At 69.3% G+C, this 56,721-nt stretch carries 54 protein-coding genes, 1 tRNA gene and 1 riboswitch (1 of these 56 only partly in view); of the genes, 30 read left to right on the forward strand and 25 right to left on the reverse strand.

All coding sequences use genetic code 11. The annotated features are described in order from the left end of the window. Positions 1-31 precede the first annotated feature (31 nt). Positions 32-631, reverse strand: coding sequence for an ATP-binding protein (locus ACFQ6X_RS02320; protein WP_383174614.1), 600 nt, complete (start codon positions 629-631; stop codon positions 32-34). A gap of 258 nt (positions 632-889) precedes the next feature. On the opposite strand from ACFQ6X_RS02320, the gene ACFQ6X_RS02325 reads away from it, so the two are divergent. The 9 genes from ACFQ6X_RS02325 to ACFQ6X_RS02365 all read left to right on the forward strand — a co-directional run bounded on the left by ACFQ6X_RS02325 (position 890) and on the right by ACFQ6X_RS02365 (position 10,813). Then, positions 890-1,717 carry a hypothetical protein gene (locus ACFQ6X_RS02325; RefSeq protein WP_383174617.1) on the forward strand — a complete coding sequence of 276 codons (828 nt, stop codon included), beginning with the start codon at positions 890-892 and terminating at the stop codon, positions 1,715-1,717. 157 nt (positions 1,718-1,874) lie between these two features. Continuing rightward, on the forward strand, positions 1,875-2,621 hold the full coding sequence (locus ACFQ6X_RS02330) for a YcnI family protein (RefSeq protein ID WP_383174620.1): 747 nt from the start codon (positions 1,875-1,877) through the stop codon (positions 2,619-2,621). Between the two features lie 43 nt (positions 2,622-2,664). After that, positions 2,665-3,321 carry an SCO family protein gene (locus ACFQ6X_RS02335; protein ID WP_383174623.1) on the forward strand — a complete coding sequence of 219 codons (657 nt, stop codon included), beginning with the start codon at positions 2,665-2,667 and terminating at the stop codon, positions 3,319-3,321. After that, the gene (locus ACFQ6X_RS02340) at positions 3,318-3,761 is read left to right on the forward strand and encodes a copper chaperone PCu(A)C (RefSeq protein ID WP_383174626.1); all 444 of its coding nucleotides are present in this window, start codon (positions 3,318-3,320) and stop codon (positions 3,759-3,761) included. The genes ACFQ6X_RS02335 and ACFQ6X_RS02340 overlap by 4 nt, the downstream gene beginning before the upstream one ends. A 14-nt stretch (positions 3,762-3,775) precedes the next feature. Then, the gene (locus ACFQ6X_RS02345) at positions 3,776-5,716 is read left to right on the forward strand and encodes a copper resistance CopC/CopD family protein (protein ID WP_383174629.1); all 1,941 of its coding nucleotides are present in this window, start codon (positions 3,776-3,778) and stop codon (positions 5,714-5,716) included. Between the two features lie 5 nt (positions 5,717-5,721). Beyond that, positions 5,722-7,053 (forward strand): iron uptake transporter deferrochelatase/peroxidase subunit, encoded by a 1,332-nt coding sequence (gene efeB / locus ACFQ6X_RS02350; protein WP_383174632.1) that lies wholly within the window; start codon positions 5,722-5,724, stop codon positions 7,051-7,053. Between the two features lie 41 nt (positions 7,054-7,094). Next, on the forward strand, positions 7,095-8,030 hold the full coding sequence (gene pheA, locus ACFQ6X_RS02355) for a prephenate dehydratase (protein ID WP_329208984.1): 936 nt from the start codon (positions 7,095-7,097) through the stop codon (positions 8,028-8,030). Positions 8,031-8,723: 693 nt separating this feature from the next. Beyond that, entirely contained in the window at positions 8,724-10,001 is a 1,278-nt protein-coding gene (serS, locus tag ACFQ6X_RS02360; RefSeq protein ID WP_383174636.1) for a serine--tRNA ligase, read from the forward strand. Further along, positions 9,998-10,813 (forward strand): HAD family hydrolase, encoded by an 816-nt coding sequence (locus ACFQ6X_RS02365; RefSeq protein WP_383174639.1) that lies wholly within the window; start codon positions 9,998-10,000, stop codon positions 10,811-10,813. Before serS ends, ACFQ6X_RS02365 begins: the two co-directional genes overlap by 4 nt. Positions 10,814-10,849: 36 nt before the next feature. Here the strand turns inward: ACFQ6X_RS02365 and ACFQ6X_RS02370 are convergent. The 6 genes from ACFQ6X_RS02370 to ACFQ6X_RS02395 form a co-directional block, all read right to left on the reverse strand. Beyond that, positions 10,850-10,939 (reverse strand) — tRNA-Ser (locus ACFQ6X_RS02370). A gap of 276 nt (positions 10,940-11,215) precedes the next feature. Next, the gene (locus ACFQ6X_RS02375) at positions 11,216-11,902 is read right to left on the reverse strand and encodes a hypothetical protein (protein WP_383174642.1); all 687 of its coding nucleotides are present in this window, start codon (positions 11,900-11,902) and stop codon (positions 11,216-11,218) included. Between the two features lie 294 nt (positions 11,903-12,196). Continuing rightward, positions 12,197-12,916 carry an ABC transporter permease gene (locus tag ACFQ6X_RS02380; protein ID WP_383174645.1) on the reverse strand — a complete coding sequence of 240 codons (720 nt, stop codon included), beginning with the start codon at positions 12,914-12,916 and terminating at the stop codon, positions 12,197-12,199. Between the two features lie 30 nt (positions 12,917-12,946). After that, positions 12,947-13,858 (reverse strand): ABC transporter ATP-binding protein, encoded by a 912-nt coding sequence (locus ACFQ6X_RS02385; protein ID WP_383174648.1) that lies wholly within the window; start codon positions 13,856-13,858, stop codon positions 12,947-12,949. Further along, a complete protein-coding gene (locus tag ACFQ6X_RS02390; RefSeq protein WP_383174651.1) occupies positions 13,855-14,763 on the reverse strand; it encodes an ABC transporter permease in 909 nt (302 codons plus the stop codon). The genes ACFQ6X_RS02385 and ACFQ6X_RS02390 overlap by 4 nt, the downstream gene beginning before the upstream one ends. After that, positions 14,753-15,763, reverse strand: a complete 1,011-nt coding sequence (locus ACFQ6X_RS02395; protein WP_383175373.1) for an ABC transporter ATP-binding protein — start codon at positions 15,761-15,763, stop codon at positions 14,753-14,755. The genes ACFQ6X_RS02390 and ACFQ6X_RS02395 overlap by 11 nt, the downstream gene beginning before the upstream one ends. Positions 15,764-16,104: 341 nt before the next feature. On the opposite strand from ACFQ6X_RS02395, the gene ACFQ6X_RS02400 reads away from it, so the two are divergent. From ACFQ6X_RS02400 to ACFQ6X_RS02420, 5 genes are all read left to right on the forward strand, one after another. After that, complete coding sequence (locus ACFQ6X_RS02400) at positions 16,105-17,877, forward strand: SDR family oxidoreductase (RefSeq protein WP_383174654.1); 1,773 nt, start codon at positions 16,105-16,107, stop codon at positions 17,875-17,877. A gap of 86 nt (positions 17,878-17,963) precedes the next feature. Further along, positions 17,964-18,911: a MerR family transcriptional regulator gene (locus ACFQ6X_RS02405; protein ID WP_383175376.1), complete on the forward strand. Its 948-nt coding sequence runs from the start codon at positions 17,964-17,966 to the stop codon at positions 18,909-18,911. Between the two features lie 148 nt (positions 18,912-19,059). Beyond that, a complete protein-coding gene (locus tag ACFQ6X_RS02410) occupies positions 19,060-19,602 on the forward strand; it encodes an RNA 2'-phosphotransferase (protein ID WP_383174657.1) in 543 nt (180 codons plus the stop codon). A 96-nt stretch (positions 19,603-19,698) separates the two neighbouring features. After that, the gene (locus tag ACFQ6X_RS02415; RefSeq protein WP_383174660.1) at positions 19,699-20,610 is read left to right on the forward strand and encodes an LLM class flavin-dependent oxidoreductase; all 912 of its coding nucleotides are present in this window, start codon (positions 19,699-19,701) and stop codon (positions 20,608-20,610) included. A gap of 193 nt (positions 20,611-20,803) precedes the next feature. Beyond that, positions 20,804-21,649: a Cof-type HAD-IIB family hydrolase gene (locus ACFQ6X_RS02420; protein ID WP_383174663.1), complete on the forward strand. Its 846-nt coding sequence runs from the start codon at positions 20,804-20,806 to the stop codon at positions 21,647-21,649. 55 nt (positions 21,650-21,704) lie between these two features. Here the strand turns inward: ACFQ6X_RS02420 and ACFQ6X_RS02425 are convergent, their stop codons facing one another. From ACFQ6X_RS02425 to hisC, 5 genes are all read right to left on the reverse strand, one after another. Continuing rightward, positions 21,705-23,405, reverse strand: a complete 1,701-nt coding sequence (locus tag ACFQ6X_RS02425; protein WP_383174666.1) for a GAF domain-containing sensor histidine kinase — start codon at positions 23,403-23,405, stop codon at positions 21,705-21,707. A gap of 56 nt (positions 23,406-23,461) precedes the next feature. Continuing rightward, positions 23,462-27,052: a thiol reductant ABC exporter subunit CydD gene (gene cydD / locus ACFQ6X_RS02430; RefSeq protein WP_383174669.1), complete on the reverse strand. Its 3,591-nt coding sequence runs from the start codon at positions 27,050-27,052 to the stop codon at positions 23,462-23,464. A 133-nt stretch (positions 27,053-27,185) separates the two neighbouring features. Then, a complete protein-coding gene (cydB, locus tag ACFQ6X_RS02435) occupies positions 27,186-28,187 on the reverse strand; it encodes a cytochrome d ubiquinol oxidase subunit II (protein WP_383174672.1) in 1,002 nt (333 codons plus the stop codon). 18 nt (positions 28,188-28,205) lie between these two features. Further along, positions 28,206-29,714, reverse strand: coding sequence for a cytochrome ubiquinol oxidase subunit I (locus ACFQ6X_RS02440; protein ID WP_383174675.1), 1,509 nt, complete (start codon positions 29,712-29,714; stop codon positions 28,206-28,208). A 285-nt stretch (positions 29,715-29,999) separates the two neighbouring features. Then, on the reverse strand, positions 30,000-31,079 hold the full coding sequence (gene hisC / locus ACFQ6X_RS02445) for a histidinol-phosphate transaminase (RefSeq protein WP_383174678.1): 1,080 nt from the start codon (positions 31,077-31,079) through the stop codon (positions 30,000-30,002). 403 nt (positions 31,080-31,482) lie between these two features. On the opposite strand from hisC, the gene ACFQ6X_RS02450 reads away from it, so the two are divergent. The 3 genes from ACFQ6X_RS02450 (at position 31,483) to ACFQ6X_RS02460 (ending at position 34,844) form a co-directional block, all read left to right on the forward strand. After that, positions 31,483-32,595, forward strand: coding sequence for a LacI family DNA-binding transcriptional regulator (locus ACFQ6X_RS02450; RefSeq protein ID WP_351174420.1), 1,113 nt, complete (start codon positions 31,483-31,485; stop codon positions 32,593-32,595). A 174-nt stretch (positions 32,596-32,769) separates the two neighbouring features. Beyond that, complete coding sequence (locus ACFQ6X_RS02455) at positions 32,770-33,825, forward strand: metallophosphoesterase (protein WP_383174682.1); 1,056 nt, start codon at positions 32,770-32,772, stop codon at positions 33,823-33,825. A 182-nt stretch (positions 33,826-34,007) separates the two neighbouring features. Continuing rightward, positions 34,008-34,844 (forward strand): hypothetical protein, encoded by an 837-nt coding sequence (locus ACFQ6X_RS02460; protein ID WP_383174685.1) that lies wholly within the window; start codon positions 34,008-34,010, stop codon positions 34,842-34,844. Positions 34,845-35,059: 215 nt separating this feature from the next. On the opposite strand, the gene ACFQ6X_RS02465 is transcribed toward ACFQ6X_RS02460, so the two are convergent. Both ACFQ6X_RS02465 and thiC read right to left on the reverse strand, forming a co-directional pair. Beyond that, entirely contained in the window at positions 35,060-35,416 is a 357-nt protein-coding gene (locus ACFQ6X_RS02465) for a DUF805 domain-containing protein (RefSeq protein WP_329209016.1), read from the reverse strand. A 320-nt stretch (positions 35,417-35,736) separates the two neighbouring features. Then, positions 35,737-37,566 (reverse strand): phosphomethylpyrimidine synthase ThiC, encoded by a 1,830-nt coding sequence (gene thiC, locus ACFQ6X_RS02470; protein WP_383174689.1) that lies wholly within the window; start codon positions 37,564-37,566, stop codon positions 35,737-35,739. Next, positions 37,559-37,692: riboswitch (TPP riboswitch) on the reverse strand. Its footprint overlaps the gene before it by 8 nt. Positions 37,693-37,763: 71 nt before the next feature. On the opposite strand from thiC, the gene ACFQ6X_RS02475 reads away from it, so the two are divergent. Next, entirely contained in the window at positions 37,764-39,119 is a 1,356-nt protein-coding gene (locus ACFQ6X_RS02475) for a YibE/F family protein (protein WP_383174692.1), read from the forward strand. A gap of 57 nt (positions 39,120-39,176) precedes the next feature. Here the strand turns inward: ACFQ6X_RS02475 and ACFQ6X_RS02480 are convergent, their stop codons facing one another. The 4 genes from ACFQ6X_RS02480 to ACFQ6X_RS02495 all read right to left on the reverse strand — a co-directional run bounded on the left by ACFQ6X_RS02480 (position 39,177) and on the right by ACFQ6X_RS02495 (position 41,431). Continuing rightward, complete coding sequence (locus ACFQ6X_RS02480) at positions 39,177-39,614, reverse strand: SsgA family sporulation/cell division regulator (RefSeq protein ID WP_329209020.1); 438 nt, start codon at positions 39,612-39,614, stop codon at positions 39,177-39,179. A gap of 101 nt (positions 39,615-39,715) precedes the next feature. After that, complete coding sequence (locus ACFQ6X_RS02485) at positions 39,716-40,486, reverse strand: IclR family transcriptional regulator (protein WP_383174695.1); 771 nt, start codon at positions 40,484-40,486, stop codon at positions 39,716-39,718. Between the two features lie 290 nt (positions 40,487-40,776). Then, positions 40,777-40,986, reverse strand: a complete 210-nt coding sequence (locus ACFQ6X_RS02490) for a DUF5326 family protein (RefSeq protein WP_351173493.1) — start codon at positions 40,984-40,986, stop codon at positions 40,777-40,779. A gap of 127 nt (positions 40,987-41,113) precedes the next feature. After that, positions 41,114-41,431 carry a cupin domain-containing protein gene (locus ACFQ6X_RS02495; RefSeq protein ID WP_383174699.1) on the reverse strand — a complete coding sequence of 106 codons (318 nt, stop codon included), beginning with the start codon at positions 41,429-41,431 and terminating at the stop codon, positions 41,114-41,116. 78 nt (positions 41,432-41,509) lie between these two features. Between ACFQ6X_RS02495 and ACFQ6X_RS02500 the strand changes: the two genes are divergently transcribed. From ACFQ6X_RS02500 to ACFQ6X_RS02520, 5 genes are all read left to right on the forward strand, one after another. Then, entirely contained in the window at positions 41,510-41,887 is a 378-nt protein-coding gene (locus tag ACFQ6X_RS02500; protein ID WP_383174702.1) for a phage holin family protein, read from the forward strand. A gap of 66 nt (positions 41,888-41,953) precedes the next feature. Then, entirely contained in the window at positions 41,954-43,078 is a 1,125-nt protein-coding gene (locus ACFQ6X_RS02505) for a cystathionine gamma-lyase (RefSeq protein ID WP_383174706.1), read from the forward strand. A gap of 286 nt (positions 43,079-43,364) precedes the next feature. Beyond that, positions 43,365-44,261, forward strand: a complete 897-nt coding sequence (locus ACFQ6X_RS02510; protein ID WP_383175379.1) for a LysR family transcriptional regulator — start codon at positions 43,365-43,367, stop codon at positions 44,259-44,261. Between the two features lie 52 nt (positions 44,262-44,313). Beyond that, positions 44,314-44,793 carry an NUDIX domain-containing protein gene (locus ACFQ6X_RS02515; RefSeq protein ID WP_383174709.1) on the forward strand — a complete coding sequence of 160 codons (480 nt, stop codon included), beginning with the start codon at positions 44,314-44,316 and terminating at the stop codon, positions 44,791-44,793. 108 nt (positions 44,794-44,901) lie between these two features. Continuing rightward, positions 44,902-45,387, forward strand: a complete 486-nt coding sequence (locus ACFQ6X_RS02520; RefSeq protein WP_329209036.1) for a DUF2269 domain-containing protein — start codon at positions 44,902-44,904, stop codon at positions 45,385-45,387. 79 nt (positions 45,388-45,466) lie between these two features. On the opposite strand, the gene ACFQ6X_RS02525 is transcribed toward ACFQ6X_RS02520, so the two are convergent. After that, positions 45,467-45,898: a heme-binding protein gene (locus ACFQ6X_RS02525; protein ID WP_383174713.1), complete on the reverse strand. Its 432-nt coding sequence runs from the start codon at positions 45,896-45,898 to the stop codon at positions 45,467-45,469. Positions 45,899-45,974: 76 nt separating this feature from the next. Continuing rightward, positions 45,975-47,186, reverse strand: a complete 1,212-nt coding sequence (locus tag ACFQ6X_RS02530) for an MFS transporter (protein ID WP_383174716.1) — start codon at positions 47,184-47,186, stop codon at positions 45,975-45,977. A gap of 140 nt (positions 47,187-47,326) precedes the next feature. On the opposite strand from ACFQ6X_RS02530, the gene ACFQ6X_RS02535 reads away from it, so the two are divergent. Genes ACFQ6X_RS02535 through ACFQ6X_RS02545 form a run of 3 tightly spaced genes read left to right on the forward strand, consistent with a single transcriptional unit; the run spans position 47,327 to position 49,458 of the window. Further along, a complete protein-coding gene (locus ACFQ6X_RS02535; protein WP_383174719.1) occupies positions 47,327-47,785 on the forward strand; it encodes a MarR family winged helix-turn-helix transcriptional regulator in 459 nt (152 codons plus the stop codon). A gap of 27 nt (positions 47,786-47,812) precedes the next feature. Then, entirely contained in the window at positions 47,813-48,265 is a 453-nt protein-coding gene (locus tag ACFQ6X_RS02540) for a GNAT family N-acetyltransferase (RefSeq protein ID WP_383174722.1), read from the forward strand. A 29-nt stretch (positions 48,266-48,294) separates the two neighbouring features. Further along, a complete protein-coding gene (locus ACFQ6X_RS02545; RefSeq protein WP_383174725.1) occupies positions 48,295-49,458 on the forward strand; it encodes a winged helix DNA-binding domain-containing protein in 1,164 nt (387 codons plus the stop codon). A 50-nt stretch (positions 49,459-49,508) separates the two neighbouring features. Here ACFQ6X_RS02545 and ACFQ6X_RS02550 read toward each other — a convergent pair whose 3' ends face one another. Together ACFQ6X_RS02550 and ACFQ6X_RS02555 are read right to left on the reverse strand one after the other, a co-directional pair. After that, positions 49,509-50,888 carry a serine hydrolase domain-containing protein gene (locus ACFQ6X_RS02550; RefSeq protein ID WP_383174728.1) on the reverse strand — a complete coding sequence of 460 codons (1,380 nt, stop codon included), beginning with the start codon at positions 50,886-50,888 and terminating at the stop codon, positions 49,509-49,511. 99 nt (positions 50,889-50,987) lie between these two features. Beyond that, positions 50,988-51,572 (reverse strand): dihydrofolate reductase family protein, encoded by a 585-nt coding sequence (locus tag ACFQ6X_RS02555; RefSeq protein WP_383174731.1) that lies wholly within the window; start codon positions 51,570-51,572, stop codon positions 50,988-50,990. A gap of 148 nt (positions 51,573-51,720) precedes the next feature. Here ACFQ6X_RS02555 and ACFQ6X_RS02560 point away from each other — a divergent pair, with 148 nt between their 5' ends. Then, positions 51,721-52,302, forward strand: a complete 582-nt coding sequence (locus ACFQ6X_RS02560) for a TetR/AcrR family transcriptional regulator (RefSeq protein ID WP_383174734.1) — start codon at positions 51,721-51,723, stop codon at positions 52,300-52,302. A gap of 24 nt (positions 52,303-52,326) precedes the next feature. Here the strand turns inward: ACFQ6X_RS02560 and ACFQ6X_RS02565 are convergent, their stop codons facing one another. Both ACFQ6X_RS02565 and ACFQ6X_RS02570 read right to left on the reverse strand, forming a co-directional pair. Beyond that, a complete protein-coding gene (locus ACFQ6X_RS02565; protein ID WP_383174737.1) occupies positions 52,327-53,457 on the reverse strand; it encodes an NADAR family protein in 1,131 nt (376 codons plus the stop codon). A gap of 67 nt (positions 53,458-53,524) precedes the next feature. Next, positions 53,525-54,181 (reverse strand): maleylpyruvate isomerase N-terminal domain-containing protein, encoded by a 657-nt coding sequence (locus ACFQ6X_RS02570; RefSeq protein ID WP_383174740.1) that lies wholly within the window; start codon positions 54,179-54,181, stop codon positions 53,525-53,527. Between the two features lie 61 nt (positions 54,182-54,242). Here ACFQ6X_RS02570 and ACFQ6X_RS02575 point away from each other — a divergent pair, with 61 nt between their 5' ends. The 3 genes from ACFQ6X_RS02575 (at position 54,243) to ACFQ6X_RS02585 (ending at position 56,517) form a co-directional block, all read left to right on the forward strand. Further along, the gene (locus ACFQ6X_RS02575; protein ID WP_383175382.1) at positions 54,243-54,740 is read left to right on the forward strand and encodes a pyridoxamine 5'-phosphate oxidase family protein; all 498 of its coding nucleotides are present in this window, start codon (positions 54,243-54,245) and stop codon (positions 54,738-54,740) included. Positions 54,741-54,967: 227 nt separating this feature from the next. After that, positions 54,968-55,375, forward strand: a complete 408-nt coding sequence (locus tag ACFQ6X_RS02580) for a YciI family protein (RefSeq protein ID WP_383174743.1) — start codon at positions 54,968-54,970, stop codon at positions 55,373-55,375. Further along, complete coding sequence (locus ACFQ6X_RS02585) at positions 55,372-56,517, forward strand: RNA polymerase sigma factor (RefSeq protein ID WP_383174746.1); 1,146 nt, start codon at positions 55,372-55,374, stop codon at positions 56,515-56,517. Before ACFQ6X_RS02580 ends, ACFQ6X_RS02585 begins: the two co-directional genes overlap by 4 nt. A 26-nt stretch (positions 56,518-56,543) precedes the next feature. Here the strand turns inward: ACFQ6X_RS02585 and ACFQ6X_RS02590 are convergent, their stop codons facing one another. Next, positions 56,544-56,721, reverse strand: the end of a protein-coding gene (locus tag ACFQ6X_RS02590; protein WP_383174749.1) for a helix-turn-helix domain-containing protein. Its footprint extends 743 nt past the window's final position; only the last 178 of its 921 coding nucleotides appear in the window; its start codon lies off the right edge, out of view; its stop codon occupies positions 56,544-56,546.

Raw genomic sequence — 56,721 nt, forward strand, 5'->3', positions numbered from 1 at the left:
GCGCGCCGCGTGCGCCGGGCGGGCCCCCTGCTCAGGACACCATGAGCAGCGCGCCCTCCCGCCATTTCAGGACCTTGTCGAAGCTCACGACCGCGCCACGCCCCGGGCGGTTGCCGAAGTGGACGTGATCGGCGAGCTCCTCGATCAGGCCGAGCCCCCGGCCGCTCTCCGCCATGACCGGCGGCGTTCCCGCCGGGTACCCGCCCGTTGCGCGCGCGGGCGACGGGTGACCCGCCGGGGGATGCCCTGCGGACGGCTGCGGATCCGCCGGAGACCCGGCGGACTGCTGCGCGGCGGTGCGAAGCGGGCGCCGGGCGGGGAACCCGGGCCCCGAGTCGGCGACTTCGATACGGCATTTCTCGCCGTCCAGATAGGCGGTGACCCGGTACTGGCCGGAACCACGTCCGGGCTGCTCGTCACCTGTAGGACCGAGACCGACGAGGTCTCCGGCGTCTCCCAGGTCGCCGCCGTGTTCCACGGCGTTCGCACAGGCTTCGCTGAGCGCGACCGACAGGTCGTAGGAGATGTCCGGATCCACCCCCGCGGTCTCCATGGTGCCGAGCAGAAAACGACGGGCGAGCGGAACGCTCGCAGCTTCGCGCCGCAAATGGAGTGACCACCACATGCTCATGCTCCAGCCTCCTGGCTGCGGCTCGACATACCGATACGTATTGCCGCGCAGAGCACTTCGTAAGCACGGATCGGCTGTGACAGCGCTCATTCGGCGGATGCGAATGTTCCGTATACCGGTGTATGCCCGGCACCACGGACGCCACCGAGCGCTCCTGAACAGGTGCAACACTCCCCGATCACCCCCGATGCGGACAGTTGCCGACCTTCCGGACCTGCCGTACGGGAGCAGGGGACGCAGTGCGATGATGTCCCGGCCATGTCTATGCCTGTCGCACGCGCCGGAGCCGGTCTGCGGCTCCTGAGGACCGCGGTGTTCACCGCGGTCTGCGTCGTGCTGGCCGCGGCAGGACACACGCTGGCCGCCGGCACGGCCGTGCCCGGGTGGACACTCCTCGGCGGATTCCTCGGAGTCTTCGCCGCCGCGGCACTGCTCGCCGGGCGCGAGCGGTCGCTCCCGTCGATCACCGCCGCACTCGCGACCGGACAGATCGCCCTGCACATCGTCTTCGGACTGGGCCGCCACGCGCCCGGCCCCGCGACGGCGTCCGGGGACGACTCACTGATCCGGTTCGCCGCCGGGCTGGTCTGCGGTGCCGGGCCGGCGCAGCTGAGCGCCGGTGAGGCCCATCGCATCGTCACCACCGCGGGCATCGACCCCGCGACCGTGACGCACGGGCACACCCACCTCGCATCCGGCGGCGCGGCAGCCGCGGACGCCGCCGGCGCGGCCGACGCGGGCGCCCTGATGTCGGGCCTCCTGCCGAGTCTGCCCATGTTCCTCGGGCATCTCCTCGCCGCACTCGCCACCGGCTGGCTCCTGCGGCGCGGCGAGGTCGCACTCTTCCGGCTGGCCAGGCTCTCGGCGTACGGCGGCCGGCAACTCGCGGCCGGAGCAAGGCTGCGGGCCCTGCGGGCAGCCATGGCCCTCGTACGCACACTGCGTGCGGGACCTCCGGGGCGCCCCACGTCCGGGCCGCTCCTTCCCCGTACCGCCACGGACGCTCCGGCGCCCGCGACCGGGGACCCTCTGCAGCACATGGTGATCAGGCGCGGGCCTCCACCCGTATACGTACGCGCAGCCTGACGCGACTCCTCGCCGGAACCCTGGTCCGCGGATCCCGGGTCCCCGAATCCCCCTCCCGGATCCCGGATCCCGGACCCCGGGGTAGAGCTGTCGCGATGCCGTCGCGCACCCGCGCGCCGGACCACCTTTTCCTTGTGCCTGTGGAGTGATCTCTGCCATGAACGTTTCACGCATCGCCCTTGCCGGCGGCGTCGCCGCGTCCACTGTCCTGCTGCTCGCCGGTACCGCCTCCGCGCACGTCAGCGTGCAGCCGCAGGGCGAAGCCGCCAAGGGCGGCTACGCCACCATCAACTTCAAGGTCCCCAACGAGCGCGACAACGCCTCCACCACCAAGCTCGAGGTGAACTTCCCGACCGACCACCCGCTGTCCTCCGTCAGCGCGCAGGCACTGCCCGGCTGGAAGATCGAGATCACCAAGAGCAAGCTGGCCAAGCCGCTCGACGTACACGGCAAGAAGATCAACGAGGCCGTTTCCAAGGTGACCTGGACCGCCGACGGCACCGGGATCGCGCCCGGCTACTTCCAGCAGTTCCCGCTCTCGGTCGGGCAGCTCCCCGAGGACGCCGACCAGCTGGTCTTCAAGGCCCTGCAGACGTACAGCAACAAGGAAGTCGTCCGCTGGATCGAGGAGCCCACCGCGGGTGGCGACGAGCCCGAGAGCCCGGCGCCCGTCCTCAAGCTGACCGCTGCCTCGGCCGACGCCCACGGTGCCGCCGCGGACGACAAGAGCAGCGAGGCGGGCGCCGCGAAGGCCAAGGACACCACCGCGTCCTCGAAGACCGCGTCCTCGGCCTCTTCCTCGTCCTCCGACAGCACCGCACGCGTTCTGGGCGTTGTCGGCATCGTCATCGGTATCGCGGGCGTGGCGTTCGGCGTGCTCGCCGGCCGTCGCCGTAGCGCCTGACCCACCGGCCCCACCCGCACCACAGACCAGGAAACAGCTCTCCATGCGCAACAAGAAGACAGTGCTGGCCGCGGCGTTCGCCGCCGTGGCCGCACTGACCCTCTCGGCCTGCGGCAGTGGCGACGCATCGGCGGACAAGTCCGTCGCCGACGTCTCCGTCGAGTCCGACACGAAGGCTGCGACGGTGCTCGACCAGCCGTTCACCAAGCCCGACCTCGTCCTCACCGATACGCACGGCAAGACGTACGACCTCCGTGAGCGGACCAAGGGCAAGCCGACACTCATCTACTTCGGCTACACCAACTGCCCGGACGTCTGCCCGCTGACCATGAGCAACATCGCGCTCGCCAAGAGGGCCCTGCCCGCGGCCGACCGGGACACGCTCCAGGTCGTCTTCGTCACCACGGATCCCGAACGGGACACCCCGGCGTCCCTGGGCAGCTGGCTCAAGGCCCAGGACCCCGCGTTCACCGGTCTCACCGGCGACTTCCCGACCATCCAGGCGGGAGCACGGCAGATCGGCATCGGCATCGACCCGCCGAAGAAGGAGAAGGACGGCACGGTCGTCTCGATGCACGGGGCCCAGGTCATCGCGTTCTCCCCGAAGACCGACAAGGGGTACGTGCTGTACGGCGAGGACACCACGGCCGACGACTACGCCAAGGACCTCCCCAAGATCATCAAGGGGGAGAAGCCGTGAACCACCGCACGGTTCTGGTCGGTGCGCTCGCCCTCACCACGGGCCTGGCACTGACGGGGTGCTCCTCGGACAGCAAGCCCGACCTCAAGGTGACCGGCGCCTTCATGCCGCAGCCCGTCGGCGACATGGCGGCCGGCTTCCTCATCGTGAAGAACAGCGGCGGTACCGACCGGCTCACCTCGGTGAGCAGCTCCCTCTCGGACCACGTCACCATCCACGAGACGAAGAACCAGGTCATGCGGATGGCCTCCTCGTTCGAGGTGCCCGCCGGTGGCGAGCTCGACCTCGAACGCGGTGGCAGCCACATCATGTTCACGGACCTCAAGCAGCGGCCCAAGCAGGGCGAAACGGTCTCCTTGGAACTGCACTTCGAGACGGCCGACCCCATCAAGGTCGACGTTCCCGTGAAGGAGACCACCTACAACCCGAAGAAGCAGTGAGGTACTGACGCCCCATGACAGCCACCGCCCCGCCCTTCGGGCTCTCCCCGATACGACGGCCGCTCGCCGCGGTCGCGCTCCTCGCCGCGCTGATCAGCCTGCTGTTCGGCCTGGTGCTGGCCGGCGCGAGTCCCGCGTCCGCGCACGCCGCCCTCACGGGGAGCAACCCGCAGGACGGGTCGGTGGTCGCCACTGCCCCCAAGGAGGTCACGCTCAGCTTCTCCGAGCAGATCGCCATGGGTGAGGACTCGATCCGGGTCCTCGACCCGAGCGGGAAGCGGGCCGACACCGGTAGCCCCCGTGATCTGCAGAGCGGCACCGTGCAGTACGGGATCACCCTCCACAACGGCCTGCCCGACGGCACCTACACCGTGGCCTGGCAGGCCGTCTCCGCGGACAGCCACCCTGTCTCCGGCGCCTTCACCTTCTCCATCGGCGCCCCGTCGCAGACCACGGTCGCGCTGCCCTCCGACGAAGCCGGCGGCGGGCTCGTCGGAACGCTCTACGGCATCGCGCGCTACGCCGCCTACGCCGGGTTCATCCTCCTCGCCGGCGGCTCCGCCTTCGTGCTCGCCTGCTGGCAGCGCGGCGCGGGAGCCCGGCCGCTGCAGCGTCTCGTCGTGCGCGGCTGGGTCACACTCACCGCGGCCACCCTCGCCATGCTGCTCCTGCGCAGCCCCTACACCGGCTCCGGCAAGCTCGCGGACGCCTTCGACCTCGACGGTCTGCAGGCCGTGCTCGACACCAAACCGGGGGCGGCGCTGGTCTCCCGGCTGCTCCTCCTCGGCGCCTCCGCGCTCTTCGTCGCCGTCCTGTTCGGGGCCTACGCCAAGCGCGAGGACGAGAAGGAGAAGCAGGACCTCACCTTCGGGCTCGCCATCGGCGGAGCGGTCATCGCGGCAGGCATCGCGGGGACGTGGGCCCTGGCCGAGCACGCCTCGACCGGTATCCAGCCGGGCATCGCCATGCCGGTCGACGTGCTGCACCTCCTCGCCGTCGCCGCCTGGCTCGGCGGGCTCACCGCACTGCTGGTCGCCCTGTACAGGACACCGGACATCACGAGCCGCGCGGTACGGCGGTTCTCCCGCATGGCCTTCGGCAGCGTGCTCGTCCTCGCAGCGACCGGGCTCTACCAGTCCTGGCGGCAGCTGGGTTCGTGGTCCGCGCTGACCGACACCCGGTACGGGCAGCTGCTGCTCATCAAGGTGGCCCTGGTTGCCGTACTCGTCGGAGTCGCGTGGATCTCGCGGCGGTGGACGGGGCGGCTGGCCGGGGACGAGGAGCCGGCCGGTGCCGAAGACCCTGCGGCCGAGGCGGGGAGTTCCGAAGCCGACGCCGAGACGGAAGGTCCCGCGGCCGGGGACACCGCGGAGGTGGACCCCGAGCGCGCCGTCCAGCTCACCAGGCAGCGAGCCGCTCTGACAGCGACGAAGGAGAAGCGCGCCCGGGACGCCGATCCGGACCGCTCCGGACTGCGCCGCTCGGTCACGGTGGAGACGGCCATCGCCGTCGTGCTGCTCGCGGTCACGACGATCCTGACGTCCACCGAGCCCGGACGCACAGAGGAGGAGGCCGCCCGCAGCGCATCGGCGGTGGCCGCGCCTCTGACCGGCGGGCAGGTCAACCTGAGCCTGCCGTTCGACACGGGCGGCCAGAACGGCAAGGGGACCGTACGGCTGGACGTCACCCCCGGCGGGACCGGCGCCAACAACGTGCACATCTGGGTCGACGGGCCGGGCGACCGCCCCATGGACGTCCCCGAGGTGAAGCTCGCCTTCACTCTGGAGTCCAAGGACATCGGTCCCCTGCCGGTCGTTCCCGAACGCCTCACCACGGGCCACTGGACGGCCGGCGGTGTGCAGATCCCGATGGCGGGCGACTGGAAGGTCACGGTGACCGTGCGTACGTCGGACATCGACCAGACGACCGTCGACAAGAACGTGAAGATCGGCTGAGCAGGGTGAGCAGGAAAAAGAGCAACAAGACCGAACCGGGCGGCATCGCCGAGGGCGTCGGCATCTCCCGTCGGCGGCTGATCGGCAGCGCGGGAGCGGCCGGAGCGACCGGCCTCGTGCTGGGCGCGGCCGGCGGTGCGGGCGGGTACGCCGCGACGAGCGGCGACGAACCGGCCCCGCTGACCGCCATCGGCTCGACCGAGGCGATGTTTCACGGGAAACATCAACCGGGGATCACCACTCCCCTGCAGGCCCGCGGGCATCTGATCGCCTTCGACCTGGCGCCCGGCGCGGGCCGCAAGGAAGCCGCCGCCCTGATGCGCCGCTGGTCGGCCGTGGCGCAGCTGCTGATGGCCGGCAAGCCGGCCGGGGACGGCACCGGCCACGACACGGGAATCGCCCTGGACGCCGGACCGTCTTCCCTGACGGTCACCTTCGGATTCGGCCGCACCTTCTTCGAACGCACGGGCCTGGTCGACCGTCGGCCGGCCGCCCTGGACCCCCTGCCGCCGTTCTCCTCCGACAACCTCGATGCCAAGCGCTCCAACGGTGACCTCTGGGTGCAGATCGGCGCCGATGACGCGCTCGTCGCCTTCCACGCGCTGCGCGCCCTCCAGAAGGAGGCCGGCGCCACGGCCCGGGTCCGCTGGCAGATGAACGGCTTCAACCGCACCCCTGGAGCGACGGCCCGGCCGATGACCGCCCGCAACCTGATGGGCCAGATCGACGGGACAGGCAACCCGAAGCCTGAGGAGAGCGACTTCGACAAGCGGATCTTCGTCCCGTCGGCAGACGCCGCGGACACCTCGGGTACTTCGGACGGCTCGGCTTCCTCCGCCTCTTCCTACGCATGGATGGCAGGTGGCTCCTACGCCGTCGTACGGCGGATCAGAATGCTCCTGGACGACTGGGAGAAGCTCACCGTCGACCGGCAGGAACGGGTCATCGGGCGGCGCAAAGCGGACGGCGCACCCCTGAGCGGCGGCTCCGAGTCCACCGAGATGGACCTGGACAAGGCAGGCCGGGACGGCAGGCTGCTGATTCCCGACAACGCCCACGCCCGGATCTCCTCCCCCGAGAAGAACGGCGGAGCCGCGATGCTGCGACGCCCGTTCTCGTACCACGACGGCATCGCCGCGGACGGCACTCCGGACGCCGGGCTGCTCTTCGTCTGCTGGCAGGCCGATCCGTTCAGGGGCTTCGTTCCGGTACAGCGCAAACTCGACCGCGGGGACGCCCTCTCACCGTTCATCCGGCACGAGGCCAGCGGTGTCTTCGCCGTTCCGGGTGGCACCGCGCCCGGCGAGTACGTGGGGCAGCGTCTGCTGGAAGGGTGACTTCGCTCGGGCACTCCCGTACGGCCCATTAGGGTGACCGTATGTCAGCCACGCGCTACGCCTATCTCGGCCCTGAAGGCACCTTCACCGAGGTTGCCCTCCGTACCCTTCCGGAAGCCGCCACCCGTGAGCTCGCCCCCATGCTCTCCGTACCGGCGGCACTGGACGCGGTACGCAACGGGGAGGCGGCGGCGGCACTCGTCCCCATCGAGAACTCCGTCGAGGGCGGGATCACCGCGACGCTGGACGAGCTGACCAGCGGCGCACCGCTGATGATCTACCGCGAGGTGCTGCTCTCCATCACCTTCGCGCTGCTGGTGCGCCCCGGGACCAAGCTGTCGGACATCAAGACCGTCACCGCTCACCCGGCCGCACAGCCGCAGGTACGCAACTGGATGGCGGCCCATCTGCCGAACGCGGTGTGGGAGTCGGCCGCCTCGAACGCGGACGGTGCCCGGCTGGTCCAGGAGGGGCGCTACGACGCCGCCTTCGCCGGTGAGTTCGCCGCGTCGACCTACGGGCTGGAACCGCTGGTCACGGAGATCCACGACGCGGAGAACGCGCAGACCCGCTTCGTCCTCGTGGGCAGGCCCGCCAGGCCGTCGGCACCGACCGGGGCGGACAAGACGTCTGTCGTCATCTGGCTCGGCGACGACCACCCGGGCGCCCTGCTCGAACTGCTCCAGGAGTTCGCCGTGCGGGGCGTCAACCTCATGCTGATCCAGTCCCGGCCGACGGGGGAGGGGATCGGGAACTACTGCTTCGCCGTGGACGCGGAAGGCCACATCGCGGACCGCCGGGTCGGGGAGGCCCTGATGGGGCTGAAGCGGATCTGCCCGAAGGTGCGGTTCCTGGGTTCGTACCCGCGAGCCGGAGTGACGCCGGAGGAAGTGCGCGCCCTGCGGCCCGGCACGTCCGACAGGGACTTCACCGAGGCCTCGGACTGGCTCGCCCGCAGCCAGGACGGCCGGGCCTGACCGGCCACGGACGGGGCACGGACCGACAGGGCGGGAACGGGCGGGCGGGTATGGACCCGTCGCACGTTGCCCGCCGGTTCTACTTTCGGATCTGATGCTCGCCACAAAGTTATCCACAGGCTCCCCCGCAACCTGGGGACAAGTCGACAGTGCAACACGACATGGTCGACAAATCACCCCAGCGAGCCCGGATCCCCCACAGGGCCCCAGTCCTGGCCCTGTCAGCCCAATTCCATTGATCAACTCCCCAGAGCGATCAATTCCCACCCGAATGAGTGCGCGAACCAGGTTTCGGAAGGAATCCGTCCACCCTCATGCGGCATTCGGAACGATCTCTTCCGATGTCCACAGATCTTCTTCACAGCCTGTGGATAACTAAATGAACCGGCGCGCCCCTGTGGACAAGACTCGGAGCCACACCCCCTCAACTCCCTCCCGAAGCACCGGCGATGCGTCAGAGCGTGAAGGCACTTGCTCCGCTTTCGGAGCAATCGGACCCCTTTGTTGGCGACATTGACGACATCGATGACATTGGCGACCACCCCCGCAGCCCGCTCCGCGTTTCCTGCCGAATGCCCGTCACCAGCCCCGATGATTCTCCGCCAGGATTACCAATCCCGGCAATTCGGGCAAACTGACACGCTCGTCGATATCGGTTCGAGCTGCGGATCCCCGCACCGGTAGCCTTGGGGGGTGATTGACCTTCGCCTGCTCCGTGAGGACCCCGACCGTGTTCGCGCCTCCCAGCGCGCCCGTGGAGAGGACGTCGCGCTCGTCGACGCCCTGCTCTCCGCCGACGAGCTGCGCAGGTCGTCCGGCGTCCGCTTCGACGAACTCCGTTCCGAGCAGAAGTCGCTCGGGAAGCTGATCCCCAAGGCAACACCCGAGGAGCGCACCGAGCTCCTCAAGAAGGCCGATCAGCTGAAGGCCGAGGTCAGGGCGGCCGACGCCGCGCAGGACGAGGCCGACGCCGAGGCCAAGCGGCTGCTGCTCCTGCTCGGCAACATCGTCCACGAGGACGTGCCGGTGGGCGGCGAGGAGGACTTCGTCGTCCTGGAGACGCACGGCACGATCCGTGACTTCGGTGCGGAGGGCTTCGAGCCCAAGGACCACCTGGAGCTCGGCGAGTCGCTCGGCGCCATCGACATGGAGCGCGGCGCCAAGGTCTCGGGCTCGCGCTTCTACTACCTGACCGGGGTCGGCGCGCTGCTCGAACTCGCTCTGGTCAACGCGGCGATCGCACAGGCCACCGAGGCCGGCTTCATCCCGATGCTGACCCCCGCGCTGGTCCGGCCGCGCGCGATGGAGGGCACCGGCTTCCTCGGCCAGGCCGCGGAGAACGTGTACCACCTGGAGAAGGACGACTTCTACCTGGTCGGCACCTCCGAGGTCCCGCTCGCGGCGTACCACATGGACGAGATCATCGACGCCGACAAGCTGCCCCTGCGGTACGCGGGCTTCTCGCCCTGCTTCCGCCGTGAGGCCGGTACGTACGGCAAGGACACCCGGGGCATCTTCCGCGTCCATCAGTTCGACAAGGTCGAGATGTTCTCGTACGTCGACCCGGAGGACGCCGAAGCCGAGCACCGCAGGCTCCTGGACTGGGAGAAGCAGTGGCTCACCGGCCTCGAGCTGCCCTTCCAGGTGATCGACGTCGCCACCGGCGACCTGGGCGCCTCGGCCTCCCGGAAGTTCGACTGCGAGGCCTGGATCCCGACCCAGGGCAAGTACCGCGAGCTGACCTCCGCGTCGAACTGCAACGGCTTCCAGGCCCGCCGCCTCTCCGTCCGCATGCGCGACGGGAAGAAGGTCCAGCCGCTGGCCACTCTGAACGGCACGCTCTGCGCAGTACCGCGCACGATCGTGGCCATCCTGGAGAACCACCAGCTGGCGGACGGTTCCGTACGGGTTCCGGAGGTGCTCCGTCCGTATCTGGGCGGGCGCGAGGTTCTGGAGCCGGTCTCCAAGTGAGCTTCCCCTACAAGCTCGTCGCCACCGATCTCGACGGCACGCTGCTGCGTGACGACGACACGGTCTCCGAGCGCACACGTGAGGCGCTGGCCGCGGCTACCGCGGCCGGCGCGGCCCACATCATCGTCACCGGACGCGCGGTCCCCTGGACCCGGCACATCCTGGACGACCTGGGCTACGACGGTCTCGCGGTCTGCGGCCAGGGCGCGCAGGTCTACCACGCGGGCGAGCACAAGCTGCTGACCTCCCTGACCCTGGACCGCCAGCTCGCGGGTATCGCCCTGTCCAAGATCGAGGCGGAGGTCGGCCCGCTCGCGCTGGCGGCGAGCCGTGACGGACTCGACGGCGAGGTGCTGGTCGGACCCGGCTACCGGGTACAGGAAGGGCCGCTCCCCGCCCTGTTCGTGGACGACGCGGCCGAGATGTGGACCGCCCCCCTGAACAAGGTCTACATCCAGCACCCTGAACTCGGCGACGACGCCCTGGCCAAGGCCGCGCGCGGCGCCGTCGGCAGCTTGGTGGACATCGTCATGGCCGGCCCGGGTGTCGTGGAGATCCTGCCCCTCGGCCTCAGCAAGGCGACCGGTCTCTCGCTGGCCGCCCGACGGCTGGGGCTGAAGGCCGCGGACACGCTGGCCTTCGGTGACATGCCGAACGACATCCCCATGTTCGGCTGGGCACAGCACGGTGTGGCCATGGCCAACGCGCACGACGATCTCAAGGCAGTGGCGCACGAGATCACGGCGTCGAACGAGCACGACGGCATCGCGGTGGTGCTGGAGGAACTGCTCAGGACGGCTACGCGCCCGTAGGGGTTCTGCGGCGGCGCCGGTTCTGCTGCTCATCGGTGGCGGAGGATGCGCGGATCGAACGCGCGCGGGGGCACGCCCCCGACGACGGCTTAGCAAGCCGCTGCCTTACCACTCGGCCAATCCTCCGGGAGGGTGGCCGCGCGATGCGCAGGGAAAGCCACCCCGGGGGCCCTGGCTCAGCGGTTCACGAGCAGCTGATGCGGTCAGCTACTGCGGTACCGGCTGCGGGCCACCCTGCTGGGAACTCGACGGACTCGGACTCTCGGTCATCGCCGCGCTCCTCTCCCGGTCTTCTTGGGCGCCCTGTTCGCGTGCGCCGTCCCCCTCACTGTGCCCGAGGGCGGCCGCCGGGGGCCACTCGTTTTCCCGCGGCCCCCGGCGGCGCCCTCCCCGGTCCGGACGTCAGCCGCGGCGGCTCAGGTCCTTGAGGTGCCGGGCGAAGTCGTCCATGCGGGCGTCCATGCGGACGATGTCCTGGGAGACATCGGTGAGCCGGAGGCTGATGGCCCCGACGACCTGGTGGGTCACGTCCAGCTTCCGGTCGAGGACATCGAGCCGGTGCGACATCCTGCCCAGTACGGGACCGAGTTCCTGAAGTGCGCTGCCGACGCCCACGAGGCACCCCTCGACACGGGTGACCCGCTGATCGAGCGAGGCGATGGACGCCCGGAGATCCTCCTCGGCGTCGAGCAGATAGGTCCGGACGCAGCGGGCGATGTCGCTGTCGCGAAGAAGCATGGCGACGTTGAGCACGGTCCTGCGGGTGTAGAGGCGCAGCTGAGTGGCGGCCTGTGGATAACTTTCCGGCACCTCCCCCTCCCATAGCGACAGCATGTCGCCATGGAAGGAGCGCAGGTCATCGCCCCGTAGAACTCTCATGCCGTTGTCGGCCAGCTCCTGCTGATGCCGGTCGGTCAGCCTTCTGACCGAGGCTGTGGATACTTCGAAGTATCGAGCCACGTCGTCTGTGCGAACGTGAATCCCGTCAGGGAGCATGACAAGGCTCTTGACCTTGTCGAGGGCGTCGACGCGCCCCATCTGCTCCACACGCAGAGCGTGCGATTCGAGCAGGGCTACTTCCGTGGGCATGGGCATGCCTTTCGTGCGTGGAAACGGCGATGGACGGCCCTGTCCCCGGGCTGCGAGGGCGGAGGACGCTCACGGTTGCCACTCACTCGATGACCGGTGTCGCGGGGCACAGCCCCACCGATGCCGGCATTCCCCGATTTCACGAAAGCTCGACGCCACAGATTCCAGTTGCCTCCACGCACCCGGGTCAACGAGCCGATAACCGTACAGTTACGCGCCCCACTGTCCGCTCATAGGACAACCCCCGCCCATCGGGCGGGGGTTGCACGGCACAGCAGACGGGTGGGAGCGGTCTCACTCCTCGCCGGCGAGCTTCAGCGCCCGCAGCTTCTGGCCCGCGTACCACGTGGCCACGATCGTGACGCCCGCCAGCAGAACCGTTGCCAGCGGCAGGCCGACATCCGAGGTCACCAGGCCGTCCCCGGCGACCTTCTCGGCGACCGAGAGGGACCACTGCTGCACGCTGAGCGTCCTGGCCCCCGGCACCAGGCTGCCGAAGAGGGCTTCCCAGACCAGCGCGTACACCAGGCCGAAGACCACCGCATGCCTGCTGACCGTGCCGAGGAGCAGGAACAGCGCGCTGTAGGCGATCGAGGCGACCAGCGCCGCGATCGTGTACGCCACGGCGATCTGCCCGCCGTTGCCGTTGAGGATCATGCCCGCGACGAAGGTCGGCAGCGCGGAGAAGAGCATCGTCACGGCGATGGCGACGATCAGCTTGGTGAAGATGATCGTGGGCCGCTTCACCGGCTTGGCCAGCAGATAGACGATCGAACCGTCGTCGATCTCCGGTCCGATGGCTCCGGTCCCCGCGATGACGCCGATCAGCGGCACCATCGTGGCGATGGCGAAACCACCGAGCACACCGGAGGCGACGTCGTCATCGGCCCCGGCGAACGCCCGTACCGCCACGGCGATGGCCACCAGCAGTACGGGCAGGATGAACAGGATGGCGGCCCGGCGCCGGCCGAGCAGGGCCCGGTAGGTGAGCCGGGCGACTGTGGGGTCGTACATGACGCTTCACAGCTCCTTTCAGGCCACTACTCAGGCCGCTACGAGATAGGAAAAGACCGATTCGAGGGACTCGTCGGACGGCGAAACGGTCAGCAGCCGGATGCCCTGTTCGCGTGCCACCTTCGGCAGCAGCGTGGTGAAGCGCCCGAAGTCGACGGCCTGGATACGCAGGGCCTGCTCGCTCAGGTCGATCTCGATCCCTGCGGTCGAAGGGTCGGCGATGAGCGCGGCAGCCAGTGCCCGGTCGTCGCTGGACCGCACGAGATAGCGGTGCGGCCGGTCCGTCATCAGCCGGCGGATCTTCCGGAAGTCACCCGACGCGGCATGCCGCCCCGCCACGATGACCTCGATGTGCGAGGCGAGCTGCTCGACCTCCTCGAGGATGTGGGACGAGAAGAGGACCGTGCGCCCCTCCGCCCCCATCCGCCGCAGCAGCTCCATCAGTTGCATGCGCTGACGCGGGTCCATGCCGTTGAACGGCTCGTCGAGGAGCAGCACCGAGGGCTCGTGGACCAGGGCGGACGCCATCTTCACGCGCTGGCGCATGCCCTTGCTGTACGTCGAGATCTTGCGGTCCTGCGCGTACTCCATCTCGACCGTGGCCAGCGCCTTGCGAGCCTCCGCGTCGCCGAGGCCGTGCAGCTCGGAGTTGGCGACGACGAACTCCCGGCCGGTCAGGAAGTCGTACATGCCTTCCCGCTCCGGGACGATACCGATCGCCTTGTAGACCGCCTCGTTTCGCCAGATGGTCTTGCCGTCGAGCGTGACCTTGCCCGTCGACGGAGCGAGGAACCCGGCCATCATGTTGATCAGCGTGGACTTGCCGGCGCCGTTGGGGCCCAACAGCCCGGTGACACCGGGCCCCACGGTCATGCTCACGTCGTTGACGGCGACCACGTTCCCGAACCAGCGCGACGTGTGGTCGATCTCGATGGTGGTCACAGCCCGACCCTCCGGTAGCGGCGCATCAGTACGGCGTACGAGCCGGCGACGAGCGCGAGTACAACGAGCAGATAGGCCACCCCGGCACCGGCGCCCGGGCCCACTCCGCCGGGGAAGTTGGTGGTGGCACCCAGGTACGCGGTCTGCACCCCGTCGATCAGCGTGATCGGGGAGAAGAGGCCCAGCCAGGTGATGGCTCCCATGGAGTCCGTCGACCAGGCGATCGCCTGGACCGTGGAGACCGCGCCGTAGGTGATGGTCAGTACGGCGATCACAGCGGCGACACCGAACCCGCGGCGCGGCGTCAGGGCGGCCACCACCAGTCCGATGCCGGCGAACAGCACGGACAGCAGCGCCACCGAGACCAGACCCTGCCCGAACCCGGCGGTCTGGTCGGCGAAGTCGAACTTCGCGAGCAGTGCGCCCACGTAGAGGATGACGAGCGGCAGGCCGGTGAGGATGAGGAGGGCCGAAGCCATGGCCGCGAACTTGGCGACCACGTAGTCGACGCGCTCGATCGGCCGCGAGAAGTACAGCGGAACACTCTTGAAGCGAAGGTCCCTCGACACGGACTGCGGTGCCTGCGAGGCGATGAAGAGACCGATCACCGCCTGCAGGTAGATCGCGAACGCCGTGTACTTGATGGGAAGTTTCGTCATGTTCGGCGTGGCGATGGCGACCGCGACGATGATCAGCGCCACCAGGCACATCACCCCGCACAGCAGCATCGGCAGCACCTTGGACTTGGCCGAACGTCCCAGTCCGAAGGAGCCCCGCAGGGACTGGGAGTAGAGCGAACGGCGGGCGTAGGCCCGGCCCAGTCGGACACCGTCGTAGGAGCGGTACCCGATGTTGTGGATCCGGGAGGTGTCGTTCCCGGTCACGGTCCCGGTCTCAGTGCTCATCACGACCACTCCCCTTCTGCTGTACGGCTCCGGCGGTCGCGGGTACGGCCTGCGGTGCCTCTTCGGTACGGAAGACCTCGGCGATGTGGTGCCGGCGCTGTTCCATCCGGATGAGGCCGAGTCCGAGTCCGGCGACGCTGTCGCGGACCAGGTCGTACGTCTCCTCGCCCGTCGCCTCGACCAGGAGGATGTGGCCCGCGCCGGGCAGCCCCTCCGAGTCGAGACCGTCCAGGCCGATGAGTTTGACCCCGGCTCCGGTGAGGCTCCGGCGCAGGGCGTCGGTGCCGTCCGGGTGGTCGTCGCTGTCGGTGACTTCGACCGCCAGGGTCGTCGTGATCTGGGTGAAGTCGCTGGTGGAGCTCGAACGCAGCAGAGCCCCGCCGTCGATGACGACGACGTGGTCGCAGGTGCGCTCGAGCTCACCCAGGAGGTGCGAGGTGACCAGCACCGAGATGCCGAAGTCGGTGTGGACGCGGCGGATCAGACCGAGCATCTCGTCACGGCCGACGGGGTCCAGACCGTTGGTCGGCTCGTCGAGGAGGACCAGCTGGGGGTCGTGGACCAGCGCCTGTGCCAGCTTCACCCGCTGCTTCATGCCGGTCGAGTAGCCGCCGATGGGGCGGTAGCGCTCCTCGTACAGACCGACGTGGCGCAGCGTGTCGGCGGTGCGCTCGCGCGCTGCCGTCGGCGGCAGTCCGGACATCCGCGCCATGTGTACGACGAACTCGGTCGCCGAGACATCAGGGGGCAGGCAGTCGTGCTCGGGCATGTACCCGACCCGTTCCCGGATCGCGGCGCCACTGGTGGCGACGTCGAGCCCGAGCACCGCGGCCCGGCCCTCGGTGGCGGGGGACAGACCCAGCAGGATCTTGATCAATGTGGACTTGCCGGCTCCGTTGGCGCCCACCAGGCCGGTTACACCCGGTCCGATGTCCAAGGAGAGCCGGTCAAGAGCGGTCACCCGGGGGAACCGCTTGCTCAGGCTTTCGGTCGCGATCACAGTCACGTCTTCGAAGGTAGTGGCGCGCACCACAGGAGTCGTCAGACCTGACGGTGGTATCCGCGTCCGACTCCAGGCGTACGGACCCGTAGGGGGGACCCCACAAGGAAGGAGCCGGGAGCCGCGCACCCGCCCAAGCCCGGACACACTGCCCCGGCGCCTGCCCGGGCCGCCCTCACACCGTGCCCGCCCCGTACGGCGTCCGCGTCGGCGCCGAGTTGTCCACATACCGTTGTCCACAGGCCCGGCGCACCCCTTGACGCAGCCGCCAGGGATTGTCACATTCATCAGTGTCACGTTACGGGCACGTACCGCGACACCGCACAGGCCAAGGGGGCTGCGTGAATCTGCAAGGCGCGCGCGAGCGCTGGGTTCGTACGGGCGGAGTCGAGCTGTGTGTCGTCGAGTTGGGCGACCCGACACGGCCGACGATCGTCCTGGTGCACGGCTATCCGGACAGCAAGGAGGTCTGGTCGCAGGTCGCGCTGCGGCTGGCCGGGCACTGGCACGTCGTGCTGTACGACGTGCGGGGGCATGGCCGGTCGACGGCGCCCAGACCTCTGCGCGGCGGCTTCACGCTGGAGAAGCTCACGGACGACTTCCTGGCCGTCGTGGACGCGGTGAGCCCGGACCGGCCGGTGCACGTGGTCGGCCACGACTGGGGTTCGGTCCAGGCCTGGGAGTTCGCCACGGTCGAGCGGACCAAGGGCCGGATCGCCTCGTTCACCTCGATGTCGGGCCCGTCCCTGGACCACTTCGGGCACTGGATCAAGCAGCGGGTGTCCCGCCCCACTCCACGCCGTCTCGGCCAGTTGCTCGGCCAGGGCGCAAAGTCCTGGTACGTGTATGCCCTGCACACACCCGTCCTGCCCGAGCTCGCCTGGCGCGGGACGCTCGGCAAGCAGTGGCCGCGCATTCTGCAGCGGATGGAGAAGGTGCCCGCGGACGGCTATCCGACGTCCTCGCTTCCGAACGACGCGGCACACGGGGCCTGGCTCTACCGCGACAACGTCCGGGCCCGCCTGCGCCGACCCCGCACCGACGCGTTCGCCCATGTGCCGGTCCAGCTGATCACCCCGACCGGTGACATCTTCCTCTCGGCGACGCTCTACGACGAACTCGACTCCTGGGCGCCCCGGTTGGTGCGGCGCTCCCTTCCTGCCAAGCACTGGGTCCCGCGTACCAGGCCGGATCTGCTGTCCTCCTGGATCAGCGACTTCGTCACGGCCGGTGAGGCGGCCGACGAAGGTGGCCCGTCCTTGCCGGAGACGGCGGCGACCGGGGCCCACGCCGACCGGTTCGGCGGGCAGTTGGTCCTGGTGACGGGCGCGGCCGGCGGCATCGGCCGGGCCACCGCCCTCGCGTTCGCGGCAGCGGGCGCACGCGTGGTGGTCGTGGACCGGGACCCGGAGGGGGCAGCCCGGACGGCACAGGAGGCCCTCCGGGCCGGTGCGCCGGACGCGTGGAGCGAGGTGGTGGACGTCGGCGACGAGCAGGCGATGGAGAAGCTCGCAGAGAAGGTCGCGGCGGAGTACGGAGTTGTCGACGTCCTGGTGAACAACGCCGGGATCGGACTGTCCGGCTCATTCCTGGAGACCACGAGCCAGGACTGGCGGAACGTCCTCGACGTCAATCTGTGGGGTGTCATCCACGGCTGCCGGATCTTCGGCAAGCAGATGGCAGCCCGCGGCCAGGGCGGCCACATCGTCAACATCGCCTCGGCAGCCGCCTACCAGCCGTCGAGGGCGCTGCCCGCGTACAGCACCTCGAAGGCCGCCGTCCTGATGCTCAGCGAATGCCTCCGTGCGGAGCTGGCCGAACAGTCGATCGGTGTCAGTGCGATATGCCCGGGCATCGTCAACACCGGCATCACGGGGACGGCACGCTTCGCCGGAGCGGATGCGGCTGAGGAGAGCCGCCTCCGGAAGCGCACCGGCCGCCTGTACGCGCTCCGCAACTACCCGCCGGAGAAGGTCGCCGACGCGATTCTCGGGGCCGTGGTGCACAACCGCGCCGTCGTGCCGGTGACGCCCGAGGCCCGCGGCTCCCGGCTGCTGTCGCGGATCAGCCCCGGAGTGCTCCGTGGGATCGCCCGGCTGAAGCCACCGCTGTGAGCGGGCCCCGACCGTCAGGAGCGCAGGGCCGGCGCGCTCCGGCGAGCGTTCCGGGCGACAGGGGCCCGGCCGCCCCGGAGTACCGGATCGAGGACCTGGCGCAGGCGAGCGGTGCGACCGTCCGTACGATCCGCGCCTACCAGGACCGCGGTCTGCTGCCGGCACCGGAGCGGCGCGGGCGGGCCAACGTCTACGGGGAGATACACCTGACCCGCCTCAGGCAGATCGCCGGCCTGCTGGACCGCGGCTACACCCTGACCAGCATCAGGGAGCTGCTCGACGCCTGGGACACCGGACGCGGGCTCGGCGGAGTGCTCGGCCTGGTCGCCGAGGTGCAGGGCCCGTGGTCGGACGAGGAGGCCGGCCGGATCACGCGGGCGGAGCTGGAGGCGAGGCTCGGCGGGACGCCGGGAGGCGCGCAGGCCGAAGGCGCGATGGCGGACGGGTTCGCCGACGCGGTGGCGGACGCAGTCGCTCTCGGCGTACTCGAGCCCGCGCCGGGAAGCGTCGACGAATTCCTGGTTCCAAGTCCTCAAGAGCTTTCCGTGGCAGTGGAGTTGCACGCTGCCGGAGTTCCCCTGTCCGCAATCTCCGGCCATCTGGGGGAACTCCGGCAGCAGGTCGAGCACATAGCCTCCCGTTTCCTGGAGTTCACCACCGAGCACGTCTTCGTCCGCTACGCGGGCCATCGGAGGCGAACCGACACGGACGCGGCGGAAGCGGCGTCGATGGTGCGCCGCCTGCGCCCACTCGCCCAGCAGGTCGTGGATGCCGAACTGGCCCGCGCCATGAGCCGGTTGGCGGTACGACATCTGCAGAAGCACCTCACCGCACCCGATCCGCCGGCTGAGCACCCCGAACCGCGACCGGTGCTCATCCCGGCTTCGACAATGCGGGCTGTTCAGGACCTTGTTGGATCCCAGGGCATCGCCGCCTTCGTAGCGGCGGCAGCTGAACGAGAGGTTCAGGCACGAGCATTGGATGCACTGGCTTCATCTCATGCCACATCAGAACAACTTGGACAAAAGCCTTAAAAGCCATGCTACTTGTCCACAGAATCGCCAAATAGCCTGTGGATAACCTGAGTTGGCTGTGGATCAAACCTGAGCACCCCCATGAGTGTCACGAACTCTGAGCGAAATCGGGGTGCGCCGGGACGGACGCTGCGGGCACTCTGACGGGATGGACGAGCGACGCACCGTCAAGGTGTCCAAGTACCTGTCGAAACACCTGCGGCATCAGCCGGAACGGATCGGAATCACCCTCGACCCCTCCGGCTGGGTGCCCATCGACGAACTGATGCGGGCCTGCGCCGGACACGGGTTCCCCATCACCCGCGCGGAGCTCGACCATGTCGTCGCGGCCAACGACAAGCAGCGCTTCGCCGTCGACGGCGACCGCATCCGGGCGAACCAGGGCCACACGGTCACGGTCGACCTCGGGCTGCCGCCGGCCGAGCCGCCCGCGTACCTCTACCACGGCACGGTGGGCCGGGTGCTTGACGTGATCCGTGCCGAAGGACTGCGGCCCATGGACCGCCACCACGTCCACCTCTCGCCCGACCGCGAGACGGCGACTCGCGTCGGCGCCCGGCGCGGAGTGCCGGTCATCCTCTCCGTGGACGCGGGCGCCATGCACCGGGCGGGCCACGTCTTTCACGTCAGTACCAACGGCGTGTGGCTCACCGACTCCGTACCACCGCAGTTCCTGAGGCTGCGCGAGTGACCTCGGGAGCGGTTCGGCCGCCGGGGCCGGTCTCCCCGCGCCCGCTCCGCCCCCGCCGACGTCGAGGACACCGCGCATCGCCGTAGAGTCGGGTGCATGACGTCCTCACTCCGCCTGAGCACCGTGATCCTCCCCATCCGCCGCTGGCACGACGGCGGCCGGGCCCTGTGGGTCCGCGCCGAGGAACTGGGTTTCCACGCGGCGTACACCTACGACCATCTGGCCTGGCGGACCTTCCGCGACGGCCCGTGGTTCGGCGCGGTCCCGACCCTGACGGCCGCTGCTGCCGCCACGGAGCGGCTGCGCCTGGGCACCCTGGTCACCTCGCCCAACTTCCGGCACCCGGTGACGCTCGCCAAGGACCTCATCACGCTGGACGACGTCTCCGCAGGGCGGATCACGCTCGGGATCGGCGCCGGCGGGAACGGCTTCGACGCCACGACGTTGCGCAGGAGCGACGAGGAGCCGTGGACACCGCGGGAGCGCGCGGACCACTTCGACGAGTTCGTGCCGCTCCTGGACCGGCTGCTGCGGGAGCCTTCGGTGACGCATGAGGGCCGGCTCTACTCCGCGAACGAGGCCCGGAACATCCCCGGCTGCGTGCAGAGCCCCCGGCTGCCCTTCGCGATCGCCGCCACGGGGCCGCGGGGCCTGAAGCTGGCGGCACGGTACGGACAGGCGTGGGTGACGACGGGCGATCCGAAGCTGTACGAGAGCGGCACCCCGGAGCAGTCCGTCGCGGCCATCCGCGGACAGGTCTCCAAGCTCGGCGCGGCGTGCGAGTCCGTGGGCCGGGACGTCTCGGAGCTGGACAAGGTCCTGCTCACCGGCTTCACGCCGGACCGTCCTCTGGAGTCCTTCGACGCGTTCGTGGACTTCGCCGGTACGCATGCCGAGCTCGGCTTCACCGAGATCGTCGTGCACTGGCCGGTGCCTGACTCCGACTTCGCCGTCGACGAGAAGGTGTTCGAGCGGATCGCCACCGAGGGCCTGTCCCAGCTCGGCTGACCGTCCGGGCCTGCGTCCGGCCGCTTCGGCCGCGTCACCCTCGTCCGGCTGCGCTCTCCCGCGCCCGGGCGGCGATTCGCGGCCGAACAGCCGTCGGCATATGCCCTTGACATGTTCTGCAGTTCAGGGGCGCGCCATCTCAGATGGGCGCCCCTCTGCACGCCCGTGCAACTCCATGCGGGAGAATGGGCAGGTGACCTCAGCTATCGACTCGCCTCTTCCTGCCGTGACACGGCTGATCGCCACCGACCTGGACGGCACCCTGCTGCGCGACGACAAGACCCTGTCGGACCGCACCGTCGCCGCCCTCGCCGCAGCGGAGGAGGCGGGGATCGAAGTCTTCTTCGTCACCGGGCGGCCCGCCCGCTGGATGGACGTCGTGAGCGCCCATGTGCACGGTCATGGCATGGCGATCTGCGCGAACGGGGCCGCCGTCGCCGATCTGCACGCGGACGGCCGGCTGATCGAGGTCCGCCCGCTGGAGCGCGACGTGGCCCTGGACGTGGTTCATGTTCTGCGGGAGGCCGTACCGGGGGTCTCCTTCGCGGTCGAGCTGACCACGGGCATCCACTACGAACCTGCCTACCCGCCCTTCCACATGGACCCGGGGGCCACGGTCGCCGTCGCGGAGAAGCTGCTCCACGAGGAGGCGCCGGGTTCCGGCGCCCCGGTACTGAAGGTCCTGGCCCACCACGCCGAACTGGCGCCGGACGCCTTCCTCACGCTGGCCCGTGAGGCTGCGGGGGACCGGGCCTCGTTCACCCGTTCCAGTCCCACCGCCCTCCTGGAGATCAGCGGACTCGGGGTCTCCAAGGCCGGCACGCTCGCCGCGTGCTGTGCGCAGCGCGGCATCAGCCAGTCCGAAGTCGTCGCCTTCGGGGACATGCCCAACGACGTCGAGATGCTGAGCTGGGCCGGCGCCTCGTTCGCGATGGGCAATGCCCACCCGGCCGCGGTGGCCGCCGCCTCCGGTGTGACCCTTTCCAACAACGAGGACGGTGTCGCGGTCGTCATCGAGCGGATCCTCGCCACCCGCTGACACTGACACCGCCCGCACGGGGGCACGGCAGATCCGTGCCGATGCCCCGGCGTCGTCAGAGCGGGACCTCCCAGACCACCGCCGCACCACCGCCGTCCTCCCCCGGCCCGAACCAGCTCGCTCCCCCCAGGGACTCCGCACGGCGTGCGAGGTTGCGCAGTCCGCTGCGCCGCCCGCTGTCCGGGATACCCACCCCGTCGTCGACGACCGAGAGCCGCACGGCGTCCCGTCCGTCGGGGAGGGTCGCGGTCGCATCCACGCTCACCTCGACCCTGGAAGCCCCGGCGTGCCGGAACGTGTTGGACAGCGCCTCGCGCAGCGCCGCGATGAGGTTCTTGCCCGCGAGTTCCCCGACCAGTGAGTCGACGGGGCCGAGAAAGCGGTGCGAGGGCTTGAAGCCCAGGGGCACCGCCGCCATGTTGATCTCCCGCAGCACCCGGGTCCGCAGTCCGGACGGCGCCTCGGCCGTTTCCTGCTGCAGCGCGAAGATGGCGGTACGGATCTCCTGGATGGTCACGTCCAGTTCGTCGACGGCCCGTCCGACGCCGTTCCGCACCGCGGGGACGGTCGAGCGGCGCTGCGCGCGTTCCAGCATCATCCCGGCGGCGAACAGACGTTGAATGACGAGGTCGTGGAGGTCACGGGCGATCCGGTCCCGGTCCTCGTACACCGCGAGCCGCTCCCGGTCGCGCTGGGCCTCGGCCATCTTCAGCGCAAGGGCGGCCTGCGCGGCGAACTGGGTGGCCAGCGTGCGTTCCGCCTGGGTGAACGGGCGGCCGCCGCGTTCTCGCGGGACGGAGAGCGCGCCGAGCACCCGTCCGCCGCTGCGCAGCGGCAGCAGCATGTGCGGGCCGAACTGGTGGGACAGCCTGGTGATCATGCGGGGGTCGGTCGCCGCGTCGTCCATGAAGACCGCCTCACCCCTGAGGAGTGCCGCCACCACGGGGCTTCGGGACGGAATGATCACTCCGAGCGAGGCGGACGGCTTGGTGCCGGCGACGGCGACGATCTCCAGGCCACCCTCCTCGGCCGGCAGCAGGACGATTCCCGCGGCGGAGTCGGCGAGGCGGCGTGTCTGTTCGGCGACGACAGCCAGCGCGTCCTCGGCGTCCCCACCGGAGAGAAGGGCGGTGGTGACGGCCACCGAACCTTCGATCCACCGTTCCCGCTGGCGGGCGGCCTCGTACAACTGCGCATGCCCGATTGCGATCCCGGCCTCCGTCGCGAGCACCCGCAGCATGTGCAGGTCGTGGTCGTCGAAGTCGGCCCCGCCGTGCTTCTCCGCCACGTAGAGATTCCCGAAGATCTCGCCCTGGACGCGGATCGGCACCCCGAGGAAGGTCCGCATCCTGGGGTGGGCGGGCGGAAACCCGGTGAAACGCGGGTCGGCCGCCACGTCCGACAGCAGGATGGGAACCGGATCATGAATCAGTGCGCCGAGGAGCCCGGTACGGCCGTCGGGCCGGCGCCCGATGGCGTGGGCGATCTCTTCCGGGACTCCGTGGCTGATGAAGTCGGAAAGGCCGTCACCCGAGTCGTCGACCACGCCGATCGCCGCGTAGCGGGCGTGGGCGAGCTCGGCCGCGGTCTCGCAGATGCGCTCGAGGGTCGAATGGAGCTGCAGCCCCGTACCGAGGGACCGCATGGCGTCCAACAGCTGCGGAACACGGGCGGTCAGTTCCGTGGAGAGTCCCTGCAGGCTCTCGTCGGCCTGCGCCGTGGCACCGGGTGAGTCCTTCGCGTCCTGCTCAGGCATGAACCGAGCCTAGTTAGTCACGATTGGTCCGGAAAGTCGGCTGCCATCTCCAGCCGTCACATCCGCACCTCCGCCGGACGCGTCTCCCGCAGCCTCGTCTTCCGCAGCCGCGCCTCCTCCAGTCGCTCCGGCTCCTGCTCGCGATCCAGCATCCGGCGCAACGGCCCGTCCTGAGCGGCCAGCGCGGCGTACGTTCCCTGCTGCACCACGCGGCCTCCGTCCAGCACCAGGACCTCGTCCACCGCGTCGAGTCCCGCCAGACGATGGGTGATCAGCACGGTCGTACGTCCCCGAGTGGCGTCCAGCAGATCGGCCGTCAGCGCATCCGCCGTGGCCACATCGAGGTGCTCTGCGGGCTCGTCGAGGACGAGAACGGGAAAGTCCGCAAGGAGTGCACGGGCCAGCGCGAGCCGCTGCCGCTGGCCGCCCGAGAGCCGGGCGCCGTGTTCGCCCACCAGGGTGTCGAGGCCGTCCGGCAGCGCCCGGACCCAGTCCAGCAGCCGCGCCCGGGCGAGCGCGTCCCGCAGCTCGCCGTCCGTGGCGCCGGTGCGGGCAAGCCGAAGGTTCTCGCGGATGGAACTGTCGAAGACGTGGGCGTCCTGGGCGCACAGCCCGACGAACGTCCGGACCGTGTCCCCTTCCAGCGCGGCCGCCTCGACGCCGCCGATCCGGTACGTCCCCTCCCGTGCGTCCAGGAAGCGGAGCAGAACCTGGGCAAGTGTCGTCTTTCCCGATCCGGACGGCCCTACGACAGCAACGCGCTTACCCGGGAGCAGCGTCAGGTCCACGGAATGCAGGGCGTCCCGCTCGGCTCCTTCGTAGCGCGCCGACAACGCCCTTACGGAGAGCGGGAAGGGCGAGGCCGGCGCCTCGGCCGGTGCGACGGGCTCCCGGACCGGCAGGGGGGCGTCGAGCACCTCGTAGACCCGCTCGGCGCTCTGCTTGACCCGCTGGCGGTACTGCACGGCGAGCGGCAGCCCTGTCACGGCCTCGAACGCCGCCAGCGGGGTGAGGACGACGACGGCGAGCTCCACGCCGGCCAGCCGTCCGTCGAGCACCGCAGGCACGGCGACGAGTGCGGCACCGACGACGGTGAGGCCGCAGATCAGCGCGGAGAGTCCGCCACCGAGCGCGGTCGCGGTCGCGGCGCGCGAGGCGATCCGGGTGAGTACGCCGTCGGCCGCGCGCACCTGACTCCGGCGGGAGGGCAGCGCACCGGCGACGGTCAGCTCCGCCGTCCCGCCGAGCAGATCGGTGATTCTGGTGGCCAGCGCGGCCCGGGCCGGAGCCAGTTGGCGTTCCGCGTGCCGGGCGCAGGCCCCGCTGACCAGCGGTACGCCCACGCCGGCAAGGAGCAGGCCGACGGCCAGGACGGCGCCGGCCTCCGGGAGGAGCCAGCTGGTGAAGCCGACAGCCCCGGCCCCGACCGCGAGCGCGGTTCCTGCTGGCAGCAGCCAGCGCAGCCAGTAGTCCTGCAGCGCGTCCACGTCGGAGACCAGCCGGGACAGCAGGTCGCCGCGCCGTGTCGTCCGCAGGCCGGCCGGCGCGATGCGTTCGAGCCCTCGGTACACGGCGACTCTGAGCTCGGCGAGCATCCTGAGCACCGCGTCGTGGGAGACCAGCCGCTCGGCATAGCGGAACACGGCCCGGCCGATTCCGAAAGCACGGGTCGCGGTGACCGCGACCATCAGATAGAGCACCGGGGGCTGCTCCGACGCACGCGAGATCAGCCAGCCGGAGACAGCCATGAGGCCGACGGACGAGCCCACGGCGAGGCTGCCCAGCAGCAGCGCGAGACCCAGCTTCCTGTGCTGGGCACCGGCAGCCTCCCTGACCCTGGCGAGCACCCGGCCGCCGGTCCTCGGAGCGGTGTCCTTGAGCAGTTCCGGGTCGCCCCGGTACATCGGCTCACCGGGGGCCCGAGCCGCCGGGACATCAAGCCGGCCGGCCCCGTCCAGCCCGTCCGTCCCGCTCGGGCCCGCCACCGCCGGCCGTACGATGCCCGCCCCTGCCGCCCGCGGCTCCAGCGCCACCACCCGGTCCGCGACCGCGAGCAGCGCGGGGCGGTGTACGACCAGCAGCACCGTGCGCCCCTCCGCCAGCCTCCGTACCGCGTCGACGATGCCCGCTTCCGTCTCGCCGTCCAGGCTCGCCGTCGGCTCGTCGAGCAGCAGCAGCGGCCGGTCGGCAAGGAACGCCCGCGCCAGTGCCAGCCGTTGGCGCTGGCCCGCGGAGAGCCCGGCACCGTCCTCACCCAGCGGTGTCCGCATCCCGTCCGGCAGGCCGGCCACGAAGTCGTACGCCCCCGCGTCCCGCAGCGCCGCCGTGACCGCGTCGTCGTCGGCGTCCGGACGCGCCAGCCGTACGTTCTCCGCGATCGTTCCGGCGAAGAGGTGAGGACGCTGCGGGACCCACGCGATCTGCTCGCGCCAGCGTTCGGGGGAGAGCTCGGACAGGTCGGTTCCGCCGACCCGTACCCGTCCCTCGTCAGGTGAGGCGAACCCGAGCACCACGTTGAGGAGCGTGGACTTGCCCACCCCGCTGGGGCCGACCAGGGCGACGGTCTCTCCCTGTTCCACCACCAGGGACACGGCATCCAGCGAGGGTTCGGTACGGCCCCGGTGCCGGACCGTCACCTGCTCCAGTTCGAGCCTCAACGAGGGCGGAGCATCCTGGGCGCCCACGGGCCGGGGTTCGGTCTCCAGCACCGCGAAGATCTCCTCTGCGGCCGAGAGCCCTTCTGCTGCGGCGTGGTACTGAGCACCCACCTGCCGGATCGGCAGGAAGGCCTCGGGCGCCAGGATGAGGACCACCAAGCCGGTGTAGAGGTCGAGTTCCCCGTGGACGAGGCGCATTCCGACCGTCACGGCGACCAGCGCCACGGAGAGCGTCGCCAGCAACTCCAGCGCGAAGGACGACAGGAAGGCGATCCGCAGCGTCTTCAGCGTGGCCAGGCGGTACTGCGAGGTGATGGTGCGAATCGAGTCGGCCTGCGCCTTGGCGCGACCGAAGACCTTCAGCGTCGGCAGCCCCGCTACGACATCGAGGAAGTGCCCGGACAGCCGCGACAGAAGCCGCCACTGACGGTCCATGCGGGACTGGGTGGCCCAGCCGATGAGAATCATGAAAAGGGGGATGAGCGGCAGCGTCACCACGATGATCGCGGCCGAGACCCAGTCCTCCGTGACGATGCGGGCCAGAACCGCCACCGGCACCACGACCGCGAGTCCCAGTTGCGGGAGATAGCGCGAGAAGTAGTCGTCGAGCGCGTCGACACCCCGGGTGGCGAGAGCCACCAGCGAACCGGTGCGCTGTCCGCTCAGCCAGTCCGGGCCCAGGACTGCCGCCCGCTCCAGGAGCCTGCCGCGCAGTTCGGACTTGACCGCAGCGCTCGCCCGGTACGCGGCCAGCTCGGTCAGCCAGGCCACCAGTGCCCGGCCCAGCGCGACCGCGGCGAGCAGCAGCAGTGGTGTGCGGAGTCCGGAAACGGTCAGCCCGTCCTCGAATCCGCCCACCACCACTTCGGCGACGAGCATGGCCTGGGCGATCACCAGGGCTGCGCCGACCAGTCCGAGTGCCACCACGGCCGCCAGGAACAGACGGGTGGCGCGGGCGTACCGAAGCAGACGCGGATCGATCGGTTTCACGTGAAACAGCTCCCCAGTGAGCTCATGCCAGTCGTTCGACGCCGCACCTGCTGACGCAGCGTCTGTGCCTTTCGGCTGTCAGACGTCGGCTGTCGCGCCTCGCCTGTCGTCCGTCGCCTTCGCCTGTCGCCTGTCAGTGCGGATCGGCGATGTGCTGCGTGCCGATGCGCTTGCGGAACACCCAGTAGGTCCAGCCCTGGTACAGCAGCACCACCGGGGTCGCGACAGCGGCACACCAGGTCATGATCTTGAGTGTGTACGGGGACGAAGAGGCGTTGGTCACCGTCAGGTTCCAGGCGTCGTTCAGCGAGGACGGCATGACGTTCGGGAAGAGCGTCAGGAAGAGCATGGTCACCGCGGCCGCGATGGTCAGTCCGGAGAGCGCGAACGACCAGCCCTCCCGTCCCCTCGCGATGGCTCCGATCGCGCCGGTCAGTGAAACCGCGGCGACGATCAGCGCCCCCAGGCTCCAACTGTCACCGTTGTCCGCCTGGGTCCAGATGAGGAAGCCCAGGGCGAGTACCGCGGCAGCCGGCCCCAGTCCGAGCGCCAGCTTGCGCGCCCGCTCCCGGATGTCCCCGACGGTCTTCAGCGCGGCGAACACGGCGCCGTGGAAGGTGAAGAGGGACAGCGTGACCAGCCCGCCGAGGATCGCGTAAGGGTTGAGCAGGTCCCAGAAGTTGCCGACGTACTCCATGTCGGCGTCGATCTTGACGCCCCGGACGATGTTCCCGAAGGCCACACCCCAGAGCACCGACGGGATCAGGGAGGTCCAGAAGATCGCGTGCTCCCAGTTGGCCTGCCACCGTTCCTCCGGCCGCTTCGCCCGGTACTCGAAGGCCACACCGCGCACGATCAGGCAGACGAGGATGATCAGCAGCGGCAGGTAGAAGCCGGAGAACAGCGTGGCGTACCACTCGGGAAAAGCGGCGAAGGTCGCACCGCCCGCGCTGAGCAGCCACACCTCGTTCCCGTCCCAGACGGGCCCGATCGTGTTGATCAGTACGCGCCGTTCCTTGCGGTCACGGGCGAGCAGCTTGGTCAGTACGCCGATTCCGAAGTCGAATCCCTCCAGGAAGAAGTACCCCGTCCAGAGGACGGCGATGAGCACGAACCAGACGTCGTGGAGTTCCATCTCTCAGCTCCGCTGCTCTCAGTAGGAGAAGGCCATGGGCCTGTCGGCGTCCTGGTCATGGCCGCCGATCCTGGTGGGCGGATTGAGGTCGGCCTCCGTGAGCTCCGGCGGGCCGGCCTTGACGTACTTCAGGAGGAGCCTGACCTCGATCACGGCGAGCACCGCGTAGAGCGCCGTGAAGACGATCATCGAGGTGAGCACCTCCCCCTGCGAGACACCGGGGGAGACCGCGTCACGGGTCTGGAACACGCCGTACACCACCCACGGCTGGCGGCCCATCTCCGTGAAGATCCAGCCCCAGGAGTTGGCGATCAGCGGGAAGAGCATGGTCCACAGGGCGACGATCCAGTAGAAGCGGGTGAGCTTCGGGCTCAGCGCCTTGTTCTTGAAGAGCACCAGATGGGGCACCTCGTCCTCACCGGTCCGCAGGGCCTGCGGCAGCATGAACTTCTTCCGCGTCAGCCACAGCCCCAGCAGTCCGAGCCCGAAGGACGCCATGCCGAAGCCGATCATCCAACGGAAGCTCCAGAAGGCCACGGGGATGTTCGGCCGGTAGTCACCCGGGCCGAACTTCTCCTGCTCGGCCTTGTTGATGTCGTTGATGCCGGGGACGTACGAGGTGAAGCTGTCGTCCGCGAGGAAGGACAGTATTCCGGGGATCGAGACCTCTACGGTGTTGTGCCCCTCGGCGACGTCCCCCACCGCGAAGAGCGAGAAGGGCGCACCGTGCTCCCCTTCCCACAGGGCTTCCGCCGCGGCCATCTTCATCGGCTGCTGCTTGAACATCACCTTGCCGAGCAGGTCACCGCTGACCGCGGTGAGCATGCCCGCGACCACGACCGTGACCAGTCCGAGGCGCAGCGATGTCCGCATCACCCGGATGTGCTTCTTGCGCGCGAGGTGGAAGGCGGAGATGCCGACCATGAACGCGCCGCCGACGAGGAACGCCGCCGTGATGGTGTGGAAGAACTGGGTGAGCGCGGTGTTCTGGGTGAGCACGTGCCAGAAGTCCGTGAGCTCGGCACGTCCCCGTTCCTCGTTTATCCGGTAGCCGACCGGGTGCTGCATCCAGGAGTTGGCCGCCAGGATGAAGAACGTCGAGAGGATCGTTCCGATGGAGACCATCCAGATGCAGGCGAGATGGATCTTCTTCGGCAGTTTGTCCCAGCCGAAGATCCACAGCCCGATGAAGGTGGACTCGAAGAAGAACGCGATCAGCGCCTCGAAGGCGAGCGGCGCGCCGAAGACGTCACCGACGAACCGCGAGTAGTCGGACCAGTTCATGCCGAACTGGAATTCCTGGACGATGCCCGTGACCACACCCATGGCGATGTTGATCAGGAAGAGCTTGCCCCAGAACTTCGTGGCCCTGAGGTACTTCTCGTTGTCCGTGCGCACCCAGGCGGTCTGCAGGCCGGCCGTGAGGGCGGCGAGGGAGATCGTCAGTGGGACGAACAGGAAGTGGTAGACGGTGGTGATGCCGAACTGCCATCGCGCCAGAGTCTCTGGCGCCAGAGCTAGGTTCACGCCCTTTTCTCCTTACGTCGCCGTGATCACAGCCGCAGCTTGCCCCACCAATCCCACCGATCACGGGATGAAACGGGGTGCGCTTGTGAACGCGTTCACATTCACAAGCAATTATGGCGCACACATCTTCGAAGCCATCGCGCGGGGGGTGCTTTCCGGCCGACCGGACCGAGCCACCGATACCGGACACCGCGTCCACGTCCGTCCGGCCGCTCAGCACAGTGGCCCCGGACCTCGTAGAACGAGGTCCGGGGCCACCGGCACGCAGGCGGTCGAGCCGCCCTCCTACCGCTCCCTGTGGAACGACTCCGCCACCTTCAGGAACACGTCGTTGGCCTCGGTCTCACCGATCGTGACCCGCACGCCCTCACCCGCGAACGGCCTGACCATCACACCCGCCCGCTCGCACGTCGCGGCGAATTCGAGCGTACGGTCCCCGAGCCGGAGCCAGACGAAGTTGGCCTGGGACTCGGGCACGGTCCAGCCCTGCTTCACCAGCCCCTCGTAGACCCGGGTGCGCTCGCCGACCAGCGACCCGACCCGGCCCAGCAGTTCGTCCTCCGCCCGCAGCGAGGCGACCGCGGCGTCCTGGGCGACCTGGCTGACCCCGAAGGGGACGGCGGTCTTGCGCAGGGCGGCAGCCACCGGCTCGTGCGCCACCGCGAACCCGACCCGCAGACCCGCCAGGCCGTAGGCCTTGGAGAAGGTCCGCAGCACCGCCACATTGGGCCTGTCCCGGTAGATCTCGATGCCGTCAGGCACGTCGGCGTCCCGGATGAACTCCTTGTACGCCTCGTCGAGCACCACCAGCACATCGCCCGGCACCCGGTCCAGGAAGCGCTCCAGCTCCGCCCGGCGCACCACGGTGCCGGTCGGGTTGTTCGGGTTGCAGACGAAGATCATCCGGGTGCGGTCGGTGATCGCCCCGGCCATCGCGTCGAGATCGTGCACCTCGCCGTCGGTGAGCGGCACCTTGACCGAGGTCGCGCCGCTGACCTGGGTGATGATCGGATAGGCCTCGAAGGAACGCCACGCGTAGATGACCTCGTCACCCGGGCCGGAAGTGGCCTGGAGCAGCTGCTGCGCCACACCGACCGAGCCGGTACCGGTGGCCAGATGGGAGACGGGCACACCGAACCGGTCGGCCAGCTCGTTCATCAGGCCGGTGCAGGCCATGTCCGGGTACCGGTTGAAGTTCGCGGCGGCGCCGAGCGCGGACTCCATGACCCCCGGCAGCGGCGGATACGGGTTCTCGTTGGAGGACAGCTTGAAAGCAACCGGTCCGTCGGCAGCCGCCGGCTTGCCCGGCACATAGGCAGGCACACCATCCAGCTCGGCACGCAGCTTGGGGCTCGTCTCGCTCACCGCAGGTCCTCCTCGACCATCCGTACACATCAATACTGCTCACCTTAAGAGGATTCGACGTCCCTGCGAATGGCCTGACCGGAGAATCGTCCGCTGTGCCGGAAAGCACCGTCAATGCCCGGCAGGACGACGAGCCCTCCGGGGGGAGCGCCGCGCCCCGTGGCGCGCGCCGGTGGCTCACGCCGTAGCGCGCATCACTCGAACAGGTGAGTTGAGACCTCTTCGAGACATGAGCCAATTAGCAGGCCCATGCACACCGACACATGACACATTGGCCTCCAACCCGCCAACACCCTTGATTTGCAAGGCATTTAATGCCTCATGATCATGCAGAAACGTGCCTGTCAACGTACGCATATGCGACCGGCCCAACCCACCGCCGGAGCCCTACTATCGGCTCGCCATGACAGCAGCAGGGAAGCACCAGGTGAGCCGGACAGAGACGCCCCGGCGCAGCGGCCGACAGGGACGGGCGGGGATCCGGGATGTAGCCGCCGCGGCCGGAGTCTCCATCACGACCGTCTCCGACGCGCTCAACGGCAAGGGCAGGCTCCCGGACGCCACCCGCCGACATGTCCGCGAGGTCGCCGAGCGGCTGGGCTACCGCCCGTCCGCCGCGGCCCGCACCCTCCGTACCGGCAGGTCGGGGCTCATCGGCCTCACCGTGACCACGTACGGGGACGAACCCTTCACCTTCACCGAGTTCGCCTACTTCGCGGAGATGGCCAGAGCCGCCACATCGGCGGCGCTCGCCCGCGGCTACGCCCTGGTCATCCTCCCCGCCACCTCGCGCCACGACGTCTGGTCGAACGTCGCCCTGGACGGCACCGTCGTCATCGACCCCTCCGACCAGGACCCGGTGGTCACCGAACTCGTGCGGCAGGGCCTGCCTGTCGTGTCGGACGGGAGGCCGGCCGGCACGCTGCCGGTCACCGCCTGGGTCGACAACGATCACCGGGCGGCCGTACTCGACCTCCTCGACCACCTGGCCGCCGCCGGAGCCCGCCGCATCGGACTGCTGACCGGCACCACCACCGACACCTACACCCGCCTCTCGACCACCGCCTACCTCCACTGGTGCGAGCGGGTGGGCCAGGACCCGGTCTACGAGTCCTATCCGGCCCACGACCCCTGTGCGGGCGCCGTGGCCGCCGACCGGCTCCTCGCCCGCCCGGACCGGCCCGACGCCGTCTACGGGCTCTTCGACCCCAATGGGACCGATCTGCTCGCCGCCGCCCGCCGCTACGGCCTGCGGGTCCCCGAGGACCTGCTGGTGGTCTGCTGCAGCGAGTCCACCGTGTACGCGGCGACCGATCCCCCGATCACGACGCTCTCGCTCAAGCCGCGGAGAATCGGCACGGCTGTCGTCCAGCTCCTCATCGACGCCATCGAGGGCGTCGAGCACGACGGACCGCTGGAGCAGGTGATACCGACGGAACTCATCGTCCGGACGTCCTCGCAGCGTCGTCCGCCGCGCACCACGGTCAGCCCGCCACGCTCCCCCGCCGGGGACTGATCGGATTAATCCGGACCAAACGGTCGGTGAACCATGCGTGCACTCGGATTCACCACCCCTGGTGCGTCCCAGAGCACGATCCGCATTCCTATGATGGGCGCACGACACCGCGGACCACCTCTACCAGGCAGGGCCCGTCAGGTGTACGGCGGCGCGACGGTGGTGGAGGGGTCGATGACTCAGGGGGCCGGTCAGGAACCCGTGGTGCGGACAGCGACGTTGCGTGACTTCCGCGTACCGCCGTATGCGCAGGCACCGATGCCTTCGCCGTCGCCGCATCCCGGCAACGCCGTTGTGGGCGACGAGCCGGAGGGGTACACCCCCACCGCGCGCGATCTTCCCGTGATCAACCGTGGCGACACCGTCCAGGTGCAGGCCGTTCCCCAGCCCCGGCCGGCCTCCGGCACGGGACGGGGCCCCCTCTACGTCGTCGGCGACGTCCACGGCTATCTGGACGAGCTCCTTTCCGCCCTCGGCCGGCAGGGCCTCATCGACTCCGAGGGCCGGTGGTCCGCCGGCAACGCCAGACTGTGGTTCCTCGGCGACTTCACCGACCGGGGCCCGGACGGCATCGGCGTGATCGATCTCGTCATGCGGCTCTCGGCCGAGGCCGCGGCGGCCGGCGGGTACTGCAAGGCCCTCATGGGCAATCACGAACTGCTGCTCCTGGGTGCCAAGAGGTTCGGCGACACCCCGGTGAACTCCGGTGCGGGTACCGCGACCTTCCAGGCGGCCTGGCTGCTCAACGGCGGCCAGAAGACCGACATGGAACGGCTCCAGGACGTCCATCTGCAGTGGATGGCCCGGCTCGACGCGGTCGTGGAGGAGGACGGGCACCTGCTGATGCACTCCGACACGACGGCCTACCTCGACTACGGCACCACCATCGAGGACGTCAACGACACGGTGCACGCCATTCTCACGCGTAACGACGCCGATGAGTGCTGGGACCTCTTCCGCAAGCTCACCAAGCGGTTCGCCTTCCGCGACGAGGGCGGCTCGCAGGCCGTTCGCGAGCTGATGTCGACGTACGGCGGACAGCGCGTCGTGCATGGTCACAGTCCCATCCCGTACCTGCTCGGCGAGGTCGGATCCGAGGACGGCGAAGACAGCGCCCGCCCCGTGGTGGACGGTCCGCACGTGTACGCGGACGGGCTCGCCATCGCCATGGACGGCGGAGTGACCATGGCCGGAAAGCTATTGGTCGTCCAACTTCCCCTGAATGACTGACGGCCGTCGGGGAAGACGCACCCACGACCTGACAACGCCGGCCACTGGGCCTATTTCCGGAAACACCCTGTCAACCCGTGCCGTGGTCGCTCTACCATCGGCGTATCAGTAGCAGGCTCTCCTCCGTTTCCGCCCGATCGCCCGGCCCAGGCGGTCGATCAGGCCCTACGGAGCATCGGGGGATGCACATGAAAAGCGCTCCGCACCTGCTGGCCGAGGACCGACCCGAGTACGAGCGGATCCTTGCCGACTCTCTGCGCCATGCTCACGAACGCCCGGATCTGGACGGTGTGGGGGACCGGCTCAACGCGGAACAACTGCGGACGATGGCGCTGAACGCCACCGCTCTGATCACCGCAGCCGCCGCGACCGAGTACGACCACTACGTGAAGGTCCGCGGCGAACTGCGCGGACCGGCCGACGCCTCGGGTCCCGAATCCGCCCTCGGGTCAGGCCTCGGACCGGCACCGGACGACACAGACGGGGCGGGCGCGGGAACCCTTGCTGTCATCGCCGCGCTGGCCCCTGTGCTGGCCGGCTCCGCCGCCCTCATATTCCTGCTGGTCGGCTATCTCCTGAAGGCCGTCAGCCCGTCCTTGGCCTTCGGCGGCACTCTGGTCGCCGCCGGATGGTTCTTCGCGGCGGTCGCCGCCGCGGCCATCCTGGTCGCCGCGGTCGGACTCCTCCTCACCGCACTGCGGAACGGAGCCACCGCGCTGCCGGCCATGGACGACGAGCAGGAATTGCCGGAGGACGTGGCACGCGCCAGGGAGGCCTGGCGCCACGCACTGCTGGAGCGCGGCATCCTGCCCTTCCTGCGGGACGCCCTGGCCGACCCGACCGCGGGGCCGGCCTCACGGACCCCGCACCGCTCGGCGAACCGCATCCCGAAGATCGGCTACAGCAGACCGGATTTCTCCGGCCCGCAGGACGGCCCGTCGGCCGGACCGCGTCCGTCGTTCACCAGCCCCGACTTCACCAGTCCCGACTTCGGCGGCCCCGAACACCAGCCTGAGTGATCCCGGTCGCGATCCGGCACCGCAGGGGCCGTTTCGCGACCCGGCACCGCAGGGGCCGTTCCACGACCCGGCAGGGCAGGGGCCGTTCCACGACCCGGCAGGGCAGGGGCCGTTTCGCGATCCGGCACGGCGAAGGCCGGGGCAGCTCGCGCTGCACCCGGCCTCTGCGTTGTTCGGTGTGCGTGGTGCTCCGACCACCCGGTCGGAGCGCCCCGTCAGACTCCCTGGGGGGCGAGCTTGGGGTTCGCGCCGTACTCGTTGGCCTCGTGCGCACCCTCGGAGCACATGAAGACGAGCAGGATGATGCCGCCCACGAGCGGGACGAACGAGATCAGGAACCACCAGCCCGAACGGCCCGTGTCGTGCAGCCGGCGGACGACGACGGCGAGCGAGGGGATGATCACAGCGAGGATGTAGATGATGTACGGGATCTGGGTGTCGATGGCAGCACCGATACCGAGCAGGACCCCGGCGATGATGACGTTGAAGAGCGCGAACATCCAGTACTCCTTGCGGCGCGCACGACCGCTGAAGCCCGCGTAGTTCTTGAGTACGTTCAGGTACCAGCTCACTGTGTTTCCCTCCCCTGGCGCCCCCGGTCGGGGCGCACACCTTTTCGGCCAAGCACAGCGGAAGGTAAGGCACAGATAAGGAAGTGGTCAAGCCAGGGCATGCCCCTGCCGAAACGTACATAGACCTGCCACGTTTCCGTGTCCGTACCGTCGCCGAACTGCACCTGGAATCAGGCGATCAGAGGACCCATCACGCGAAACCAGCCATTGCTCATACTCTTCGTGCTCAATGCGGACAATATGATGAACAGCCAGGCGGCGCCGCCCCGGACACGCAACACCCGGGACAGCGCCGTGACTTCCTGCGAATCCGCCAGCAGTCAGTCCGCCAGCGGCAGGTACACACGGTTGCCGCTCGCGGCGAACTCCTTCGACTTCTCCAGCATCCCCGCCTCGATCTCCTCTTCCGAGGCAGAGGGGAGAAGGTCGGGGGCGAACTGCTCCGTGATGCTCCTGCTGATCTTCATCGAACAGAACTTCGGGCCGCACATCGAGCAGAAGTGCGCCGTCTTCGCCGGCTCGGCCGGCAGCGTCTCGTCGTGGAACTCCCGTGCCGTGTCGGGGTCGAGCGCCAGGTTGAACTGGTCCTCCCAGCGGAACTCGAACCGGGCGTCCGACAGCGCGTCGTCCCACTCCTGCGCCCCGGGGTGGCCCTTGGCGAGATCCGCCGCATGCGCGGCGATCTTGTAGGTGATGACGCCGGTCTTCACGTCGTCCCTGTTCGGCAGGCCCAGGTGCTCCTTGGGCGTGACGTAGCAGAGCATCGCCGTCCCCCACCAGGCGATCATCGCCGCACCGATACCCGAGGTGATGTGGTCGTACGCCGGGGCGACATCGGTGGTCAGCGGGCCGAGCGTGTAGAACGGCGCCTCCTCGCAGATCTCCTGCTGGAGGTCGATGTTCTCCTTGATCTTGTGCATCGGGACATGGCCCGGGCCCTCGATCATCGTCTGGACGCCGAACCGCTTGGCGACGGAGTTCAGTTCACCGAGCGTGCGCAGTTCGGCGAACTGGGCCTCGTCGTTGGCGTCGGCGATGGAGCCGGGGCGCAGGCCGTCACCGAGCGAGTAGGTCACGTCGTAGGCCGCGAGGATCTCGCAGAGCTCCTCGAAATGCTCGTAGAGGAACGACTCCTTGTGGTGCGCGAGGCACCAGGCCGCCATGATCGAGCCGCCGCGGGAGACGATGCCGGTCTTGCGGCGGGCCGTCAGCGGGACGTACGGCAGCCGGACCCCCGCGTGCACCGTCATGTAGTCGACGCCCTGTTCGGCCTGCTCGATGACGGTGTCCTTGTACATCTCCCAGGTCAGCTCCTCGGCCCGGCCGTCCACCTTCTCCAGGGCCTGGTAGAGCGGAACGGTGCCGATCGGAACGGGGGAGTTGCGCAGGACCCACTCGCGCGTGGTGTGGATGTTGCGGCCGGTGGACAGGTCCATGACCGTGTCGGCACCCCACTTGGTCGCCCAGGTCATCTTGTCCACCTCCTCCTCGATGGAGGAGGTGACCGCCGAGTTGCCGATGTTGGCGTTGACCTTCACCAGGAACCGCTTGCCGATGATCATCGGCTCGATCTCCGGGTGGTTGACGTTGGCCGGCAGCACGGCCCGCCCTGCCGCGATCTCCTCGCGCACCACCTCGGGCGCCACGTTCTCCCTGATCGCGACGTACTCCATCTCCGGAGTGATCTCGCCGCGACGGGCGTACGCGAGCTGTGTGACCGGCTGACCGTCGCGGCTGCGTCGGGGCTGGCGGGGGCGGCCGGGGAAGACCGCGTCGAGGTTGCGCAGGCCGCCGCGCGGCGACGTGTGCTTGAGGCCGTCGTCCTCGGGGCGCGCGGGGCGGCCCGCGTACTCCTCGGTGTCGCCGCGGGCGATGATCCAGTTCTCCCGCAGGGGCGTGAGCCCACGGCGGACATCGGTCTCGGTGGTGGGATCGGTGTACGGCCCCGACGTGTCGTAGAGCGTCACGTCCTTGCCGTTGGTGAGGTGCACCTGACGGACCGGCACCCGGAGGTCCGGGCGCGAGCCCTGGACGTACCCCTTGTGCCAGCCGATGGACTTCCCGGCCTCGTTGTTCGCCGCGTCCTGCGCATTCTGGGCGTTCTGCGCATTCTGCTTCGAGGCAGGCGTGCGTGCGTCCGCTGTGGTCATGAGACCTACTCCCTACGCCGGCATTACCCGGTAACAGGTTCGGCGGTCGGCGCAGCGTGTCCCGTACGGATATACGGAGGTCAGCGCCCTCTCAGCCCGGTGCTCCGAGCTCCCGCGTGTACAAATGTGCCTCCACGCTAGCCTCCCTCCTGGCGTGCTGGCCAGAGGGCCTCTCCCGTTCTTGGGATGATCGCCCGGTGACGTCCTCCCCGAGCGCCCCCGCACCGCACGGCCCCGAGTCCGGCAGCACGCAGAGCCATGCACCGGGCCACACCCACAGCCACGGCCCCGCCGCGCCCGTGTCCAAGCACCTGCGCAAGGTCATCGCCGCCGTGCTGATCCCGTTCGCCGCAGCGGTCCTCGTCGGTCTGGTGGTCTTCTGGCCGGGCGGCGCTCCCTCCCACGAGCGCACGGGTGTCGGTTTCGACCGGCAGACCCAGCAGGGCAAGGTGGTGGAGATCGCCAGGGTGGACTGCGCGGACGTGAACGCCGCGCAGGTGCCGCCGACCGGCGACACCTCGACGCCCTCGGGGCGTGAGGCCGTCAACGAGCAGTCGGGGCTGTGCAAGAAGGCCACGATCGAGGTGACGACCGGCAAGGACAAGGGCCGAACGTTCGTCGAGATCATCCAGCCCGACGCGACCAGGCAACTGAAGGACCGTCAGGGGGTGGTGGTGGCGTACGCGCCCGACGCGCCCCGTGATCTGCAGTACTCGGTGACCGACGTCGACCGCACGTTCCCGATGGCTCTGCTCGCCGGGATCTTCGCCCTCGCGGTGATCGTGGTGGGCAGGCTGCGCGGCCTGATGGCGCTCATCGCGCTCGCGGTCTCGTTCGCCGTGCTGACGCTGTTCATCCTCCCGGCGATCCTGCAGGGTTCGAATCCGCTGGTCGTCGCGGTGATCGGGGCCAGCGCCATCATGCTGATCGCCCTCTACATGTGTCACGGGCTGACCGCGCGTACCTCCGTGGCCGTCATCGGCACACTCGTCTCGCTGCTGCTGATCGGGCTGCTGGGCTCGCTCTTCATCGGCTGGGCGAGCCTGAGCGGCAACACCGATGACAACACCGGCCTGATCCACGGGCTGTTCCCGGACATCGACATGAGCGGCTTGCTGCTGGCCGGTGTGATCATCGGCTCGCTCGGCGTGCTCGACGACGTGACCGTCACCCAGACGTCGGCGGTCTGGGAACTGCACCAGGCAGACCCGACGATGGGCGTACGACGGCTCTACCGGGCGGGCATCAGGATCGGGCGCGACCACATCGCCTCGGTCGTCAACACGCTCGTACTCGCCTATGCGGGAGCCGCGCTGCCCCTGCTGCTGCTCTTCTCCATCGCCCAGAGCAGCGTGGGAACGGTGGCCACCAGCGAACTGGTCGCGATGGAGATCGTCCGGACCCTGGTCGGATCGATCGGGCTGGTCGCCTCGGTGCCGGTGACGACGGTGCTCGCGGCCCTGGTGGTCTCCGCGGACCGCACGGGGCTCGGCGCGGAAGCCGGAGCTCCTGCCCCCGTACGGACCGGGAGGGGCCGACGCCGTAAGGCGTGAGCGCGAACGCCGGGCCCACATGGCACCGGTGTTGCCTGCTCAGCGGGTGGTCCCTGTTCAGCCGGCGTTCTGTTCCTTGGCGAGGATGCGGCCCAGCGCCTCTTCCAGATTGCCGTCGAAGTCACCCAGCGTGTGCTCCTGCCCCAGTGGCACCAGCTTGTCCGTCCGGTCGAGAAATGCCACAAGAGGCGCCGTGCCGGCGCGGAAGAGCGCACGATCCGTGCCGACCTGGAGCCGGATGTGTACGTCCGAGAGGCCCTCGGGCTCGGTCGGGCCGATATGCACATCGCCGTCGCCGCTCGGGTTGTTGAGACCGTCGAGCAGCAGCTCACGGCCGAATGCCCAGGTGACGGGGGCGTCACCTGGCAGGTGGAAGGTCATCCGGATCGCGTACGGATCGCCCACTTCGTACCGGAGCTCCACCGGAATACGGAACGAAAGCTCCTCGGAGACGAGGAAGCTCATCATGACCTCTGCTTGAACCGACTCGCGCATCGTTCAACCCCGCAGTAGATGAATCTGGCCAGGAATGATCCCCCATGGCCCTATTGACGCCATCGTGGTGCACGCGATAGCAGATCACAAGGAGTGATTTTTCAGATACTGATAGAGAACACGAACGAGCGCAAGAGGCTGGTCACTTCACAGCGTAGTTGTTCGACTGCGGGGAGCAACCGTTCCTCTTGGTCCAGAGGTAGTGAAATGGCCATGGCCGCAACGGCGGTTCCCACCGTGATCGGGATGGCCGCGCAGACCGTTCCCAGCGCGTATTCCTGTCGTTCAACGACGGGTTCCGTACGGTTCATTGATCTCATCCGGTCGAGAAACGCCGGACGATCCCTTACGGAGTAGCGCGTCAGTGGTTGCACTGGGTGACGGTCCAGATGCTCCTCGCGCGCCCTCTCGTCGAGCTGGCTCAACAGACACTGGCCGAGAGCATGTGCATGGCCGGTCTCGCGGAAGGCGGCCCACTCCTCGACGGCGGGGAAGTCGGGCGTATCGGCCACCGCGACGAGGTCGATCTCCCCGTCCCGGTAGACAGCGCAGTACACGGGCGCCCCGATGACATCGGCCCAGTGCGCGAGCGATTCGATGATCACACCGCGACGGGGTGCGGTCGCCCGGCCTCCGACGAGGCGCTCCGCAGCGGCACCGAACAGGAAGACACCGTTCTCCCTGCGGAGGTAGCCCTCATGGGTCAGGGTGCGCAGCAGGTGATAGGCAGTGGGAAGAGGAAGCCCCGCTTCCCGTGCGAGCTGCTTGGCCGGCGCCCCGTCCCGATGGGTGCCCACAGCCTCCAGCAGTCTCAACGCCCGCTGAACCGAACCGATCAACGTCGGGACAGCGGTACTCGATGCCGTGGTCAAAGGTCACCCCCAGGCATGGTGACGGGCGTTCAGCCCTCCCGCGGGGGCCGCCCCCGCGGGCCCGCCGCGAGCCGGGGGTCCGGAGACCGGACGGTCGCACACACCACTGGTCAGGACGGTGACGGACAGTCATTTCCCAGCCGACGGCAGCGGTCTGCCACTGTATCGGCACCGTCCGTCACGAGTGAGGTTTCATCCTGGACTTAGCTCAGCTGGGCTAATCGCCGAATCTGCGGCCGGGCTCCCGTCCCTCACGCACCCGGCTGCCCGGCACCCGGCCCCGTTCGCGCCTACCAGTCGCTGCGGGAGGAAGACGCCAGGAACTTCCGCACGACGAAGATCAGACCGCCCACCAGGACGACGAAGACCAGCGCCTTGAACAGCAGACCGATCACGAAGCCGACCACGCTGGCGATGAGGCCACCGAACACGACGATCGCGATGAGAGGCACCGCGACCCACTTCACCCACCAGGGCATCCCCGCGAAAATCTCCCGCACCGCCATCGTCCTTACCTCGTCTCTGTGAGTTCCTGCTTCGATGCTAGAGGCGTGGGGGTGGCCGGTGGGGGCCCGGGAGCCCTTGAAGTCCCCTGACCGATCCCCTAGGGAACCCCGAGGTGCCGGCTCAGCTCTCCGGCGGAGAGAAGATCACCATGACCCTGAGGTCCTCGGTGATGTGGTGGAACTTGTGGGCCGTACCGGCGGGAACGTACACGACACTCCCCCTGCCCACCTGTGTGGTCTCCATGCCGACGGTGATCGCGGCGCGGCCGCTGACGACGAAGTAGACCTCGTCCTGATTGTGCGGCTTCTGCGGATCGAGTTCGCCGGCATCCAGTGCGTACAGGCCGACGGACATGTTGCGTTCCCGGATGAACTGCAGGTAGGCACCCTCGTTGGCGGCCCGCTCCGCCTCCAGCTCGTCCAGTCTGAATGCCTTCATCGCCTGTCCGCCCCTTGCATTTGTTCTCGTCCGTTCTGCCGGTGTCCGGCACGGATCATGTCTGCCACGATCAGACACATGAAGAATTTCGTAGTCAAGACGATCGCCAACGCGGGTGCACTGGCCGTGGCCATCTGGCTGCTCCAGGACATCACGCTCACGGGCGACGACACCGGGCCCAAGGTGCTCACCCTCATAGTGGTCGCGCTGCTCTTCGGCCTGGTCAACTTTGTCGTCAAGCCGGTGGTGCAGCTGCTCACGCTGCCGTTGTTCATTCTGACCCTCGGGCTGGTCACCCTGGTGGTCAACGCCCTGATGCTGATGCTGACCTCGTGGCTGGCCGGTGTCTTCGACCTGAGCTTCCACGTCGACGGCCTCTGGACCGCTGTCCTCGGCGGCCTCATCATCTCGGTCGTGTCCTGGGCGCTCAACGTCGCGCTGCCCGACAACGACTGATCTGCCCCTTACTGAAAGAGTGCGGACAGGACCGGTGCGACACCGGGGAGAGAAACGAGGAGACGGATGAGCACCACGGGCGACGGGACACGCGCCGTACGAGCGGGACTGCCCGAGCCGGAGCAGTACGAACCCACGCTGCCCGGGCCCGTCTTCGCCGCCCACTTCCATCTGTCGGGCGAGCCCGTCGGCCCCTACACCTACGGCCGCGAGACGAACCCGACGTGGACCCTTCTGGAGCGGGCCATCAGCGAGCTGGAGGCACCGGGGGAGCCGGTCGAGACCACGGTCTTCGCCTCCGGCATGGCGGCCGTCTCCGCCGTGCTGCTGTCCCAGGCGCGCACCGGTGACATCGTCGTGCTCCCCGACGACGGCTACCAGGCGCTCCCCCTGGTGCGGGAGCAACTGGAGGCATTCGGCGTCGAGGTACGGACCGCGCCCACTGCGGACGATGCCCAGCTGGAGGTCCTCGAGGGGGCGAAGCTGCTGTGGATCGAGACCCCGTCCAACCCGGGGCTCGATGTCTGCGACGTACGCCGGCTCGTCACGGCCGCACACGCGGCGGGTGCTCTCGTCGCGGTCGACAACACGCTGGCCACCTCCCTCGGCCAGCGTCCCCTGGAGCTTGGCGCGGACTTCTCGGTCGCCAGTGACACTAAGGGGCTGACCGGGCACGGCGACATCCTGCTCGGCCACGTGACCTGCCGGGATCCGCAGCTGTCCGCGGGCGTACGGCGCTGGCGCAAGGTCGTCGGCGCGATTCCCGGCCCCATGGAGGCCTGGCTCGCGCACCGCTCCCTGGCCACGCTGCAGCTGCGGATCGACCGGCAGTGCACCACCGCGCTGGCCCTCGCCGAGGCATTGGCCGAGCGGGCGGAGGTGACCGGGCTGCGCTACCCCGGACTGCCCACCGACGCCTCCTACCCGAAGGCCGTGCGGCAGATGCGGCGCTTCGGCTCCGTGGTCTCGTTCACGCTGGCTGACAAGGAGACGGCCGAACGCTTCCTGGCCGGCCTGCGTCTGGTCGACGACGCGACGAGTTTCGGCGGCGTGCGCTCCACGGCCGAACGCCGGGCGCGCTGGGGCGGCGACGCCGTCCCGGAAGGTTTCATCCGTTTCTCGGTCGGGGCCGAGGACCCTGCCGATCTCCTGGCCGATGTGGAGCGCGCGCTCGACGAGGCCGCTCGCTGACAAGCGGCGGGACACCGACCGAGAAGGCGCCCTGCGGTCCGGCAGGACCGGCCCAGGACAGGCGTCCCCGTCCACCTGACCGGTCCTGCTCGGGACGAGTGGTCCGAGCCTCCCCCCTCTTGGCTCGGACCACCCCGGTTCCTTGAACGAAGAACCGCTTGCACAAGGCTAATTGACTCTGCGTCAGTGTCCAATCACAGTAGCGACAGCTGCCTATCGACATATTTATAGTTGTGCGGGCCGACCGTGCGGTTCCGGAGCGTCGCGAGGGTGGGAGATGCAAGCAATGGACCTGGCCCTGTTACGCACATTCGTCACGGTGCACCGGGCCGGATCCTTCACCCGGGCCGCCGCGCTGCTCGGGCTGTCCCAGCCCGCCGTCACCTCGCAGATACGCACGCTGGAGCGCCAGTTGGGCCGCCCGCTCTTTCTGCGCGGGGCCCGCGGCGTCACCCCGACCACCATCGGCGACGAGCTCGCACACCGGGCCTCGCCCCATCTGGACGCACTGGTCGAGATCGCCGAAGCCGGGCTCGACGAGGAGCCGGGGGTGCGCACCCTCCATCTGGCCGGTCCCCCGGAGTTCACCGCCGTACGCGCGCTTCCCGCGCTCACCCCGCTGATCTCCCAGGGCCTCGCACTGCGCAGCACGTTCAACGGCAATGCCGAGGACACCCTGGAGGGACTGGCCGCCGGACACCACGACCTGGCCATCACGACCGCTCGTCCACGCGGAGGGCTGTTCACCTCGACGACCCTCTGCGACGAGGAGCACGTCCTGGTCGCGGCGCCGCGCTGGGCCGGGCGGCTGGGGCCCGGAACACTGCGGCACAAGGGCTCGGTGGTCCTGGAGCAGCTTCCGGTGGTCGAGGTGCACGAGAGTCTCCCCCTGGTCTCCCGGTACTGGGCCGCCGTGTTCGACAGCAGACCCGCCGCTTCCGCCACGGTGATCGCGCCGGATCTGCGCGCGGTCCTGCAGTGCGCGGCTGCGGGCGCCGGTCTCGCCGTACTGCCCCGCTATCTCTGCGAGGACGCGCTGGAAAGGGGCGAGGTCGTGGCTCTGCTCGATCCGCCCGTACCGCCGCTGCGGACGTACTTCCTGGCCGTGCGGACCGGCACACTGGCCCTTCCGCACATTGCGCGGGCGCACGAGTGCCTGGTGCGTGCAGCCGTGGACTGGTGACCGGTCGGCCTGTAGGAGTTTCAGATCGCGTTTCATGGGCCACTCTCTTGCCATGACCGAACGTCCTGTGGTCAAGCGCACCGCACGCGCCGTCCTGCTCGACGGCGATGACCTCATCCTCATCAAGCGCACCAAGCCGGGGGTGGATCCGTACTGGCTCACGCCCGGTGGCGGTGTCGAGCCCGAGGACGCCACCGTCGTCGACGCCCTGCACCGCGAGGTCGACGAAGAGCTCGGCGCCAAGATCATCGATGTCGTGCCCTGCTTCGTCGATACGGTGGAACACATCGCGGGCGGCGGCGTCAAAGGTGTGAAGGTGCAGCACTTCTTCGTCTGCCGGCTGGAATCGATGGACCCGTCACGACGGCACGGCCCTGAGATCGAAGACCCCTGCGGCGAGTACGAGATCGTACGGGTGCCCTTCAGCCGGGTCGGAATCGCAGCCGTGCACCTGGTACCGCTGTCCTTGCGCCACTACCTGGACGGCAACATCGAGGGCGTACGGGCGATGCACGCACCTGACCTGGGCTGAATGGCTCCGGCACACCGGTGCCACAGCCGTCTGTACGCCGAGGCCAGTACATGCGGATACTCCCGCCGTCAGATGACCGCTCGCTCCACGCTTGACACCGTGTTTCACGTGAAACCACTCAAGCGCCCTGTTCGCCGGAGCCTCCTCGTCGCCCATGTCGCCGTTTCCGTGAGCTGGCTGGGCCTCACGGTCGGACTGCTGGCCCTCGGCCTCGCCGCGTTCCTCACCGGTGACACCTCGATGACGGAGGCGGCCACCCGTTCCATGAAGGTCTTCGGTGACTGGCTGGTCGTGCCGGTTGCCCTGCTCTCGCTCCTGAGCGGCCTCGTGCTGTCGCTCGGCACCCCTTGGGGCCTGGCGAGGCACCGCTGGGTCTGGACGAAGTTCTGGCTGACCCTTGTCACGGCGGGGCTGTCGATCTTCTCGCTCCGCCCCGGCATCAATGAGGCCGCCGCCCAGGGTGTCGCGGACATCAACCTGGTCATCGCGCCCTCGGTGGCCACGGCCACCTACCTCTTCATCACCGCGATCTCGGTGCTGAAGCCGTGGGGGCCGACCCGGCGGGGCCGGCGCCTGCGTGCCTCAAAGACCTGACGCGCACTTCGGGGGCCCGCGGATCGCGGGCCCCCGAAGACGGTCGGCAGTGCTGCCGGTTTTCGCGCGGCGGTAGCCCTCAGACGAGGGACTCGGCCGCGGCGGTCGCGAAGGCATGGTCCTGCTCAGGTGCGCCGCCACCGACGCCGACGGCGCCGATGAGCCGACCTCCGCGATGGACCGGGACGCCACCGGCGATGAAGAGCAGCGGGCGGTCGAGTGCGGTCGGCAGCGTGTGGAAGAGGCCGCCGGGCTGGACGGCGTCGACCAGGTCGGCCGTGGGGGCGTTCAGCTGGAGGGCGGTGTACGCCTTGCGCGTGCTGGTCTCTCCGGCGATGAGGACGGCCCGGTCGTCGCGGCGGAAGGACAGCAGATGACCGCCCGCGTCCAGGACGGTGACAGCGGCAGTCACGCCGGCTGCCTCGGCAGCACGACGGGCGGTGTCCACGAGCGCTTCCGCGTCCTGGATGGTCAGCGGGGCGAAGGCGGCGGTGACGGGGGCGGTGCTCATGGGGATGACTCCTTGGTGCGGGGTGCTTGAGGATGTGGCGGGCGGCTGCGTGCGGGGCCGGCGGTGACAGCGGGTGTCAGCGCCTGCCTGCGGCGACAGCGACCGGCTCGGGGGCGTGCTCCGCGACGAGCCGGCTACGGGTGACCGTGCGGCGCTCGAGTGCGCCGGAGACGAGGGCGAGGACCAGTGCCGAAGCCGCGAGAGCGGCGCCGACCCAGTTGGGTGCGGTGTATCCGAGCCCGGCGGCGATGACCATTCCGCCGAGCCACGCCGACAGCGCGTTCCCGAGGTTGAAGGCTCCGATGTTCACGGCCGAGGCAAGGGTGGGAGCACCCGCGGCCTGGTCGAGGACGCGCTTCTGGAGCGGCGGCACGGTCGCGAAGCCCAGGCCCCCGATGAGGACGATGGTGACGGCGGCAGCGGTCTTGTCGTGGGCGGTGAGCGTGAACAACGCCAGGACCACGGCGAGAGCGCCGAGCGATACGTACAGCAGCGGCATCAGGTGACGGTCGGCGAACTTGCCGCCGAGCAGATTGCCGCCGACCATGCCGAGTCCGAACAGGACCAGCAGCCAGGTGACGGAGGACGGCGAGTAGCCGGCGATCTCGGTCATCATCGGGGTGATGTAGGTGATCGCCGCGAAGACACCGCCGAAGCCCAGAACCGTCATCGCCATGGCGAGCAGCACCTGCACATTGCGGAAGGCGGCCAGTTCGTGGCGGATCCTGACGCCCTCGGGCCTGGGCTGCTCGGGCACGAGCTTCGCCACGCCGAGGAGGCCGAGGACACCGAGTCCGGCGACGACGAAGAACGTGGTCCGCCAGCCGACACTCTGGCCGATGTAGGTGCCCAGGGGGACCCCGACGACGTTGGCGACGGTGAGCCCGGTGAACATCATGGCGATGGCGCCGGCCTTCTTCTCCGGAGCGACCAGGTCGGCGGCAACGACCGATCCGATACCGAAGAAGGCTCCGTGGGCGAGCGAGGCGATGACTCGCCCGGCGAGCATCACGCCGAAGACAGGGGCGAGGGCGGACACCACGTTGCCCACGACGAACAGCCCCATGAGGAGCATCAGCATGCGCTTGCGGGTGACCCGGGTGCCCAGCACCGTCATCAGCGGAGCGCCGAGGACCACTCCCAGGGCGTAGCCCGTGACCAGAAAGCCTGCGGTGGGGATCGAGACCTGGAAGTCCGCCGCGACATCGGGGAGCAACCCCATGATCACGAACTCGGTGGTTCCGATACCGAATGCCCCAATGGCGAGGGCGAGGAGCGCGAGCGGCATGGGTTTCACCTTCCCTGAAGATTGCGTCTGCGCCTTACGAGCGTCCACAATAATTGCATACGCTGGTTAATTGCAAGCGCGGGCTATTGCGTATGTGCCCTATCCTGGGATGCACGCAGCTCCGCACGGAGGAGAGACACATGACCGCGACAGATCCCGCACTGACCGCCCTCTCCCAGGGCTGGTGCGCCCTCTCGCTGCTCCACGGAAAGATCGAGGCCCACATCGAGCGGGCTCTGCAGTCCCGCCACGGCCTCAGCGTGCGTGAGTACTCGCTGCTCGACGTCCTGAGCCGCCAGCACAGCGGTACGGGCGGCCATCTCCAGATGAAGCAGGTGGCCGACGCCGTCGTGCTGAGCCAGAGCGCCACCACCCGGCTCGTCACCCGTCTTGAGGACCGCGGACTGCTGACCCGGTATCTCTGCGACACGGACCGGCGAGGCATCTACACCGATGTCACCGAAGCCGGACTGGCGCTCCTCGGCGAGGCCCGGCCGACCAACGACACCGCTCTGCGGGCCGCCCTGGACGAGGCTGCGAAGAACCCCGAGCTCGCCCCGCTGGTCAGGACTGTCGAAGCCCTCAAGGTCCCCGCCTGAGCGGGCGAGTTGCGTAGTCTGCCGATCATGAGCGATATCGCAATACGTCCCGCTGTCCTCACCGACATCCCGGCCATCGTGGCCATGCTCGCCGACGACCCGCTCGGCGCGCAGCGCGAGTCACCGGACGACCTCGCCCCGTACGACGCCGCATTCCGGCGGCTGGCCGACGACCGCAATCAGCATCTCGTCGTCGCCGTGCGCGAGGAGCGCGTCGTGGGGACGCTGCAACTCACCGTGGTCCCCGGGCTGACGCGGCGCGGTTCGACCCGCTCGATCATCGAAGGCGTCCGTATCCACGCCGGGGAGCGAGGCAGCGGCCTCGGTACCCAGCTGATCCAGTGGGCGGTCGACGAATCCCGGCGCCAGAAGTGCCAGTTGGTGCAGCTGACATCCGACGCCTCCCGTACCGACGCCCATCGCTTCTACGAGCGGCTGGGCTTCACCGCGAGCCACGTGGGCTTCAAGCTGGCACTCTGAGCCGGAACGTCTCCACCGCAGGGGGAGCCATGCACCGCATCGATGACAACCAGCGTCGGATCAGACTCGGCAGACGGCATCTGCTGGCCCCGTCCGTGCGGGCCGACTCCGTCGTGGCCGTCGCCGACGCCGTCGTAGCCCTGCACGCCACCGACGCCGCCACGGTCTTCCTCTCCGCGTGCGCCCGGCTGTCCGACGCGGGCGTCGAGGCAGTGGAGCGCGCACTCTACGACGACGTCTCCCTCGTGCGACTGCTCTCCATGCGGAACACCTTGTTCACCATGTCGACGGATGTCGCGCCTGCCATCGACGCGTCCAATGCGCGGGCCGTGGCGGCCAAGGAGCGCCGCACCCTGCTCAAGCACCTGCGGGAGGACGGCCGCGGGCTGGACGAAGCCTGGCTCTCCGCCACCGAGCAGGAGACACTGGCCGCTCTGACAGCGCGCGGCCACGCCTCGGGGAGCGAGCTCTCCGCCGCTGTGCCCGCCCTGCGTACCAAGATCACCGTCTTCCCGGGTACGAAGCAGGAGACGGTTCAGGGAGTCGCATCGCGAGTCATCCGCATCCTCGCCGCCGACGGACGCATCCGCCGGGGCCGCCCCCGTGGCTCCTGGACCTCCAGCCAGTTCCGCTGGACGCCCGCTGATCCCTGGCCCACGTCCGCGATCGACGAGGCGCAGGCGGAGGTCGCCCGGCGCTGGCTCCGTGCGTACGGTCCCGCGACCGAAGCCGACCTGAAGTGGTGGACGGGCTGGGGTGTCCGTGAGACACGCAAGGCGCTGGTCGCCGCCGACGCGGAGGAAGTACTCCTCGACAACGGAGCCTCCGGCTGGGTCGCGCCGGGCGACGTGGCTCCGGAACAGCCCCTGGAACCCTGGGCCGCACTGCTGCCCAGCCTAGACCCGAGCGCCATGGGCTGGTCCGACCGCAGCTTCCACCTGCCGGTCAGCCACCGTGCGGCACTCTTCGACCGGGCGGGCAACATCGGCCCCACCGTGTGGTGGAACGGCGAGATCGTGGGCGGCTGGGCTCAGCGGGCGGACGGCGAGCCGGTGTGGCGACTGCTGTCCGACGTCGGCCGGGACGCCTCGGGCCTCATCGAGGCAGAGGCATCCCGGCTGTCGGCCTGGGTGGGCGACGCACGGATCACGCCGCGCTTCCGTACCCCGCTGGAGCGCGAACTGACGGCCTGAGCCGCCTGTCGCCCCCTTCGGTGTTTCACGTGAAACACCGAAGGCGGAGCTCAGATGGCCAGTCCTCGCCAGCCGCCCTCGGCAACTCCACCGGGAATCGCCGCTCCCTTCTCATAGGGCTCCCGTGTGAAGGCGAACGATCCGAGGTCGAGATGATCCACGGTGCCGTCATCGGCGCGCACGACCCGAAGCGTCTCCCCCGCGTAGTAACCGTTGAGGCCGGTCCACGTACCGTCCGGACCTGCACGGAAACGGGCGCTGCGACCGGCACCGCGCAACGGCTGAAGCTCCAGGCCGCGCTCCGCAACCAGTTTCAGGACGTAGGCATGGGTGCCCCAGTACCAGGGGCCGGCCAGCGCCAGGAGTTCCTCGTCGACGTCGGGCAGCGGACGCCAAGGCTCCGGGATCCTCGGCTCCGCTTCGGCCACGATCTGCACCAGGTCGGCGGCAACCGCGCCGGTGAGCGGGCCGGAGGTGGCGTTGGTGAGCACCACGGCGGCCACATCGTCCTCGACGCTGAACCACAGGGCGGCGAGGAAGCCCGGAAGCGACCCCGTATGACCGAGGAGCGTTCGGTCTTCCCGTCGTACCGCCTGCAGGCCGAGGCCGTACGTGCCGGCCCAGTCGCCCGCTTCGGCCGGAGCCGAGGGCGTGCGCATCTCCTCGACCGACGAAGCACGGAGGACGCGGTCGTCCCCCCGCGCCAGGAAGGAGGCGAACCGGAGGAGATCCGTGGTGGTCGACCAGAGCTGACCGGCCGGCGCCATCAGGCCGAGGTCCTCGGTGGGCTCGGGCAGCATGACATCCGCCCACGGATGGACCGCCCAGCCTCCCGCATGCGGGGCCTGCGGCTGCGGAGTCGTACGGTCCATCCCCAGCGGTTCCAGGATCTCGCGGTGCAGTACGTCGGCCCAGGAAGCGCCACGCAGCGCCTCGATGAGGGAACCGAGCAGCGTGTAGCCGGGGTTGGAATAGTGGTGACTGCGCCCGGCCGGATGCAGCTGCGGCTGCTCGCCCAGCACGTCGGCGAGCTCGGGCCTGACAGTCCCCGGCGTCCGCTCCCACCACGGTGCAGGCGTTTCCGCGGCCAGGCCTGCGCTGTGACCCAGCAGTTGAAAGACAGTCGCGTTCCCCGCTCCCGTACCCGGGAGGTGCTTCTCCAGCGGGTCGTCCAGATCGAGCAGGCCCTCGTCACGCAGCCGCAGCACCAGCACGGCGGTGAACGTCTTTGTGATGGAGCCGATTCTGAACTGTGTATCGGCATCGGGGGCATGCCCGTCGACACAACTGCGCGAACCGCTCCAGGCGATCCGGCCGTCCCGCAGAACCGCGGCGACGACTGAAGGGGTACGCCCTTCGGACTGGGCGGTGGCAATGCGGTGGAGCAGCGCACGCCGAGTGCTGGGGAGCAAGGCTTCGGAAGAGGTCATGGCACAAGGACTACCTGCACGGCAGCCGCCGGGCGAATCCTTATTGCCGTACGACCGACGGGGCCCCGGCGCACGCGGCACCGGGGCGCACCGGCCGCGTCAGCGCTTGCGGCTGTACGTCCTCACCAGCGACCCGTTGTCGAAGGTGCGCACGCCCTCCAGGGTGAAGTCGGCGGTCGCGAAGTCCGAACCGAACATCGGCATCCCGGACCCGTACACCTGCGGATAGGTCTTGATGACGAGTTCGTCGACCTCGTCGATCAGCTCGCCGGCAAGGCTGGATCCCCCGCAGAGCCAGATGCCCAGTTCGCTGTCCTCCGCCTTGAGTTCCCTGATCCGCCCGACCAGGTCGTCGGCCACGAGCTCCACATTCGGATCGGGGGACTCCCGGAGCGTCCTGGAGGCAACCAACTCCCTCAGGTGGGAGTACGGGCTGGTGATCCCGGCGTCCACCGCCAGCTGATAGCTGCCTCGCCCCTGGATCACGGTGTCGAAGTGCTGGTTCCTGGCGTCCTTGAACCCCAGCGCCTCCCGCCCCTGCGCCGAGATCGTCTCCGGATACTCGGACGTGAGGAATCCGAGGAACTCCTCACTGACGAAGGCCATCATCGATGTCGCGTCGCCCTTCGGATCTCCGATGAATCCGTCGATCGAGCACGCTACGAAGTAGGTGAGCTTTCGCATCTGATCCCCGTTCTGCACAAGCCTGTTGGTCAATGGAAGAGAAGCGGCTGCGGCGCCAACGACCCAGAGCGCAACCACTTCGACTAGAGTGCTTCACATGTAGTGGTAGCGCAAGCCTCTTTCCGGGGCGAGCGGAGGGAGACGACTCATGGCCAGGAATCCGGAGCGCAGAACGGCGCTCGTCGACGCAGCCATCGACGTGCTGGCCCACGAAGGAGCCCGCGGACTCACCTTCCGTGCGGTGGATGCCCGGGCGGGTGTCCCTGTCGGCACATCGTCCAACTACTTCGCGAGCCGGGACGATCTGTTCATGCAGGCGGGCTCCCGCATCAACCACCGCATGACACCGGACCCGGCCAGGGTCGAGCACGCGATGCGCCCCGAGCCCTCGCGCGAACTGGTCACGTCACTCATGCGCTGGCTGGTCCAGCGCATGACCGATGACCGCACCGGCTATCTGGCCATGTTGGAGCTCCGCCTCGAAGCCACACGCCGCCCGGCGCTGAGGGCCCGCCTGACCGAGACCGTACGCGCCGAGTTCGACCAGAACCGCAGCCTCTACCAGGAAGCGGAACTGCCGGGCGACGCCGACACCTTCCTCGCGCTCTACCTGGCCATGACAGGCCTTCTCCTGGAACACCTCACCCTGCCCGACATGCTCTCCGACACGACGCTCGACCGCCTGGTGGACCTCGTGGTCACCGGTGTCGTTCCCGATCACCGCGCCTGAACAGCTCCGCGGTGACGCTGTCCTTCAACTCGGCAGCGCCTGTCGGGCGACGAGCCCGGAGCGGGTCAGTTCGAGCAGGCGGCCCACCCAGTTGCGCCCCCGGCTGTCGGGTGCGTCCCGCCAGAAGGGGGAGTCGGAGAAGCCGGTGTAGCTGATCACGCTGTCCCCGGTGGAGAGGAGGATCTCCGCGAGGTCGGGATGCTGAGTGAATTTCGCTTCCAGCAGGCCGCCCATGACGGCGAGGCGCATCCCGGGCCAGTCCGCTCTGCGATCCGCCCGGCCTCCCCTGTCGTGCGCCTCCCGCCCGCTCGGCGCATCACGGATCCGATCGTGGTCGGCAGCGTCGGCCGCCGACAGGGCCCAGTAACCGTGGAGTACGGAGGGGTAGGTCTCCCCTGCGAAGACCACCGGTGCCGGGAACTCGTTACGCAGCACGAACAGCCCGAGTACGTCCGGCCAGCCATGCGGATAGATGGTTTCCGGCGACGTGAAAGCAGCCTCGCCGGCCGTGACGGGATCGTCGGCATGGCGGACAGCGCGATGCTCCTTCTCCCGCGCGACCCCCTCGTCACCCCGGTTGAAGTAGTCGAGGACGTCCGCGTGCATCTCCGCTGTCACCACGGGCCCGCCCCCGTCGACAGCGGCGCCCACCTCGGTCAACAGGATCCGCAGGGGGCGGTCCTGACGGTCCATGTCACCGAGGACGTAGATACGGAGGTGGGGTGGAACCGCCAGGTACGCCTCTCGGAGCAGGACACGGTTGGACTCACTCGGGTCCTGCTGGAAAAGGCCGATCGCATCCCGGCAACGCTGTCCGGCCGTCGGCCGTCCGTTGAGTTCTTCGACCTTGTCGGCCACTTCGAGGAGGAATCCCTCCGGGGTCACCGGCTCGCCGCTTCGGGAGGCCCACGCCGACCGCTCGTCAGGAAGCTTCGATGCCCCCGGCTCCGTGACCGCGATCCTGCCCGATGCCAGCAGCTTCGCCAGGCCGCGCAGGTCGGTCCGCTCCTCGCCCCTGACTGCCCCGTCCGCGAAGACGGCCAGATCGTCGAGGTGGTACCGGTCGTTCCACGGGCTCCGCCGCCAGACGTGGCACCAGACGCCGTCGATCCTCTGCCCGTCCACTGTCCGATACGTCGGCCCCCGCCATGTCATGGGTGCACGCTACCTCCCGAGACCCGACCACGGCCCCGCGAACGGGCGGCCCTCGCAGGACTGGCGATCACCCGAGGACGAGCGGGAGTTCCGCCGCCAGCCGGCCCAGTTCGGCCCTCTCCGCGCCGGTCGGGGCACGCCGTCCGGTACCGACCAGCAGCGCGTCCGCGTCGGAGAACGACGCGGGGAAATCGGCCCCGGCGATCCTCTCCAGCAGCTCGCGGGACCGGGCGAGCCCCTCCGCGGGCGGTCCGGCCGCGTACGGGCGGTGCGCAATCAGGTCGAGGTGGTGCAGCGTCCACTCCAGGACGTACGCGGAGAGGTAGTCGCCCGCGGTGAGGACCTCGTCGCGGGTGCCGACCCGGAGGTCCGGGTCGGCGAGTTCGGCGGCGCGGCCGGCGGCGGAGCCGACGTCGTCGAAGTGGAACTTGAGCAGCCGGGGCTCCTCGTACGCGGCGGCCAGCCGAACGGTGAGCGCGTCCAGCGGGTCATCGCCGGTCGGAGGGGTTCCAGTGACATCCCAGTAGGTCACCGCGTCACGCGTCGGCTTCTCCTCGGTGGGGGTCACCAGGGTGATCAGCACGTCCTGAGCGTCGATGACCAGATGGCACACCAGATCCCGCACGAGCCAGCCGGCACATCCGGAGGGCTGCACGAAGTCCTCGTCCGGAAGTTCGGCGACCACGGTGCGCAACGCCGCCCATGAGCGTGAGAAGAGATCCACGTCGGCACGGTAGTGCGGCCCTGCGACGGCGGACAAGCACATACGGACGGACCTGCGGCGGCTGCACGGCTACTCGGACGAGATCACCGAGGTTCCGAACCGGCCGATCAGCCGAGACCTGCTGGCCCGTGACCTGACCCGCCACGTCGCCAGGGACGGCACACCCCGCAACATCCCGATCGGTTTCACGTGGAACGGCTCGGAGATCGTCATGTGCACCACGAAGAACGCCCCGAAGCTCCCGGCCCTGCGCACGAACCCGACGGTTGCCCTGACGATCGACACCGAGGAACACCCGCCCAAGATCTTGCTCATCCGCGGTCGGGCCGAGCCGGACGTCGTCGACGGCATCCCGGACGAGTATCTCGAGGCCGGCGGCACCTACCGGATGACGCCCGAGCAGCGGGCCGACTGGGAGGCCGAGGTGCGCTCGCTCTACGACGGCATGGTCCGGATCGTCGTGACCCCGACGTGGGCGAAACTGATCGACTTCGAGGCGACTCTGCCGAGCGCGGTCGAGGAGCTGGTCCGGCAGCGGGAGGAACGTCGGCGCGCCTGAGCGCCGTGTGTGTGCCCGCATCGGGTGGATCAGCCGCGTCGGGATCGCCCATGACGGGTGGATCGTCCGCGTCTCGACCCCCACTGAGGCCGGGGCGCCCGTGTCTCCGACGTCCGCATCCGAAATTCGCGAGGAAATTTCGCCGGGGGATGTCGAGAACCCCTGCACGGCTCCGTCCCTGGATCGAACACGGCCACAATGGGCCGTACGTCACCGAGGAGAACACCATGGCCAAGTACCTTCTGCTCAAGCACTACCGGGGCGCACCGGCAGCGGTCAACGACGTACCGATGGACCAGTGGGAGCCGGAAGAGGTCACGGCCCACATCCAGTACATGCGTGACTTCGCCGCTCGGCTCGAGGAGACCGGCGAGTACGTCGACGGCCAGGCTCTCTCCCCGGAGGGCACCTTCGTCCGCTCGGACGGCGAGGGCCGCCCTCCGGTCACCGACGGCCCGTTCGCGGAGACCAAGGACCTGATCGCCGGCTGGATGGTGATCGACGTCGAGACCTACGAGCGGGCGATCGAGCTGGCCGGCGAGTTGTCCGCGGCGCCGGGTGCGGGTGGGAAGCCGATCCACGAGTGGCTCGAGTTGCGCCCGTTCTACGCCGAGCTGCCCACGACCACCGAGTGAACGACTCGCTGCTCCGGGAGCTGGTGCCCTCGGTGATCGGTGTTCTCGTCCGCCGCGGAGCCGACTTCGCGGCGGCCGAGGACGCCGTGCAGGACGCCCTGGTCGAGGCCGTGCGCGTGTGGCCGGACAACCCGCCGCGGGACCCCAAGGGCTGGCTGGTCACCGTGGCTTGGCGCAAGTTCCTCGACGCCGCCCGCGCCGACACCTCCCGCCGGCACCGCGAGGTACGCGTCGAGCGCGAGCCCGTGCCCGGCCCGAGCGAGTCGGTGGACGACCCCCTCCAGCTGTACTTCCTGTGCGCGCACCCGTCCCTGACACCGGCCTCCGCCGTCGCGCTCACGCTCCGGGCGGTCGGCGGTCTGACCACGCGCCAGATCGCGCAGGCCTACCTCGTGCCGGAGGCGACCATGGCCCAGCGGATCAGCAGGGCCAAACGGACCGTCTCCGACGTCAGGTTCGACCGGCCCGGTGACGTCGCCACGGTGCTGCGCGTCCTCTACCTGGTCTTCAACGAGGGCTACTCCGGCGACGTCGACCTCGCCGCCGAAGCGATCCGGCTCACTCGCCAACTGGCGGCCGGAACCAGCCATGAGGAGGTCGCGGGCCTGCTCGCGCTCATGCTGCTCCACCACGCACGGCGCCCGGCACGGACCGGCCCCGACGGCCGGCTCGTGCCCCTTGCCGAGCAGGACCGCAGCCTGTGGAACACCCGCTTGATCGCCGAGGGCGTCGACGTGCTCCAGGCAGCCCTCGCACGCGACCGCCTGGGCGAGTTCCAGGCACAGGCCGCCATCGCCGCTCTCCACGCCGACGCCCGGACGGCCGAGGAGACCGACTGGGTGCAGATCGTCGAGTGGTACGACGAGCTCGTGCGCCTCACCGACAGCCCTGTGGCCCGCCTCAACCGGGCCGTCGCGGTCGGTGAGGCCGACGGCCCGCGTGCCGGCTTGGCCGCCCTGGCGGGGCTCGACCCCGCCCTGCCCCGCCACACCGCCGTCCTGGCGTACCTGCACGAGCGGGACGGTGACCCGGTGACCGCGGCACGGCTCTACGCCGAAGCTGCCCGCTCGGCGCCCAGCCTCCCCGAGCGCGACCACCTCACGCGACAGGCCGCACGGCTCAACTCCCAGCTGCGCGGTTGAGCGAGTTCCCAAAGACGCAGGGCCTCTCAGCGGCCCCCCGATCCGGCGCCCGCACGGGGCGACCGGGCGCAGATCCGTGGAACGCGGGTCCTGGGCGGGTGTTCCACGGTCGGCCATGCGCGGTCGTCCACCGTCAGGAACGGCTCGCCCAGCACGGTCGTCGGGGTCGTACCGGTGAACTCCATGACGTCCCGATGGAGATGG

The sequence above is a fragment of the Streptomyces sp. NPDC056452 genome, from assembly GCF_042796085.1.
Classification (GTDB): domain Bacteria; phylum Actinomycetota; class Actinomycetes; order Streptomycetales; family Streptomycetaceae; genus Streptomyces.

What these genes read in the sequence shown, in the direction of transcription:
- ACFQ6X_RS02320 (WP_383174614.1), bottom strand. Translation starts at nt 631, where the DNA reads ATGAGCATGTGGTGGTCACTCCATTTGCGGCGCGAAGCTGCGAGCGTT.
- ACFQ6X_RS02325 (WP_383174617.1), top strand. Translation starts at nt 890, where the DNA reads ATGTCTATGCCTGTCGCACGCGCCGGAGCCGGTCTGCGGCTCCTGAGG.
- ACFQ6X_RS02330 (WP_383174620.1), top strand. Translation starts at nt 1,875, where the DNA reads ATGAACGTTTCACGCATCGCCCTTGCCGGCGGCGTCGCCGCGTCCACT.
- ACFQ6X_RS02335 (WP_383174623.1), top strand. Translation starts at nt 2,665, where the DNA reads ATGCGCAACAAGAAGACAGTGCTGGCCGCGGCGTTCGCCGCCGTGGCC.
- ACFQ6X_RS02345 (WP_383174629.1), top strand. Translation starts at nt 3,776, where the DNA reads ATGACAGCCACCGCCCCGCCCTTCGGGCTCTCCCCGATACGACGGCCG.
- pheA (WP_329208984.1), top strand. Translation starts at nt 7,095, where the DNA reads ATGTCAGCCACGCGCTACGCCTATCTCGGCCCTGAAGGCACCTTCACC.
- ACFQ6X_RS02375 (WP_383174642.1), bottom strand. Translation starts at nt 11,902, where the DNA reads ATGCCCACGGAAGTAGCCCTGCTCGAATCGCACGCTCTGCGTGTGGAG.
- ACFQ6X_RS02380 (WP_383174645.1), bottom strand. Translation starts at nt 12,916, where the DNA reads ATGTACGACCCCACAGTCGCCCGGCTCACCTACCGGGCCCTGCTCGGC.
- ACFQ6X_RS02390 (WP_383174651.1), bottom strand. Translation starts at nt 14,763, where the DNA reads ATGAGCACTGAGACCGGGACCGTGACCGGGAACGACACCTCCCGGATC.
- ACFQ6X_RS02410 (WP_383174657.1), top strand. Translation starts at nt 19,060, where the DNA reads ATGGACGAGCGACGCACCGTCAAGGTGTCCAAGTACCTGTCGAAACAC.
- ACFQ6X_RS02415 (WP_383174660.1), top strand. Translation starts at nt 19,699, where the DNA reads ATGACGTCCTCACTCCGCCTGAGCACCGTGATCCTCCCCATCCGCCGC.
- ACFQ6X_RS02425 (WP_383174666.1), bottom strand. Translation starts at nt 23,405, where the DNA reads ATGCCTGAGCAGGACGCGAAGGACTCACCCGGTGCCACGGCGCAGGCC.
- cydB (WP_383174672.1), bottom strand. Translation starts at nt 28,187, where the DNA reads ATGGAACTCCACGACGTCTGGTTCGTGCTCATCGCCGTCCTCTGGACG.
- ACFQ6X_RS02450 (WP_351174420.1), top strand. Translation starts at nt 31,483, where the DNA reads ATGACAGCAGCAGGGAAGCACCAGGTGAGCCGGACAGAGACGCCCCGG.
- ACFQ6X_RS02455 (WP_383174682.1), top strand. Translation starts at nt 32,770, where the DNA reads ATGACTCAGGGGGCCGGTCAGGAACCCGTGGTGCGGACAGCGACGTTG.
- ACFQ6X_RS02460 (WP_383174685.1), top strand. Translation starts at nt 34,008, where the DNA reads ATGCACATGAAAAGCGCTCCGCACCTGCTGGCCGAGGACCGACCCGAG.
- thiC (WP_383174689.1), bottom strand. Translation starts at nt 37,566, where the DNA reads ATGACCACAGCGGACGCACGCACGCCTGCCTCGAAGCAGAATGCGCAG.
- ACFQ6X_RS02480 (WP_329209020.1), bottom strand. Translation starts at nt 39,614, where the DNA reads ATGCGCGAGTCGGTTCAAGCAGAGGTCATGATGAGCTTCCTCGTCTCC.
- ACFQ6X_RS02495 (WP_383174699.1), bottom strand. Translation starts at nt 41,431, where the DNA reads ATGAAGGCATTCAGACTGGACGAGCTGGAGGCGGAGCGGGCCGCCAAC.
- ACFQ6X_RS02500 (WP_383174702.1), top strand. Translation starts at nt 41,510, where the DNA reads ATGAAGAATTTCGTAGTCAAGACGATCGCCAACGCGGGTGCACTGGCC.
- ACFQ6X_RS02505 (WP_383174706.1), top strand. Translation starts at nt 41,954, where the DNA reads ATGAGCACCACGGGCGACGGGACACGCGCCGTACGAGCGGGACTGCCC.
- ACFQ6X_RS02510 (WP_383175379.1), top strand. Translation starts at nt 43,365, where the DNA reads ATGGACCTGGCCCTGTTACGCACATTCGTCACGGTGCACCGGGCCGGA.
- ACFQ6X_RS02515 (WP_383174709.1), top strand. Translation starts at nt 44,314, where the DNA reads ATGACCGAACGTCCTGTGGTCAAGCGCACCGCACGCGCCGTCCTGCTC.
- ACFQ6X_RS02525 (WP_383174713.1), bottom strand. Translation starts at nt 45,898, where the DNA reads ATGAGCACCGCCCCCGTCACCGCCGCCTTCGCCCCGCTGACCATCCAG.
- ACFQ6X_RS02530 (WP_383174716.1), bottom strand. Translation starts at nt 47,186, where the DNA reads ATGCCGCTCGCGCTCCTCGCCCTCGCCATTGGGGCATTCGGTATCGGA.
- ACFQ6X_RS02535 (WP_383174719.1), top strand. Translation starts at nt 47,327, where the DNA reads ATGACCGCGACAGATCCCGCACTGACCGCCCTCTCCCAGGGCTGGTGC.
- ACFQ6X_RS02540 (WP_383174722.1), top strand. Translation starts at nt 47,813, where the DNA reads ATGAGCGATATCGCAATACGTCCCGCTGTCCTCACCGACATCCCGGCC.
- ACFQ6X_RS02545 (WP_383174725.1), top strand. Translation starts at nt 48,295, where the DNA reads ATGCACCGCATCGATGACAACCAGCGTCGGATCAGACTCGGCAGACGG.
- ACFQ6X_RS02550 (WP_383174728.1), bottom strand. Translation starts at nt 50,888, where the DNA reads ATGACCTCTTCCGAAGCCTTGCTCCCCAGCACTCGGCGTGCGCTGCTC.
- ACFQ6X_RS02555 (WP_383174731.1), bottom strand. Translation starts at nt 51,572, where the DNA reads ATGCGAAAGCTCACCTACTTCGTAGCGTGCTCGATCGACGGATTCATC.
- ACFQ6X_RS02560 (WP_383174734.1), top strand. Translation starts at nt 51,721, where the DNA reads ATGGCCAGGAATCCGGAGCGCAGAACGGCGCTCGTCGACGCAGCCATC.
- ACFQ6X_RS02565 (WP_383174737.1), bottom strand. Translation starts at nt 53,457, where the DNA reads ATGACATGGCGGGGGCCGACGTATCGGACAGTGGACGGGCAGAGGATC.
- ACFQ6X_RS02580 (WP_383174743.1), top strand. Translation starts at nt 54,968, where the DNA reads ATGGCCAAGTACCTTCTGCTCAAGCACTACCGGGGCGCACCGGCAGCG.